Origin of the sequence: Serratia sp. LS-1, from assembly GCF_003719595.1 — a bacterium.
Classification (GTDB): Bacteria; Pseudomonadota; Gammaproteobacteria; order Enterobacterales; family Enterobacteriaceae; genus Serratia; species Serratia ureilytica.
In genome coordinates this window covers 3691002-3747381 of sequence record NZ_CP033504.1, presented here as the reverse complement: position 1 = coordinate 3747381, position 56380 = coordinate 3691002, and the positions used below count along the sequence as shown (strand labels likewise).

Genomic DNA, 56380 nt, shown 5'->3' with positions numbered 1-56380 from the left:
GCCGGCTTCTTCCGCCAAGCCGCAGCCGCGGCCGGAAAAACCGGTCTTCCTGTCGGTGAAGGCCGACAAGCAGCTCTACGTCGGCGATCAGCCGGTGAATGCCGATCAGCTGACCTCGGTGCTGGATCAACGCACCCAGGCTAACAAAGAAACCACCATCTTCTTCCAGGCGGACAAGAGCGTGGACTATGAAACGCTGATGAGCGTGATGGACACCCTGCGTAAAGCCGGCTACCTGAAAGTGGGGCTGGTGGGCATGGAGGGCGCCGCCAAGTAGCGGCAGCAAAACGATAAAGGGCGCTCAGGCGCCCTTTTTTATTGATTCTGAGATATCACTCCCCGGCTAACAAAGCCCGGGAACCGGCATGACGCCAGTGGATACGGCCCGGCAGATAAAGCGCGCTCTGTTCCAGCGGCCGTTCGTCGATAAGCGCGGTGACATTGTCGAAGCTATGTTGCGCCAGTGCCAGGCAGTCTTGCGCGACCGTGTCTATCTTCAGCGTCATGCAGTCGAACAGGTAGTGATCGTCGAAGCTGCACAGGTGAATGTCGCTCTCCATCAGCTGATGCTGAGTCAGATATCGCAATACGCCTTCCAGCAGGCCGCAGGCGGCGGTAAACAGCGCTTTGGGCGGACGCCCTAACTGTGCGCACAGCTGAGCGAACATCTCGTAACCTGAGCTGGGGTGATAGTTGCCGTTGATGATCCATTCCGGTTTGCACGTTACGCCGGCGCGCTCCAGGCCAAGCTGGAAGCCGGCTAGGCGATCGCGGGTCGGCGAAATGCGCGGCTGCCCGCCGAGAAAATAGATCTCATCCGGATGTTGGCGCGCGACCGTTTCCACCAGGTCGGCGGTCGAATTGACCGAATCGGTGATCACCAGCGGCAGTTCGGAGCCGGCGATCAGGCGATCCATCTGCACCACCGGCAGCCCGGCGTTGATCTTCTGGTATTCTGCGTCGTTCAACTGGCTGGAGGCGACGATCAAGCCGTCCACCTGCCGCTGTACCAGACTGTTCACCGCCATCATCTCCTGCGCCGGGTTTTCATCGGTGCAGGCGATCAACAGCTGCAGGCCAGCTTCGCGGCACAGCGTTTCCAGCTCGCGTGAAATCACCGCAAAGCCGTAGTTGGTCATCTCCGGCACCACCAGCCCCAGCGTGTGGCTGCGGTTGGAGCGCAGGGAGCGGGCGTGGATGCTGGGCTGATAATGGTGCTCGTGCGCCAGCGCCAGAATGCGATCGCGGGTGTCGTCGGACACCCGATATTCCTTGCTGCGGCCGTTCAGCACCAGGCTGGCGGTCGATTTCGACACCCCGGCCAGCGTGGCGATGTCACTGATGGTAATGCGTTTATTTTTTTTCACTGACGCCATCTGAAGTCATCGGAGGATGCGTCATTCTAGCATGCATGGCGTCAGCGGCCAGTATTCCAACGCCAGCGGCGCGTTTCCGGACAGCCGCAGTTGCGGCTCAATGGCCGGGAAGTAGCGCGCGCTCATCACGGCCTCGCCGCGGTTGATGAAGATCTCCACGCTGGAACGATCGAACAGCAGCTGCAGATGCGTGACCGGGCCGCGCCAGTAACGGTGCTCCGGCTGGCCGTCGGCCAGGGAAGCGCGCGTCAGCCGCAGCCTTTCGCCGTCCCAGTTCAGCGTCATGGCGTCGCCAAAGGCGGCGTTGAACGCGCCCTGCGGCGCCAACTGCAGCTCCGCGGCCCCCAGCGCGCAGGCGGGGGCGCCATCGGCACGGCCCTGCCAGCATGTTCGTTCGCCGCGCAGCTGTTGCAGCTCGCGCGCCGGACGCTGCTGGAGGCGGCCATGCCGCAGCGACAGCTCGCGCGGGCAGGTCATGGTGTGGATCCAGCCGTAGCGGCGCGTCGGATGGGCTTCTTCATCTTGCTCGGGCACGCCCATCCAGCCGAACAGCAAGCGGCGGCCATCTTCCGCCAGCGTCGTCTGCGGCGCATAAAACTCGAAGCCGGCGTCCAGTTCGCGGAATTCGCCGTGACGGAAGGCCGCCTGGCGGTAATCCAGCTTGCCGATCAGATAACCGGCCTGATAGCGATTGAGGTAGCGTTCCGGCTGCGGCGCCAGCCCCTGCGGGCAGCAGATCAACACGTCAGCGTCGTCCAGCGAGAACAGATCCGGGCACTCCCACATGTAGCCGAATTCGCCTAAGCCGTTCAGGCCGGAACCGGCGATCTCGCCCAGCGATTGCCAGTCACGCAGATTGCTGGAACGCAACAGCAGCACCTTACCGCGATCCTGCAGGTCACGCGCGCCGAGCACCATGTACCACGCATTCTGATGACGCCACACTTTCGGATCGCGTACGTGCCCGCTGTAGCCCGCCGGCAGCGGCAGCACCGGCCCGAGTTTGCGGTACTCGCCCCGATCGCTTTCCTGAGCCAGGCACTGGTAAGCGGTGCGTGAGCCGTCGGGGAATTTCACGTTGCCGGTGTAGATCAGCGTGATTTTGTCTTCCGCCACCACCGCCGAGCCGGAGTAACAGCCGTGGCTGTCGTAACAGGCGCCCGGCGCCAGGGCGATCGGCTGATGCGCCCAACGCAGCAAGTCGGTCGACTGCCAATGTCCCCAGCACTTGTTGCGATGGTCGCAGCCCAGCGGATTCCATTGATAGAACAGATGATAAACGCCGTTGTGCTGAATGAAGCCGTTGGGATCGTTCAGCAGGCCAACGCTGGGCGCCAGATGCCAGGCCGGGCGGTGCGGATCGCGCAGCGCGAGTGGCAGGCCGTTCATGACCGCCCGCATTGCCTGTTTGATTAAGCTGAGTTCCTCCATCATTGCGCGTCCGTTTTATATTTCAGCAGCAGGGAGAGGGCGAAGGCGCTGCCAAACGCGATCGCCAGGCCGATGATATAGCTGACCAGCGAACTGGCCTGCACGATCGCCATGCCGGGGATCGCCGTCAGCCCGACCGCGTTCATGCCGACATGATTGGCCACCACCCAGGCGCCGCCGAGCGCGCCGCCCGCCAGCGCCGCCAGGAACGGTTTCACGAAGCGCAGGTTGATGCCGAACAGCGCCGCCTCGGTGATGCCGAGCATGGCGGAAAAGGCTGAAGGCACCGCGATGGCTTTGATTTTGGCATCGCGCGTTTTGAAATACACCGCCAGGCAGGCGCCGCCCTGAGCGATGTTGGCCATCGACCAAATCGGCAGCAGGAAGTTGACGCCGATGTTGGGGTTGCCGAGCAGCCCGGCCTCCACCGCGTGGAAGCTGTGATGGATGCCGGTGATGACAATGGCGGAATAGAGGCCGCCGAACAGCAGGCCGGCGAACCAACCGGCATGGGCGATCAGCGTGCTGAGCACGAAGGATATGCCGTCGCCCAGCGCCCGGCCGGCGGGGCCGATAAACAGCAGGGCGACAAACCCGGAGATCACGACCGTCAGGAACGGCGTCAGGATCAAATCCAGCGCGTTGGGGATCACCTTGCGCAGGCGTTTTTCCAACAGGCTCATGAACCACACCGTCAGCAGCACCGGAAATACCGTGCCCTGATAGCCGATCATGGCGATCTCCAGACCGAAGAAGTTCATGGTATGGAACCCTCCGGCGACGCCCCAGGCGTTGGTCAGCGCCGGGTGCGTCAGAATGCCGCCGAGCGTGGCGCCCAGATAGGGGTTGCCGCCGAATTCGCGGGCGGCGGTGAAACCGATCAGAATCGGCAGGATAATGAACGCCGCCGAGCTGAACATGTTCAGCATCACGAACAGCGCGCTGTCGGCATCCGCCCAACCATAGGTTTTCACCATGCCGAGCAGCCCCATCAGCAGGCCGGAGGCGACGATGGCCGGGATGATCGGCACGAAGATGTTCGACAGCAGGCGGGCGATGCGCTGCAGCGGGTTGAGCTTTTTCGCCGCGATATCGGCGGCTTCGGCCTTGCTGGATTCGCTGACGCCCGCCGCCTTGATGAATTCCGCATGCACCTTGTTGACCAGCCCGGTGCCGAAGATCACCTGGATCTGACCGGCGTTGCTGAAGCAGCCTTTGACGCCGTCCAGTTTGCCGATGGCCCCTTTGTCCACCTTGCTGTCGTCCACCAGCACCAGGCGCAGGCGCGTGGCGCAGTGGGCGGCGCTGGCGATGTTCTCTTTACCGCCGAGCAGCGGCAACAGCGCGTTGGCGGTTGCGGTAATGTCCATGTTGTCCCCTTGCTGAATTAAAATGCCGCCGCGCTCTACGCGGCGGAAATACGTTCATCGATGTCAGAAGAAATACTTGAATCTGGCGCGCACGCCGTAACGCTGGTCGTTGTCGCCGTTGGCGATCTTGTTCTCGGCGTTGGCTTCCAGCAGCGAAACATAGGCGCCTAAATACACATTGAAATTCTTCATATTCATAATGTTAGGTATCTGATACGACGCGTGAACGGTGTGGATGTCGTAGTTGCCCGGCTCGCTGAGCGGATTGTGGATATCGGCGGCGATCCCGGCGGTATTGAACTCTTTGATGTTGTTGTGCGCATAGATATAACCCAGTTCGAAGCGCCGCCACAGCACGTTGACGCCGGCGGTCAAGTCCTGCTCGCCGGCGGCGTCCAGGTAGGCGGTGCTCAGGTTGGCCACCACGCCGTTATCCGGATCGGCCGCGTTGGTGTTCCAGCTCATGGTCATGCCGTAGCCGTTGCGCTTGGATTGATCGACGAAGCGGCCCTGGCTGTCCTGATAGCCGTAGGCATTATTCACCACGTTGCTTTCCATCGCCGCCGCGATGCTGAAGGCCTCTTTCTTCCAGGCGATCACCGGGCGCAAATAGGCGACGTTTTTCTTATTGTTCAGCGCATTGCCGTGGTAGCTGTTGTCCTGGAACAGTGAGGTGCCGTCTTCCACCAGCGTGTTCAGTTCGAAATAGACATCCCCGGCGTATTTGCTCAACATCAGGTTTCCGCCGCTGCTGCTGCGGCCACGGCCTTCTTTCATCATATAGATATAGCCAAAGCCGTCAGCGTAAAGATCGTTGGCGGTGTTGCCTGAATACTGAATGAAAGTGTCCTGATTCAGCGGGAACATGTCGTAGGCTTCGAAGCGGCCGATTTTGGTTTGCCAGTTCTTTTCATTGCCGAAGAAGAAAGCGGCGTCGTCCAGGTTCATTTTGCCGGTCATGTCCGCCAGCGGCTGGACGCTGAAACCGGAGAAGTTGCCGTCCGGATTGCGGCGATAGCCGTCCAGCCCCACCAGAATGCGGCCGTTGATGTCCCAGCGCTCTTTGTTGCCGGGTTTCCAATCCTTGTGATCGCTGCCTTTCAACGACGTCAGTTGGCCGCTGCGGCTGGCGCCGTCCAGATTGAACTCCACGTCGCCGTATAGCTTCAGATCGTTGAAGCCGTTCAGTTTTAGCGCGCCGGTCACGGGGGATTGCGTTTCCAGCGCGGCGGCGCGTTGCGCGACCCGCGCGGTTTGCCGCTCGGTGCTGGCGGTGCGCTGCTCCAGCTGTTGCGCCCGGCGTTCCGCCGCCGTGGCGCGGGTTTCAGCCTGAGCGGCGCGCTGTTCCGCCTGCGCCAGACGTTGTTCCAGCGCGTTAAGACGCGCCTCGATACTGCCGTCGCCGGAGGCTGCAGCGGCAGAAGTGGAGAGGAAAAGCCCTGTTGTTATCGCCAAATAGCTGAGTTTTTTCATCATCGTCTATCATCCGGGAAGGGTTGTTATTATTTTTTGCTAAATTGCTAAACCGGTTTTTCATGGCGAAAGATAACGATCGAGAAGCGGACTGGCAATCAAGTTTGCTAACCCGATTCAGCTATTGTGATCGAGTGCGCAAATCGTGGGGTTAAAAGACCACGGCGCCCAGGGGATCGCCGTGGTTGCAGGGGATCAGCGCAGAAAAGCGGCGAGCTCTTCGGCGCGGGGCAGGGCGGTCATGGCGCCTTTGGCGGTGGTGGCCAGCGCGCCGCAGGCCTGAGCCTGGGCGATAATCGCCGGCCATTGCGCTTCTTGCGGCAATGCGTGAAGGCGCGCCAGCGCCGCTAACAGCCCGGCGACAAACGCGTCGCCGGCGCCGGTGGTATCGACCGGCACGACAGGCGCCGCGCGGAAATGACGCAGCCGTTGGCCGTCATGCACGTAGACGCCGTCGCCGCCCAGCGTGACCAGCAACAGGCGCAACGGGTAGGTTTGCATCATCCAGCGGATGCCGTTCTCCACATCGTCAAGATGGCTGATGAAAACCAGCTCTTCGCGCGACAGTTTCACCACGTCCGCCAGCAGCAACGCCTTTTGCAGGCAGGGGCGCAGCGCTTCCGGTTGGCGCCAGATCTCTTCGCGGATATTGGGATCGAAACTGACCCGCCCGCCGGCCGCCCGAATGTTTTCCATTGCCGTAAAGGCCGCGCTGCGGCTGGGTTCCTGCGACAGCGCGATGGAGCAGAGATGCAGCCACTCGCCGCGTTGGAAGGCCGGCAGATCGTCAGGCTGTAAAAACAGATCGGCACTGGGCTGTACCATGAAAGTGAATGAGCGCTCACCGTGCTGATCGAGATCCACCACTACCGTGGAGGTGTGGTGTTCGGGATCCGAAAGCATATGGTCAATATCCACCCCTTCTTCGCTCAGCACCTGCTGCAGAAAGGCGCCGAAGCTGTCTTGCCCCACTCGGCCGATAAAGGCGCTGTCGCCGCCCAAGCGGGCGACGCCCACCGCCACGTTAGCCGGCGCGCCGCCGGGGCATTTAAGATAACTGTTTGAATTTTCTGGCACCAAATCGACCACTGCGTCGCCCAGCACCCATACGCGATTCGCCATGCTTAATCCCTGTTTCTACCGATGTCTGATGGGTGGCTAAAATAGAAGAACCGGTTTAGCAAAGCAATGAAATAATGCGTCAGGCGTTTGGGGAGTGAGGAAGATCAAAAAATAGGGCGGGTCAGGCTCAGGAAATACCGCCCGCGATGCGAGCGGGCGGTATGGATGAGCGAAGCGCCTGTAGTGGGCGCTGGGGGTCAGAATGCGACGGAACCCTGCACGAAGAAGGTGCGCGGTTCGCCGACGTACTTGCCGAAGTTATTGTCGTTGGAGCGGGTGAAGTAGCGCTGATCGAACAGGTTTTTCACCCCGGCGCCCAGCGTCAGGTTAGACAGCTGCGGCCCGAAGTTATATTCCCCGCGCATATTCCACACCATGTAACCGGCGATGTTGCCGAACTGGCCATCGGCGCTTTCCTGCGTGATGTACTCCGGCCCGGTGCCCGGCGAATGCTGTTTCGACTGCGCATAACCGTCCAGATTCCATACCCAGCTGCCGGTGGCGTAACGCGTACCGACGGTATAGACCTGGCGCGAGTAGAACGGCAGATCTTTACCGGCGAAGTCGCCCTTGTCGGTGCTGGCCTTGGTGTAGGTATAGCTGGTGTAGACGCTGGCGCCGTCGAGCGCCCGATTCAGCTCGCTGAGATCGTAGCTGAGCGCCAGCTCGATGCCTTTGTGCTTGGTGGCGCCCATGTTGGTCCAGCCCACGTCGTTGCTGATGTACTGCAGCTGGTTATCGAAGTCGATATAGAACAGCGTGGCCTCGGCCTTAACCACGGTGTCGTCGTAGCGGGTGCCGAACTCATAGGTACGCGCTTTTTCCGCCGTCAGCCCCGGCGCCGGCTGGTTGCCGTTGCCGCCTTTGGTCAGTTGGAAATACTGCATGCTGCCGAACGAGGTGTTGGCGTTGGCGAACAGTTTCCAGGCGTCAGACAGGTGGTACATCACGTTCAATGACGGCAGCGGCTCGCTGTAGCTTTTCTCGCGGCTGATGTTGTTGAACGAATCGTCCACGTGGGTGCGAATGCTTTCATAACGCAGGCCCGGCGTGACCGTCCAGTTGCCGACGTTAATGGTGTCGTCGATATAGAACGCGTTGGCTGCGGTGCCGCCGGAGGTGTGCTGGTAATAGTCCGGGGTATCCGGCGTGGCGCCGACATTCGCCGGGTTATACCAGGCCGAACGCGACGCCTTTTCATCCATGGTTTCATTCAGGTAGCGGTAACCGAGGGTGATCTCGTGCGCCATATCCCAGAAGCGAAACAGCTGCGAATAGCTTGGTTCGATCGCCCAGGTCGAATAGTGGCGCGGATAGGACACCATGCGCCGCAACCCGGCATTTTTGCCGGTGCCTTCCGACTCGATGTTGCTGCCGCGGTAGCTGTCGGTGAAGTAGGTCAACACTTCGAACTGTTTGTCGTCTTCCTGATGTTTGTATTTGAACGACATATCCTTGCGGCGGCCTTCGAACTGGTCCCAGGGACGCGTGGACTGGAATGGGTTCTGCGCGTATTGCGCGCTGCTCAGCCCGCCCGGCATGCCGGCTTTGGCGTCGTAGTAGTGGAAATTGGCCAGCAGTTCGTCGCGATCGGTGAACGCATAACGCGTTTTCAGCATGAAATCGTCGATGTCGGTGTTGTCGTTGTTGTCGCGGTAGCCCTGGCCGTGCAGGCCGGAGTAAAGCAGCTCGGCGCCGAAGCCGTTATCTGCGGTGCCGCCCACCGAGGCGCTGGTCAGGGTCTTCAGGCCGCCGTGGCTGGCGCCCTGAGTTTGCACGCCGGCGGTGCCGCCAAACGCTTTTGGAATGTCGCGGGTGACGAAGTTGATCACGCCGCCGACGTTTTGCGGCCCGTAACGCACCGCGCCGCCGCCGCGCACCACGTCAACCGATTGCAGGTTGCCGATCGACAGCGGCGCCATCGACAGCTGTGGCTGGCCGTAAGGCGCGACGGCCAACGGAACGCCGTCCATCAGAATGGTGGATCGCGGAGAAAGGCGTGAGGTCAGGCCGCGCACGCCGACGTTGAGCGAAATGTCGCTGCCGCCGGTGCCGTTGCTGTCGCGCACCTGCACGCCGGGCACACCGCGCAGGCTGTCGGCGATGGTTTGGTCGCCTTGCTCATGCATCTGCTGCTGAGTGACGATGGATCGCGCGCCCGGATGGTTGAGCAGCACCGAACTGGTATCAGGGTTGTCCAGCCAGTTGCCGACGACGGTTACCGTATCGGCATCGTTTTGAGATGAGTTATCAGCAGCAAGGATGGGGAAAGCAACGGCGATAGAGGTCGCCAGCAGGGAGAGGCGAAAAAGAATTGACATAATAATGCCTTAGAAGTTTCAGACCCGGATGTGTTTTTTTAGAAACGACAATCTTAATGATAATTATTGGCAAGTAAATAGAATTGTTATGGAATAGTTAAGCGGGTAACTACATGAAGGATGCCGGTAGCAGGGCCCGGTTGGCGGGCCCTGGCGGGGATTATTGCGGCGTAAGCCAGAAGACCCCGCTATAATCCAGCGCGGTGAATTTCTGGTGCACGCTTTCGATATCCGCTTGCGGATCAATATCTTTAAACAGCGCCGGGTGCAGGAATTTGGCGATCGCCTCGACCGCGATAAAGTTGAGCGGCGTGTCGTAAAATTGATGATAAATCGCCATCACGCGTTTTTCTTTCACCGCTTTCAACACGTTAATGCCGGTGCGATCCAGCAGATGCGCCAGTTTCTTTTGGCTGGTGGCCATATCGGTGGTGTAGCCCAGCGGCACGGCCAGCGTATCGCGATGGCCACGGCTCCAGTCGGCGCCGGTCAGCAGATAGAAATCCGGATTGCTGGCGATCACCTGTTCGACGTTCACTTCACCGCCCATGTCTGAAAACAGTTTGCTGCCGATATTGTCGCCGCCGGCGGTATCGATAAACTGCCCGAAGCTGCCTTTGCCGAAGGTATTGCAGCACTGCTCGCCTTTGATGCCGGCGCTGCGTTCGATGAAGACGCTGGGGCGCTGCTCCGGTTTCAGCGTGGCGACGCGCTGGCGCACCAGCTCGAGGCGTTGCTGATAGAAACGGATAAAGGCGTCGGCGTTGGGCTGCTCGTCAAACACTTTGCCCAACAGCGCCATGCTGGCGACGGTGTTGGTCAGCGGCTGCTGGCGGAAATCGATGATCAGCACCGGGATGCCGACTTTTTCCAGCTGGGTCAGTACGCCGCTGTCCTTCAATTTGCTCAGCAGACCGATGTCGAAAATGATCAGGTCCGGTTGGCGCACCACCGCGCTCTCCACGCTGAAGTCACTGGTGTAGGGGTTGTCGAAGGTGGGGATTTGCATGACCTGCGGGAATTTTTTCGCATAGGCCTCAACCAGATCCGGCGCTTTGACCTTCAGCGAGTTGTCCCAGGCGATGATGTTTTTCAGCGGCTCCTGCGGATGCAGAATATTCAGCGCCAACAGCGCGCGGGCGTCGGCCAGGATAACGCGCTTGGCCGGTTGCGGCAGCGTAACCTGACGGCCGGCGACATCGGTAACGACGATCGGCGCTGCTTGAGCGGCGCCGGCCAACAGCAAAACGCAGGCGGCCAGCCAGCGGCCGGCTTTGGCGATAAGAACAGCGGACATGGAGATCCTTGAGTAATCGGCTAGGAACGAGAACGCAATGATAAGCGATATCCTTTCGCTTTTTGAACCTCTTCGCTGTCGATAGGCTACTCCTGGCCCATCAGCGGGTCGCTGACGCTGTGTTCGCCATCCTCCAGTCGGCCCGCCAGGCGGCGGCGCCAGCCTCCGGCGCTGTGCAGCGCAAGATCATACCAACCGCCGCTGGCGCGGGCGTCAAGCGTTTGGCGGTGGCTGCCGCCCGCAGGCAGCGTGATGGGCCACGGGCCTTGTTGCGAGTAAGGGCAGCGGTCGAGAGTGACCGTCACCGTTTCGGCACCCGGGTTATCCAACTGCAGCAGCAGGCTGCGGCCCGTCGGGCGCAAACGCACCTCAGGCTGCGGCCGGCTCAGGGTGCCGCGCAGTTCACGATGAAAGCCGTTGGGGCCGAGCAGCCACAGATGGTACTCATTTTCCGCCCGCCAGTCGTCGCTGACCGCCTTGCCGGCCTCGACGGTATAGCGGCGCGGGATTTGCGTCAGGTCTCGCCGATCGTAGACGTGAAACACCGCTCCCTGCTCGCCGGTGTTGAACAGGTTCAGCGTCACGCGGCGCTGCTCGGTCGCGACGCTGGCCTCGACGTGCAGCTGGTAGGGCAGAGCGCGGGAAGGGCGCGCCAGGCGGCGTTGGTGGGGTAAACGCTGGTGGGCGGGCGGCGGCAGCGGCACCTGCGGCAGCTGTTCCTGACGCTGGCGCAGGCCGTCGGCGGCGTGGCGGCTGGTGGCGGGCAGGCTCGGCAATGCTTCGCCGTTAGGATCGACAAAGTTGAACGCCGAAGTGAGATCGCCGCACACCGCGCGGCGCCAGGCGCTGATGTTGGGTTCATGCACCTGAAAGCGCTTTTCCAAAAATTGCAGCACCGAGGTGTGATCGAAAACCTGTGAATTGACCCAGCCGCCGCGGCTCCAGGGCGACAGCACCAGCATCGGGACCCGCGGGCCGGGGCCGTAGATGCGGCCGTCCGGCGGCGGTTGATCCTGCGAGCCGGGCGGCGCCACGTGCTGGAAGATCTCGGTGTCGAACGGTACGGTCGATTTACCGGCGAAGCTGCCGTCTTCGCGCAGCGACGGCGCGGAAGGCGAAGGCATATGGTCAAAAAAGCCGTCGTTTTCGTCGTAGTTGACCAGCAGGACGGTTTTACTCCACACCTCCGGGGTGTCGGTCAGCGCGTTGAGGATCTCTTGGGTGAACCAGCCGCCCTGCACCGGGCTGGAGGGATCGGGATGTTCCGAATAGGCCGCCGGCGCGATGATCCAACTGACCTGCGGCAGTTTGCCCTGCTGCACGTCGGCGCGGAATCCGGCCAGCATGGCGTCCAGGTCGTTGCCGTCGGCGGCCGGCAGGGTGTTGCCGTTGCCTTTGTAGAGCGGTGCGGCCTCGTTGAGCGCATCGCTATAAGGCACGAAAGCGTTGAAGTCTTTCGACGGCCGCGCCGGGTTGCCCACTTGAATGCTGGCGGCGCGGTATTGGCGAAAACCCGCCAGCGGGTTGTCGGTAAAGTTGTCCGGCAGGAATTGGTATACCTTCCAACTGACGCCGCTCGCCTCCAGCCGTTCCGGATAGGTGGTCCACCGGTAGCCGATCTCTGCCGGGCCGGGGCTGTCCCATTCGTTGACCACTACCGCCACGTCGGCGGCGGACGGGCCGTTGGTGCCGGTCCAGTGGAACAGCCGATTGGTGTTGGTGCCGGCGTGGATGGAGCAGTGATAGGCATCGCACAGGGTGAAGGCGTTGGCCAGCGCGAACTGGAACGGCAGCTCCTGCTGGCGGTAGTAGCCCATCGAGGCCGGCGTTTTGTAGGTGGGCCAGGCGCTCATGCGGCCGTGATCCCAGGCGGCTTGCTCATCCACCCACGAGTGCGGCGTGCCGGTGACGCGCTGGGCGTTGCCGCGTTTGCTGTCCAGATGGTAGGGCAGCACCAGCCGTTCAGCGCCCTGTTGCTGCCAGACCAGGCGATCGCCGGGCAGTGGAATGGTAAATCGATCGCTGAAGCCGCGCACGCCCGGTAAGGTGCCGAAGTAGTGATCGAAAGAGCGGTTCTCCTGCATCAGGATCACCACGTGTTCGGCGTCGCGCAGGGTGCCGGTGCGGTTATTGGCGGGAATGGCCAGCGCTTTGCGAATCGAGGCGGGCAACAGCGAGAACGCCGATCCGATGGCGGCAGCCCGCAGGATGTCTCTGCGAGAAAGGTCAGGCATGCGTCGTTAATCTCCGTCAGTGTGCTTTGAAGATAGCCGCTGACGACGATAATGGCGAAAAATAACAGGGAGATGAAAGCGAGAGAAACAATGCTCCCTGGCGGGAGCATTGGGGGATGAGGCTTACTGTCTGATCAGGCGGCCGAGCGTCGGCGCCGTTTCGAAATCGCTGCGGAAGGGGTTGATGTCCAGGCCGCCGCGGCGGGTGTAACGCGCGAACACGCTGAGTTTTTCCGGGCGGCAGCTCTGCTTGATGTCGTTGAAAATGCGCTCGACGCACTGCTCGTGGAATTCGTTGTGCTGGCGGAAGGAGATCAGGTAGCGCAGCAGGCTTTCGCGATCGATTTTGCGGCCTTCATAGTGGATCACCACGCTGCCCCAGTCCGGCTGGTTGGTGACCAGGCAGTTGGATTTCAGCAGATTGGAAGACAGCGTCTCCGCTACGTGCTCCCCTTGATCGGCCGCGCCGCTCAGGTATTCCGGTTTGAAGGCGAAGTCGTCGACCGCGATATCCAGATCGTCGATGTTGATGCCCGGCAGACGATCGATCTGCGCCGGATAACCTTCCAAACCCGGATAGAGCTTGACGGTGACCTGGCCATTGGCCGCCTGCGACAGATCCTTCTGCATGGCGGCGCTCACCTGTTCCACGCTGTCGAAGCGCGTTTGGTTGAAGCTGTTGAGATACAGCTTGAACGATTTGGATTCGATCAGGTTGGAAGAAGAGTGCGGGAAGGTAAATTCGCCGATGCCCACCACCGGTTTGCCCTTGCCGTTGAGCCACGACAACTCGAAGGCGGTCCACAGATCAAAGCCGCTGAACGGCAGCTGCCGTTCGTCCACGCCGATCAGATCGCGGCCGCGTGCGCGCGGCAAGGCTTCGAGCAATGCGGGAGCATATTGGTCCGGATAATCGGAGTTCGCGCCAAGATGGGTGATCTTATCTTGCTTTTGGATATGCATATTCATTGCCCTTTGCTTGTTCGGTATTGATGTAGCGGTTAAACAGACTGCGGGTGGCGTAAATCGGCCCGACGCCCAGCAGGGCGTAAACCACCTTGATCAGGAACTGAGACAGGATCATGGTTTTGATGATGTCCCAGCTCAGCACGTTGTAGAACGCCAGCGTACAGAACACCACGCTGTCGATGGCCGATGCGATTACGGTGCTGGTGATCACGCGCACGAACAGGTAGCGGGAGTTGGTCAACTCCTTGATCTTGCAAAGCAGATAGGAGTTGACGTTCTCGGAGATCAGATAGGCCGCCGAAGAGGCCACCAGCACCGCCATGATGCTGTGCACGATGCCGTTGTAGGTCTCGCTGTACTCCCACTGTGGAATGCTCGGCACCAGCGTCGTCACCCAGACGCCGAGAACGAAGGTCAGGTTGGCGATGAACGAGATGATGATGGTGCGTCTGGCCAGCCGCAACCCATAGAACTCGTTGAGAATGTCCACCAGAATGAACGTGAGCGGATAGATGAAGATCGCCGGCGGCGTGATGAGATTCAGCACCGGAATTTGGATCGGCTTGACGCCGCACAGCGTCGAGAAGATATAAATCACGCTGAGCGCCACGGTAATAATCAGGTAGGCGTACCAGGAACGTTCATGGCGATCGCTGAGCTCATAGGCGGTTTTTTGTTGATTGTCGCCGTAGAGTTTACGGTACAGCGCCTGCAGCTCGTGCCGGCTCAGATCTTCCGATATTTCGCTGTCGGCCAGCTCATTGAGCCCCATGGTAATGGTTTTGCCGGTGGCCAATACCATGACATTGGCCGCGATGGTGCCATGTCGGGTGAAGCCCAACAGCTTGAACTTCTGATTCGGTTCCATTTATAACCTTTCTCCAACGATATAACCCAGGAATTGCACCGTCTCCTGAAGGCGTTTGTCCATGCTTTCGCTGTCTTTGTCGTCAACCACAAAGAAGCCGCTTTTTCCCGAGTGATACAGCAAAGGTGAATCGCAAATCAGTACCGGCGGACGTTTGATGATAATGACTTCGCCCGGAATGAATGACCCTTTAATTTCGGTCTCTATTTTCATTGCCAACATGTTCGACTCATCGCCGAAGAAATAAGTCAAAGGAAACTCGGTGACCAGTTGCCCGATCTTGCGCTGCGAGACGGCCAGATAGCGCGACTGCGGGATCACCGGAATGGCGGAAGGGTTCTTGTTGCCTTCGGTGGACAACGTTTCGTTGAGCAGCTCCAGTTTTTCCAGATCGTAGTCTTCGATCTCTTCACAGGAGACACCGAAAAAATCTGAAATCCGATTAACGGTGGATTGCTGAACGTTGTTCACTCTTCCATCAAGAATTTTGTATAGGGTAGTGCGCGTCAGGCCGCTGCGGTTGGAAAAGGAAGCCTTGGTTTCACCGCGGGTACGCATTAGATATTCAATATTTTTAATGATGTTGATTTTGCGCTGTGCGTTGGGGGTTTTCATAGGCTGTCCTTACAAACATTACGCTGGCTTCACTATATCTTACGCGTTGGCGTTGTCCAGATAAAAAGGCGCAGGGAATAGGATAACAGACTGATTATTTTCGTTAATTATTGCTTTCTGTCAGCGGCTTGGCGAGGGGTGGGCGACGTGGATGCGGAAGGCGGTTTGGGGAAATGATAAAGCTGTGCAAATCAATTGATTAGCTTTTGCTTATGGAAAAGTGAACACAAAAGCCAATTTTATGTTCACTTTTATGTTGACCAAAGGCGATTTCATGGGCTACTGTTCATGCAAGCTGAAGTTTTTCTTTACGATCAAAACACTGAAGCTAACGACTTTTATAATAAAAAGCTCAGAGGGGGATGTTCCCGCACTCTGAGCATAATGGATAGCTTGCTACCGACACCAGGGACCCTCATCACCACGGCCGTTTGTCTGCGCGATCGGCCTATTCCTTTGCGCTGAACTCCGCATTTTGCGAGCAATAAAACACTCCCCCGTCATCGGAGGAGTGCGTTAACGCCTGTGCGAAAATCAGAGCGACTTCTGCGAGGCTAGGGGTTTTTGCGCCCGACTGAAGGCCAGCTTGAGCACCCAATACAGCAGGCTGGCGGCCACCAGTGAGTTGATGGTCGGTACGCCCCATTCGGTCGCCAGGCCAACGGCGCCGCCGGCGATGCTGGCGACGATCGCCGCCCAGCCGATGGTTGGGGTTTCGTTCGGCAACTGGCCCGTACGGCGGCTCTCGTCCAGGATTTTGCGGTGGCTGCGCAGCAGGTAATAGTCCACCAGCATGATGCCGATAATGGGCGGGAAGACCACGCCAAGCACCGTCAGGAAGTCGACGAAGCGGTCGAGAATGCCCAGCACCGACAGCGTGGTGCCCAGAATACCGATCGCCAACGTGGTGTAGGTGTACTTCAGCTTTTTGCCGGTGATGCCTTCCACCGCGTTGACGATGCCCAGCGAAGAGGAGTACAGGTTGAGATCGTTGACGCGCAGGGTGGAAAACACCACCACCAGCAAACCGGCGCCGCCGGCCGCTTGCGACATGATGGTGACCACATCCGCGGTGCCCAGGGTTTTGGCGATCAAGATAGCCAGGCCATTCACCACGAACTCGCCGGCGACGATGGTGAAGATCGTAACGCCGAGCACGTGTTTGCCGTTTTTGGAGTAACGGGTCAGATCGGGCGTCATCAGGCTGGCCACGATGGCGCCGCCGACGACGATGGTGATGCCGGCGCTGATGGTCAATGGTTCACCCGGCGGCGCCAGCTGGATGATCTCCTGCAGGTTATGGCCGGAAAGCGCGGTCACCGAAATATAGGCCACCAGCATAATGAACATCGGCACCGCGATACGGGCGGCGATGCGCAACGCCTTGAAGCCGAATGCCACCAGGATGGTCAACAGCGTGCCCGAGAGCCCGGCGGCCAGGCCAAAGCCCAGCTTATTGCCGAGCGCGAAATCGAGCGACTTGGCGAAAATGGCGTTTTGAATGCCGAACCAGCCCAGCAGGCTGACGGCCACGACCACGCCGATCAGCACCGAGCCCAGGCGGCCAAAGCCGCACCAGCGCGCCAGCAGGCTGCCGGAAATCCCTTCGCGCATGCCCGCCATCCCAAGCCCATAGGTCACCACGCCGAAGATCAGGCTGCCGACGAAAATGGCGGTGAAGGCGTCAATCAGCGTCATGGAGTTGCCGAGCACGGCGCCGAGCATGAACTGGTCCAGCGCGGTCAGCATGCCCATATGCACGATGGCCACGCTTAAAAACGAGACTCTTTTATCCTGCGGCACCCGGGTGAGCGGATAATCTTCGATCTTTATCACGGTGAGATCTTCCTTGCGGTTCAAATAAACTGAATGCCCTTGGTTATCAGGCGATCGGGAATATAGTTATCCAGGTTGGCGTATTTGCAATACTCCTCAAACTGTTGCTGAGTATGCACGTTGGCCTTCTGGTAAATATTATAAATGCGGTTTTCGATGGTCTTATTGCTGACGTTATAGATTTTGGCGATCTCTTTCACCGTAAATCGCTGCAGCATAAGGAAAATGACATCGAGCTCGGCGCGGGTGAACAGCTCGTTGTTAACTTCGGTGGTCAAAATGCTGGGTTTTTGCTGATTGATGTATTTCAGCGGCGACAGGCTGTTCATCGGCTTGGCGTTCCAGATCACGCCGATCACCTGTTTGTCATCGTTGTAGACCGGCAGCTTTTCGCTGATAAACGGCGTCAGGCTGTCTTTGCCATACCAGTAGTGCGTCTCGATGACCGTGACCCGATCGCGCGCCGCTTCGGTCATCTTGTCATGCTCGATAAAGTCGGCGGCGGAATCGGCCCAGTCGGCGGGGAATTCGTGGTCATATTTTCCGGCGACGTCGAAATTCAGCGGCGTATTGGTATAGAGATAAGCGGCGCGGTTCATATAGAGGTGGCGGGACAGCTGGTCTTTGATGCCCCAGGGCTCGCTCAGGTGCTCCATCATGGTGATGAGGCCCTTGAAATAAGATTCATTATTTTTATGCGATGAACCCATACCCACCTCTGCGCCGCTCAGGCCGCGTTACAGGCTTTTAGCCAGGTAATGGCGGGTATGGCGATGCGCATAGTCACCCAGCTCGCCATAGACTCGGTAGCCCAGTTTTTCGTAGAAGCCTCTGGCCTGGAAATCGAAGGTATCGACGTAGGCCATATGGCAACCGCGCTTGCGGGCTTCTTCTTCGGCTAGCTGCATCAGTTGGCGACCGTAACCGCTTTTGCGGCATTGATCGCCGACCCAAAGATACTGTACTTCCAGGCCGCCCCACCAGGTACGTGCGACCAGACCGCCGACGATCTGCTGGTTGTCGTCGGTGACGGTCAGGAACAGCGGGTGAATGTCTACGGGCTGGGTTTTATGGTTGTGCGCCCAGAGGCTGTCGATAACGAACTCTTCATCCTGCGGGTTGGGTTTGTCGGTGATATTAATATTCATTTTTAATATAATTCCCTGATTTAATTATTCAAATCTGAACTAGACGCTTTCGCCCCAACCGCTTCTATTATCACTTTTATTAATGTATTTCAAGGGTGGTTTTCACCCTTTTCCGCCGTGCAGGCGGGCGCTTATAGTAAGCATCACAGGGTGAAGAAAATAGCGAAACAGGCAGTATTAAAACGCTGAAATGCCCTGCCAACACCATCTTTTCCTACTTGCGCCTCACCAGGGCCCCACCGGGAAAACTGCAGTACTGTACGGCTCCACCGGATAGAGCAAGCTAACTTGCCGACGGGGGAGCCACTTTGTTTTTGCGCATGCGTTCCGCGATGACTGCGCGCTGTCTCAGATATTAAACGCTCTTCTTATCAGAAGATATGAGCCGCCGATGAAAATGCGGTCGATACCCTCCTTTAGTCTTCATATGCCACGCTGCTCAGTGCCGGCTCGATGGCGGCACCCAGCATGGCGCCGTGTCCCAAGTCGGGCCACTCCCGATAGCCGACGGTAAGACCGTCGAGCTTTGCCAGGCGTTCCGCCAGCATTTGCGCCGCGTTCGCCGGCAGTGCAGGGCTCTTCACGCCGGGCGGGGCCGCGCGCTCGCGCTCCGCCAGACCCACCCACAACTGCAGCCTTGCCGCCGGCGTCGGATGCCGTTCCGCCCACTGCTGCGCCTCTTGCAGGATCATGCCGTTGCCCCACCACAGCGAGGGTTCCACGGCGATATAATGCTGGAAGGCGGCGGGATGGGCGAATAACGTATGCAGAACGAAGAGCCCGCCGTAGGAATGGCCCCACAGCGTTTGCCGCTGCTGATCGACCGCCAGTTTGGCGGCGATCGCCGGTTTGATCCGCGTTTCAATCAATTGCAGGAAGGCCTCCGCGCCCCCGCCCGCCTGCGGCGGTTTCTTCATGCCCGTCGGCAGAGGCAGCGTATAGTCGTAGGCGCGGCCGGCGGCATCGATGCGCAGATCGTTGTCATAGCCGATCATCACCAGCACCGGTGGCCGCTTCGCCGTCGCCAATCTGGCCAGTAAGCTGGCGTTCAGCTCCATCAGCACCGCATTGCCGTCGAGGAAATAAATCGTCGGATAGCCGTCAGGCGCAGGCGCCCGACGCGGCTGGGCGATACGGACGCGGTAACGCCGTTGACCATCGGCGGAGGTGAAGCGCAGATCGCTGAAGCGGTAATCCGCAGAGTCGCTATCGGCGACGGTCACGCCGATCCTGCGTTCCAGATCGGGCCTGGCCTGCACGGCCCCCGGCAACCAAAAGCCGATGGCGAGCGCCAGAAGCGTGCAGATAAAATGCCGGTGAGACAATAACATGCGGGTCAGCGTCCTCGAAAAAGGCCGATATTAGCATCGGTACGCGCCCAGTAAAAACCTCTCCTTCGGGCGGGTATTTCAGTGGCGAAGTGCGGCCGGGGTCAGGCGGTGGCTGCCTGATGCTTCGCAGGGTTAATAGCAACTCATTGTTATTATTGGCAAGTCAGGAATAAGAAGGGTTACGATTAATTAGAAATGATTATGTTTTTTTGAGGGGGTAATCTGCTGATGGGTGCAAAAACACTCAATCATCAATGGGTGTTAGCGAAAAAAAAGCCCTATAAAATAGGGCAAAGACACACAACAACACCAGGGAAACTTTCCGGTATCTTATATTATAGCTTCCTATACATATAGAACATTTTATTATAAATATGTAAACGATTCTTATTAATGTTCTAATGCCATTGTTTTTCAAGGGGTTATGTCGCCCAAGGGGGAACGTTCCCGATGGCGGTGCAAGCCACTCCGCAGTGGATAAAGCGCAGGTGGCGGGGCGGTGCCGGCCCGCCGCCCCACAGTGAGATGCCGGCGGGCGGCCTGCGAAAACGCCGGCCGGTATCTCCTGTTTGATGGATGCGCAGGGGAATTGCGCCGCCTTTTGTTGATGATAATCAGTGCTGTTGCAGCGTCAGCATCTTGCCAAGCAAAACATCGGTCGGTGGCAGAATATCCGTATCCAGCCCGGCCGAGGGGGTAAAGGTCAGCTCACCGAAAATGATTTGGCCCTGAGAGATGTAGAAATCAACGCGTACGAACTCGAAGGGCGCTGACAAACGAGCGGCATACTCAAACAGCTCATCGTATCCCTCCGGTTTCACGAAGGCGTCTATCTCCTCCTGGCTCAACGCCAGGCAGTCCTCGCTATAGCAAAGGAACTTGAAATCTTTGTCGAAGAAGTAATATTTCGGCGTCCCGGTATCCCTGCCGACGCACAGCAAGGTGCAGTAAGGCACGCCGCGAAAACAATAAATTTTGTAGTCTTCAGGCCCGTGACCATTGGCCGATTCGATATACTTTTCTCCAATGATCTTTTTTTGTATCCCTTTGTAGTTGAGTTCTACATAGGTTTTCCAGTAATCGTCTTTCATCCAGCCATCGATCAGCTGGGAGGCGCTTTTAATGTTCAACGATTGTTTATTCTGGCAAATTAAATTATATCCTGAGCCGTGATTTCCCTTGATGACAAATTTCTCAGGCAGCGTTTCCCATGGGATCTCCTGTACCGAATCACAGGCAAAGTACAGCTCATTAAGGATCTCTTCACATCCTTTTGCCTTGATGTACTCTCTAACCGCATATTTATCTGCGCATTGAGTGACTAAGGCATTTTTACTGTAGTCATTCAACTTAAGGTGATTGATTTTTTCATTCCAGGTCGATGGCGCCTGCAAGTTCAGCGGTTTGCCAAATGCTCTTTTGTAGATCAATCTGGCCTTGAATTCGGGGGCCAATACGGCCAACTGATTCATAATGAACTTGTTTATTTGTCTTTTCATATACGTAATTCCATCAAAGCATAGTGACAATGATTAAGACGTTCTTGTATTTAAAACGCGGGTGGCGCGCCTTCACTGCGCCATTGAATGGCTGTCGGCGTTGTTCCCAAATCAAATGGCTGGTGGTCTAACGCCCGATTAAGAATGCGGGCCGAACGCCACGCCATCAGGCTCAGCTGAGGATCGGCAATGCCGTGATTATGCATACTGGCGTTCATCGCAAATAAGCAGTTCTCCGCCGGGCCTTCCCACTCAAAGGTAAAGTCCGGGGCTATGCGGTACTCGCCGTCCGCCGTGGTCAACAGTCGGTGGGCCAGAGGCGCAAGGAATTCAGGCGTCGCCGATTGATAACCGGTAGCAAAGATCACCACGTCCGCCTTGAAGGTTTCCTCGCCGTGATCGAGATGATGACGCGTTTCGAGTTGGTAGGCGTTATCCAGCGTGTGTTTTACGGCCGTCAGCGAACGGCTGGGCAGCAGGCGCACCCATAATTTCTCGCGCAGTACGTCGAAGCGGTGGTACATGGCGCGATAGATGGCCAGCAGCGACTCGCTGGTGATGCCGTCTGAGGTCATCTTTTGTTCGGCCAGCATATGCCGCTTGGCCGCGCTGTCCAGTGAGTAGAAACTCTCGACGTAATCTGGCGTGAAATATTCATTGGCAAAGGCCGCCTCATCAAGCGCGTTGTAATTGTTGCGCCGCGATATCCAGTCGAGTTGTTCTGGCTGCCCCCATTCCCCTTTAAAAATATTCAGGAACAGATCGGCGCCGCTCTGGCCGCCGCCGACGATCGCCACGCGTTTGCCTGCCAGATTAGGGTTGCGCAGCATCATTTCGCTGGCGTGGAAACAGCGATCGTTTTGCGCCGTCACGCAGTCCGGTAACTTTATTTTCTTGCCAATACCGATACTTACGTGTCTGGCGTGGAAGATTTCCCGTGAGGTGGTCACCACGAACTGGCGTTGCCGATCGTCAAACTCGACTCGCTGAACGTCTTGATTGAACGCCAACGATCCCATCCCGCTTGCGGCCCAGGTGAGGTAATCGGCGAACTCTTCACGCGATGCGGTACGCTGTTCGGTCGTCAGGAAACGGTAGAATTTTCGGTTTTTTACCAGATAGTTGAGAAAGCTGTAGGGATTGGTTGGGGCAACCGCGCTCACCAAATCCTTTAAAAAGTTGGTTTGCATGTTGCAGTCAGCCAAAATCATGCCCGGGTGCCAGGAGAAATGAGGTTTGCGCTCAAGGAATTGCCCCGTAAATCCCTCGATTTCGCTCCCTAAGGCCGCCAGGCTAAGATTCGACGGGCCAAGGCCAATGCCGATGATATCGAAACGCTGATTCATTAATAAGCTCCAGTATAATGAGAATAATACCCAGAAATACGGCTGCAAAGGGGTTGGCTTATAGCAACCAGGCTGCCTTTTTCTTATAAGTAAACGACATGAATTAAAAATAATTAAAAGATATGCGGGTTAAAAATGCGTCATTTTTAAATGCCCGTTTAGAATTCGGTAGCACATCAGGTAAAGGCTACGGGTGTATTTCTTTCCATGAAAGTCCCTGCGAAAGCTTGCGTATGTGTTTAATTAATATTCTTAAGCAATAATCTTAGAAACCGCGTTCATCATTCCATGTAAACGACACTCTGCAAAGAGGATAAGCCGCATGGGATTGGCATCGACTATTGACTGTTAACGTGTATACGCCGTTCTGCGTTCGGCTTGTGTTTCTTGAATCAGGTATTCGCTGCTTAGAATAGCGTTAAAAAGGATTCTGGGAAGGTGAAATAACATGATATTAGGCGTTGAGCGCTTTTTGAAAAGATGAAATTAAAGTGAAATTATGAAATCAGGCCGTTTTGATGATATTTTCATCATTATATTCAATGTGTTATTATATTTTGGATGCGAGAGCTATTGCGTCTGGGCGGCATGGGGGTATCCGCTTTCACATCGGCCAATGCGCCCAGTTTTGTTGTTTGCGGGCCTGTGCGGCGGGAAATTATCCCTATATGCATTAATTTCAATGAGTGAATGTTCATGTTATATACAGAGGCGCCTGTTGGCGTTGGAAAAGCGCCAATTAAAAACCGATTGGCCGACAGTTGGACGTTTAGGTTCGTTTAGGTTCAGCGACGGCGTGACGTGCAAGGATATCCGTGTGCCGCCGGAACTTACCTGAATGTAGCCGCCATGATATCAACCCGGTTTGAATTGTTTTGGCGTTTCTCTTTTATAATTCCTTTGCCGCTGATGATGATTCTCATTACCTGAGCGTTAAACGCCATGGGAATGGGGTAAAGTATGGCGCTCGTGGGCAAGAGAATCGATGTTGGCGCTGCGACAAACGGATTGCCGCAGCAATAATTTACTCGTGGATAAATTTAACGTCAGTTGGCGTACCTATCTGGACGCTTACGCCGTTGCCATATAATTCGCCGGTATCCAGATCGCGTTGTAATACGGTAACGTTATTACTAAACACATTGGCGACTAGCAAAAACTTTCCGCTTTTATCGAAGGCGAAAGCGCGCGGTTCGATTCCGCCGGAAAGCGTGCGGCCAATCAGTGTGAGTTTGCCATTCTCCAGGTTAATTTTATAACCCACGATTTCGTTGGTTTTTTGGCGATTGCTCGCATAGAGGTATTTTCCGTCAGGGGAAAACGCCAGCCCGCCGCCGCCCTTTGCATCCGCGCGGGCGCTTTCCGTCAGCGCTAATGTCTGGATGTTCTCCAACCGATCGTTATTAATCTGGTAGGCAAAAATATTCGCCGACATTTCGCTGATCACGTAGGCGAATCTGCCATTTGCGGAAAAGATCATATGTCGCGGGCCGGTGCCCGGTGGAAACGACAAATCGTAATCCGGCGCGAGCCTGAACGGCGCGGCCTTATTTGCCGCGTCGTAGAAGAAGGCATGAATGATGTCGCCGCCCAAATCGGCGGCGTACATCATGCGCCCGTCGGGGGTGAAGTTGACGGAGTGAATATGGGCGCTGGCTTGCCGCTCGGCAACGGCCTCTGAGCCCTTGGTGAAGGGAAAGCGCTGCAGCACCTCGCCGAGTTCACCGTTCTGGAGAATGGGGGCCACGATGACGCTGGCATGCCCGGGGGCGTTGGAGTAATTGGCGGCCAATAAGTAGCGCCCGTCTGGACTGATGGCGGCATGCGTCGGCTCTTGTCCCTGCGAGTCGATGCCGCTGATGCGTTGCGGGTCGCCGCCTTTGCCGAGCTTGAGCGTGCTGATTTGGCCTTGCTGAGTTTCATTGGTGGTATAGGCAAATTGGCGATTTTTGCTCAGAACTATCCAGGAAGGGCTGTCCATTTTTATGCGATTCAATGGCAGCAGGCTGCCGTCTTCGTTGAGCGCCAACCGATACATCCCCTGGCTGGGATAAACGGGCGGCTGAACCCGATCGCCGTCTCTTTCCCCTGTCCAGGTGCCAATCAAAACGATTTGCGCGGTGCTGCCCGGCTGCGGCTGCGGGGGAGCGGCCTGGGTGATCCAGGCCGGCAATAATAAAGACAGAAAGGAAAACTTGGCGATGCTGGGGAACGTTGCGTTTTTCATGGTCGGGCTCCTGGCGTGATTGACTGTGTTTTGTGACCGAGGCGAACGGTGTACAGGGTTTATCGTCGTAGCGAGGCACCGCCCAGAATGAACAGGCAGACATAACCAAAATAGTGCAAAACGCCGGCGGGGCCTATTTTTAGCACATCATTGGCGTATGGCATCAGAGCCTTGCGCGCCGGCAGACAAGCTCCCTGCGGCCGCCAGCGTAGGGAGCTTTAATTGGCATGAATCACGCGCCGCGGCGTTTGCGCACCCGCCACGCGATGGCGGCCAGTAGCGCCAGCGCGCCGCCGCCCAACCCCGGTGCCATATAGGGCTGCATCTCGGCCAGCAACGGCGCCGGGCCCCCTCGTCTGAGGATCGCAACGTCTTCGGCGGTGACGTGCGCCGCGGGGTTGCCGTAATGTTGCAAGACATAGTTGCCGATCGCCGCAATCTGTTGGTCGTTCAAGGGATTGACATAGGATTGCGGGCCGAAATTCGGCATCAGGATATGTTGATCCCCGACGCGGCGCTCGACGCCGAACAAAATGGCCGAGATCAGATTGGAGGGATTGCGCGAGCCCGTCGCCGTGTTGTTGAACAGCGATGGATAGGCCTGGTTTTGACTGCCGCTGCCGTCGGGTTGGTGGCAGCTGGCGCAGTTGCCGCTAAACAAGGCGGCGCCGTCAATCACCGTCTCGTTGGCGGTCGGCGGATGCGCGCCGCGCAGCTCGGGTTCAACGTTGAACGGTTTGCCAAAGCTGTCTGCCGGCCGCGTATCGCGTCGATCTCTGATCGGCGGACTGTTTTTCAGGTAAGCGGCAATCGCGGCCAGATCGTCGTCCGACAAATATTGCAGGCTGTTTTCTATCGCTTCTGCCATGCCCCCCGCCGCCTGGTTTTTTCCCGCCGCGCGCCCGGTTTTCAAATACTGGATTAGCTCAGCCTGGCTCCATCCGCCAATGCCGCTGATCGGGTCGGAAGTAATATTGGGCGCATACCAACTGCCGACCATGGCGCCGGAAAGCGGTTGCCCGCTGTATTCAGCCAGTAACACGTTGCGCGGCGTATGGCAGGTATCGCAGTGTCCAGGGCCGTTGACCAGGTAGGCGCCGCGGTTCCATTGCGCATCTTCGCTGCTGTCGGCGCTGAAATGCCCCTCTTCCAGAAACAAACTGTTCCAGGCCGGCATGATAAAGCGCAGGTTAAAGGGGAAGGGCAGTTCGGTTCGCCTGTTGTGCTGAACGACGGGGGCGACGCCGTTTATAAAGTAGGCGTACAGCGCGTGAATGTCCTCGTCGTTTAATTTGACGTATGACGTATAAGGCATTGCCGGGTACAGCGGGGTGCCGTCCGCGCGAATGCCTTCACGCACGGCGCGGGCGAATTGCGCTTCGCTGTAGCGGCCAATGCCGGTTTCCTTGTCGGGGGTGATGTTGGTGGTGTAAATCACGCCTACCGGCGTGGCGATGCTGTAACCGCCGGCAAATCGCTCGCCGCCTCCCGTTTGGGTGTGGCAGGCCTGGCAGTCCGCCGCCACCGCGAGCCGCTCGCCTTTTTCAATCAGCTCGGCGCTGAAATACGGTCCTTCGTCGGCGGCGAACGCCGAGCCGCCGCCCGCCGCGAGGAGCAGCGCCAGCCAGGCTATCCTTGCAGGTTTTCTCATGATTTCACCGCCAGTTTGCGGGCAATGTCGTCCGCCGCTTTAAGGCCCAGGGCCGCCATCGTCAGCGTGCTGTTCACCACGCTGGCTGAAGGGATGGCGCCACCGCCGGGTAGCCACAGGTTCGGATGATCGTGCGCACGACAATCGCCGTTCACCACGGAATTTTTCTCATCGTTGCCCATGATGGTGCCGCCCATAATGTGATTATTGGCATTCAGGCTGGTGGTGATGTTGAATTCATCGGCATCAAACAATTGGCCAATATGCTTGAGCTGCCGGTGCGCCGCTTCAGCCCCTTTTCGCACATAGTCCCCCACGTCATAGTAAATGTCGGGGCAAGGCAAACCGTGGGCGTCTTTGCGCGTTGCGCTCAACGTCAGACGGTTATTGGGATCGGGCAGCGGTTCCAGACTGATGGACAAATCGACGCCGTGCGCCGCGCGGCGGCGGATCTCGTCATCCAGCGCTTTCCCCACCAGGCCCTGCGCCAGGGCCTGGCGCGTAGCCGGCAAAACGCGGTTGATGTTATTGAGGATCATCTTGTTGGCTGAGTAATGCTTGCGGAAATCCCCATCGCGCGGGCCGACCAAACAGCTGCTCTGCGCCGGGCCGCGTCCTGGCCACAGCGGCTCTTTCGCCAGGAAGGTGCAGTGAAAGCCGGAGTGATCCATCATATTGCGGCCAACCTGATCGGAGCTGTTGGCGATCCCATTCGGGTTTTGCGCATTGGCGGCCATCAACAGCAGGCGCGGGGTTTCGATGCCATTGCATGCCAGGACGAACGCGCTGGCGCTGGCTTTGTGCGACCGCTTTTGGTTGTCCAGCCAATGCACGGCGGTAACCTGATTTTGTCCATCGGTATCGATTTTGTACGCCACCGCTTCCGCCAGCACGAGCGCTCCTTTCATTTCGGCGCGTTCGATGTGATGGATGCCGTTATACATGGCGCCAATCGGGCAGATAGGTTGGCAGTTATTGTTGCCGCAGCAGGTGGGCCGCCCCTGCCATGGTCGCGTGCTGCGCCCTTGGGGGATCGGTACGGAGCGGTAACCGTGCGGGTTGACCACTTCGGCGAAGCGCGTATCTCCGTGGGCCCAGGGCACCATATCCATGGGATAAGGCTTGCTGCGCGCTGAAGGCGATTGTTTGGCCGGATCGTTTGGGCCGGCGACGCCAATCGCCTCCTCCGCGCGGCAGTAGTAGGGCTCCAGATCGTCATAGGCGATGGGCCAGTCGCGGCCAACCCCGTACAGCGTTTTCATTTTGAAATCGTTTGGCAGATGGCGCCAGCAGGAGGCCGCCCAGTGCCAGGTCGTGCCGCCCACGGTGCGTAAATAGCCCTGCTTAAAGCTGTCCGCGCTTGGGCCACTTAACGCGACATAATCGTTTGGCGGAAAATAGAGCGGCGCGGTGGCGTAGGCTGATTGCGGGTACAAGCCTTGAAAATCGGAGCCCGCACGGTTATCAAACGGCATATTGCGCCAGTTTTCGACGGCCTGCGCGCGATCGATACGCAGGCCCGCCTCCAATACCAGCACGGAATAGCCTTGGCCGGCCAACTGGTCCGCCATCATGCCGCCGACGATCCCCGAGCCGACGATGACAATATCGGCCGAGGCATCGCCATCAGCCGTGAATACCGGTTTTTTCATGATTCAGCTCTCAGAGGGCAGTAAGGCGTTAACCTCAGGCGGGGCGGCGGTCCACCAAAGCGGGCCGTTGCCGCAATAGGTGGGCACAATCAAGGCATCTTTAACCGGGCGATACATCAGGGCATCTTTATAAGCGATGAGACTGGCGTTTGCCCCCTGGCCCACGGTACCGGTATACCAGGCGGTGATGATGGCCGAGACCAATGCCGAGAGCCCCAGTTGGCCGGCGATTTGCTGAAGTTGCCGGGCGCTTTGTCCGGCCTTCACGCGTGCGCTTAATCGCTCAACCTGTGATGAGAATTGCGGGTTTGCGAGGCTCAACGCAGTGAAAATACGAGCCGAAAGGCCAGGGTCAATATCCTGACGTTCTGTCAATTGCAGGGAGAGCGCGAAGAAACGGGCAAAAAGCAGGGGGTTTTGCGCGGCGGTATGCTGTTCCGCCAGCGTGAGGAATGGGGCGCCGGCCAATGCGGTGGCGACAAGCGTTGACGCCAGGCCGAGCAAGACATTTCTGCGGCTGACGCCCTTGCCATGTTGATCCGGCTGTTCGCCATTGTCTGATAAACCATATTCCATATGTTTTTTCTCAACGGGTGTTTAATGCCAGAGCCAAAAAAGGCCAAAATATCAGTGGGTGAGCAGGCTAAATTAAGCGTTCTATTACGGTGATATGACGATCTTCACCGATGTGATGTTTTAAGAACGCCTGTCGGTAAATTAGCAGCGGCAACGGACGGTATTTATCAAAAAATCACAAGGTGAGTGCCGACCGCATTTTTGGTTTATTTTTAATAACGGCAGGGGATTATGTGATGGGGCTCTGTTTAATTGATTGTTATTTAATGTTTTTATCGGTTTGTGGCTGTGGGTTTTTATCAGGCGCAGAATGAAAACATTAATGGTATCCCGTGTTTGCGTATTAATTCAAATGACGGCGAAAATAAGGAGGGTTGGGTTATGGCGCAAATGGAAATAATACAGTGCCGTAAACACAGGGCAGGGGGCGGGCATCAATTAAGACTGCGAATATAAAGGCCGAGATTTAGGTTAAAGAGATAGGAACAGGAGCACTTCTGCTCGGTATTCAAGGTCTCAGCGCTGGCGCCGCGTTGAACAGCGCTTTAGAGCTGGCCCGCAGGGTGAGGCCTTTGGCCGAATAATCGAACGCAGTTCGATGGAGAGTCCTGTCCCTGAAAAGCAAAAACCCAGCCATAGGCTGGGTTCTCTAAATATGGTGCCCGGACTCGGAATCGAACCAAGGACACGGGGATTTTCAATCCCCTGCTCTACCGACTGAGCTATCCGGGCAACGGGGCGCATTAAACCGTATTGGCCGGATGGCGTCAATCGCTTTCTGTCACAAAGCCGATCGGTTGCTCTATTTTCAGGCAGCGAACCCGAGGCGCTAGAGCCTGTGGCGATATCGGCACCCAATAAATATGCATAAAAAACGTGTATTTATACCACTTTATCAATGTTGTTTTTCATGTTTATTGTTAAGTAACAATAAGTTATGCTTGCGTTAACGCAAGCTCAACCCAGATGATTCTCGCTTGAACCTCGTAACGAATCATGCAATCATTGCGCAAATTTTAGCACTCTCCGTTCCCTGACGGTGTTCCCGCTTCTTATAAGTCAGAGGGTTATTGGCATGACTGGTTTTGTCGCTCAAGCGCTGTCGCGCACCAGACCTCTGACGCCGCCACCGTTCCGTCTTTGCTTGCTCCGAACGCCATCCGTCCGAATACGCCTGCCGATCATGCGGTAAGGCCGCCTGATGCTCGCTGTTAGGCATGCGTAAAGCCAGCGCTGCGGCCCTGATTTTACTGATGCCTGTCGGACGCTGCCAAGACCAGTTCCCCCGATAGCTGCCTGATGGTCCCCGATCATGAGGCGGTCACGCACGCCGCTTATGCTGCCGTGCCCGGGTATCGCTTTTACCGGGATAACCGCGTTATCTCATTACCGTGCCGGTGGCACACCCTCATCCTTCACCGTTTGAGAGTCAGCATGATGAAAGAATTGAAAATCGCAACCAGCGCCAGCCTGGTCGCCACCATTGAGACGCTGCGCCAGATCGTGCGCGTAGAGCAGACGGACTACACCGACGTGGCGGCGGTGGTGGTGTCGGTCGCCGACGTGGACGCCGGCATTCTGGCGCGCTTGCAGGCGACGGGGTTCGATATTCCGACCTTCGTGGCGGTGGAAGGGGACGAGCATCTTTCCCCGGATTATCTGCCGTTTGTCAGCGGGGTCTTTGCGCTGCTGGCCGGCGCCAGCAAGCCATTCTACATGGCGCAGCTGGAGGCCGCTGCCGACGCCTACGAGCAGGCGCTGCTGCCGCCGTTCTTCAAAACGCTGAAGACCTACGTCGAGATGGAGAATTCGACCTTTGCGTGTCCAGGCCATCAGGGCGGCGAGTTCTTCCGCAAGCACCCGGCCGGCCGGCAGTTTTTCGATTTCTACGGTGAAACTCTTTTCCGTTCCGATATGTGCAACGCCGACGTCAAGCTGGGCGATCTGCTGATCCACGAAGGCTCGGCCAAGGATGCGCAAAAGCATGCGGCGCGGGTGTTCAACGCCGATAAAACCTACTTCGTGCTCAACGGCACCTCGGCGGCCAACAAGGTGGTGACCAACGCGCTGCTGACCCGTGGCGATCTGGTGCTGTTCGATCGCAACAACCACAAATCCAATCACCACGGGGCGCTGATCCAGGCCGGCGCCACGCCGGTGTATCTGGAAACCGCCCGCAACCCGTTCGGCTTTATCGGCGGCATCGATGCGCGCTGCTTCGATGAGCGCTACCTGCGCGAGCAGATCCGCGAGGTGGCGCCGGAGAAGGCCACGGCGGCGCGGCCGTTCCGGCTGGCGATCATTCAGCTTGGCACCTACGACGGCACGATTTACAACGCTCGCCAGGTGATCGACACCATCGGCCACCTGTGCGATTACATCCTGTTCGACTCCGCCTGGGTGGGCTACGAAGGTTTTATCCCGATGCTGAAAGAGTGTTCGCCGTTGCTGCTGGAGCTGGACGAACACGATCCGGGCATTTTCGTCACCCAGTCGGTGCATAAACAGCAGGCGGGGTTCTCGCAGACGTCGCAGATCCATAAGAAAGACGACCATATCAAAGGGCAAAAGCGCCACTGCAACCATAAGCATCTGAACAACGCATTCATGCTGCATGCGTCGACCAGCCCGTTCTATCCGCTGTTCGCCGCGCTGGACGTCAACGCCAAGATGCACGCCGGCCCCGCCGGGCGCCGCATGTGGATGGACTGCGTCAAGCTGGGCATCGAGACGCGCAAACAGCTGCTCACGCGCTGCTCGCAGCTGAAGCCGTTTATTCCGTTGCAGGTGGCGGGCAAGGACTGGCAGGATTACGATACCGATCTGATCGCCAACGACGCGCGCTTCTTCACCTTCGTACCGGAGGAGACGTGGCACGGCTTCGAAGGTTACGCCCAGGATCAGTATTTGGTGGATCCGTGCAAGCTGCTGCTGACCACGCCGGGCATCGACGCCGCGACCGGCCAATACACCGAGTTCGGCGTGCCGGCCACCATTCTGGCCAACTTCCTACGCGAGAACGGCATCGTGCCGGAGAAGTGCGATCTCAACTCGATCCTGTTCCTGCTGACCCCGGCGGAGAACCCGGCCAAGATGGAACAGCTGGTGGAGATGCTGGCGCAGTTCGAACGCTATGTCGAAGAGGATGCGCCGCTGAGCGTGGTGCTGCCGACGGTGTACCGCAAGAACGAGCAGCGTTACCGCGGCTACAGCATTCGTCGGCTGTGCCAGGAGATGCACGATCTGTACGTCAGCTTTGACGTTAAGCAGCTGCAAAAGGAGATGTTCCGTCAGGATCATTTCCCGCCGGTGGTGATGAACCCGCAGGACGCCAACGTGGAGTTTATCCGCGACAACGTCGAGCTGGTGCCGATCGGCCAGGCGGAAGGGCGCATCGCGGCGGAAGGGGCCCTGCCGTATCCGCCGGGCGTGCTGTGCGTGGTGCCGGGCGAAGTGTGGGGCGGCGCGGTGCAGCGCTACTTCCTGGCGCTCGAGGAGGGCATCAACCGCCTGCCGGGCTTCTCGCCGGAGCTGCAGGGGGTCTACATCGAGAAAAAAGATCACGGCTGGAAGCGCATCTTCGGCTATATGATCAAGCCATGAAAAAAGGGCCGGTTCGCACCGGCCCTTCTTCTATCCACGCGGGAAGCGCTACTTTCTGCGGTAGCTCTTCTGCGCGGTATTCACTTTCACCAGATAGCGGCGCGACTCGGCTGCCGGGTGCTTGGTGGTCAGCGTTTGGTACACGTCGCCCGGCTGCATGCCGTTGATGATGCCCACCGCGCGCGTTCTGTCGCTGGAGAACACCCGCAGCACGCTGCCGGCGCCGCCGTTGTAAGCGGTGATCACCGCATAGCGGCGCGAGGTCGGGTTCTGAATGCCGCCCAGGTAGTTGTTCTGCAGGATCGCCAGGTAGGCGGTGCCGGTATCGATGTTGTTCTCCGGATCGAACAGGTAGCTGCGGCTCGGGGTGCCCCATTTGCCGCGCATCTGGAACACATCCTTACCGGCGGTGTGCTGCACCACCTGCATCAGGCCCAGCGCGTCCGAACCGCTCACCGCATACGGGTTGAAGCTCGATTCGGTCTGCATGATAGCCAGGATCAGCGACTCGTCCACGCCATATTTTTCCGACGCCTTGCGCACCATCGGCAGATATTTATGCGCACGTTTGTCCAGGTGGTTCGGCACCAGTTGGATGGTGACCGAGTAGATGACGTGCAGGCCGGAGGTGCGTTTTTGCAGCTTGGTCTGCAGCAGGTAATCGGCGAAGTGCGCCGCGCGCCATTCCCAGCGGATCGGCGCCCCTTTGTTATCCAGCACCTGGCCGTACAGGAACGGCTCTTTGCTGATCTGGATATCGTTGGCGTCGGAATAGAGGTCGATCGAACCCGGATCGTCACCCATCAGCAGCGTGCTGATGATCGCCTGGCGCAGGTGCGCGGCCGGATCGGTGGTGGCGATGGTCTCGACGGTGATGGCGCCGGTGTCGAAGTTGATGTGGCTGCGGGTTTGGTATTGGTCGGTGTACTTGACGTAGTCTTTCGGCCCGGCGATCAGAACTTCGTTCAGACCCCAGATGTTCTCGATGTTGTGGGCGAATTGGCCCATCAGAATGTCGAAGCCGTTGGTGTCTTTGATCCAGGCTTCGTTGATTTCTTCACTTTTTTTGCCGGAACAGGAGATCAGCAAAGGCGCTATTACGAGCAAAGCTAAAATTTTCTTCATCTTAAAGCCGTTTGGAAGAAGTATAAGAGGATTGAAGCGGGCCAGCGCCTGGCCCCAACAGCGTTATTCGCTCGGCGGCGTATAGCCTTCGATGTGCACGTCGTGCCCTTCGAACAGGAATTTGATCATTTCCTCTTCCAGCAGTTTGCGGTCATCCACGTTCATCATGTTCAGCTTCTTCTCGTTGATCAGCATGGTCTGCTTCTTCATCCACTCGCCCCAGGCTTCCTTGGAGATCTCGTTGTAGATGCGTTTGCCGACGTCGCCGGGATAAAGCTGGAAGTCCTGGCCTTCGGCGTCGCGTTGAAGGAAAGTACAAAAAATGGTGCGGCTCATGCTAATTCCTCATCGATGGCGCTATCGCCATATAAGTTTTGTTGGATCGGGGGCTGCTTCGCCAGCTGTTGCAACAGGCGGTCCACCGGCGCTGCCAGCCCGACCGACGGCGGCTGCGCTAAGTTATACCAGAGACCCGCGCCCTCATCCATGCCGCTGCCTGCCGCGTCGAGCGACAGCCACATCGGCACGATATCGAGATGGAAATGGCTGAACGTGTGGCGAAACGCGGTCAGCTGTTCCAGGCGCTTGCCTTTCAGACCGCGCTGCTGCAGCCAGAGTTCCAAATCCACGCGCGCGCTGAACTGCGGGAAGCAGAACAGGCCGCCCCACAGGCCCACCGCCGGGCGCTGCTCCAGCCACACGCGGTCGCCGTGTTGCAGCAATAAGAAGTAGGCGGTTTTTTCCGGCAGGGTCTGCTTGGGCTTCTTGCCGGGGTAGTTGGCCCAGCTGTGGTTGGCGTAAGACAGGCAGCCGACGTTGAGCGGGCAGAGTTCACACTTGGGCTTGGAGCGGGTGCAGACCATGGCGCCCAGATCCATCATCGCCTGGTTGAACTGGCCGACGCCCTGGGCCGGGGTGACTTCTTCGCTGATTTTCCACAGCCGGTTTTCGACCTCTTTTTTGCCCGGCCAGCCTTCCACCGCGTAGCAGCGGGCCAGCACGCGCTTCACGTTGCCGTCGAGGATCGGATAATGTTGGCCCAGCGCCAACGACAGCACCGCGCCGGCGGTGGAACGGCCGACGCCCGGTAAATCGGCGATTTCTGCGAAGGTTGTCGGGAACTCGCCGCCGTGCTGTGCGACAATGGTCTGCGCCGCTTTGTGCAGGTTACGGGCGCGGGCGTAATAGCCAAGGCCGGTCCACAGATGCAGCACTTCGTCCAGCGGGGCCTCCGCCAGCGCGCGCACGTTAGGAAAACGGGCCATAAAGCGCTGAAAATAAGGAATGACGGTGGCAACCTGGGTCTGTTGCAACATCACTTCGGAGAGCCATACTTGATAGGCGGTTTTCTCCAGCTGCCATGGCAGGGTTTTACGGCCGTAGCGCTGGTACCAGTCAAGCACCACCTGTGCGAATTGTTGTGCTTGCATCATGAAGAGTCGTTATCCGGCAGAAAATGAAGCGAGATTGCAGCATAGAGTCATGATGCTGTAAACCGGAACTTTCCGACGCCGCACGGCGGGTACAGAAGATGAACACTTGCTAAACCAATGTATCTTTGCATAATGCGCGTTTCCCTAATTGGCAGCCAAACAGACAGAAAGCACTATGATTAATGACGTCATCTCCCCGGAATTTGATGAGAACGGCCGCGCGATGCGCCGTATCCGCAGTTTTGTCCGCCGCCAGGGGCGGCTGACCAAAGGCCAGCAGCACGCGCTGGAGAACTATTGGCCGGTGATGGGCGTGGAGTATCAGGCTGACGCTGTCGATCTCGCCGCGCTGTTCGGCCGCGAAGCGCCGACGGTGCTGGAGATCGGTTTTGGCATGGGCGCCTCGCTGGTGACCATGGCGGGCAACAACCCGCAGCAGAACTTTTTAGGGATCGAAGTACACTCGCCGGGCGTGGGCGCCTGCCTGGCCGACGCCCATGAGGCGAAGCTGAGCAACCTGCGCGTAATGTGCCACGATGCGGTTGAAGTGCTGGAAAACATGATCCCGGACGGCTCGCTGGACATGGTGCAGCTGTTCTTCCCCGATCCTTGGCACAAGGCGCGCCACAACAAGCGCCGCATCGTGCAAACGCCGTTTGTCGAACTGGTGCTGCGCAAGCTGAAGACCGGCGGCGTCTTCCACATGGCCACCGATTGGCAACCTTATGCGGAACATATGTTAGAGGTTATGAACGGGGTCGCAGGCTACCGTAATCTTTCCAGCGATAATGATTATGTGCCGCGTCCGGATTCGCGCCCACTGACGAAATTTGAATTACGCGGCCAGCGCCTGGGACATGGCGTTTGGGACTTGATGTTTGAGAGGAAAGAATAATGGCTAAGAACCGCAGTCGTCGTTTACGTAAAAAGTTGCACATTGAAGAATTTCAGGAGTTGGGTTTCTCCGTAGCCTGGCGCTTCGCCGAAGGCACGTCGGTGGAAGATATCGACAGCACGCTGGATACCTTCATCGATGAAGTGATCGAGCCGAACGGTCTGGCGTTTGACGGCAGCGGCTACCTGCAGTGGGAAGGTCTGATCTGCCTGCAGAAGATCGGCCACTGCACCGACGAGCATCGCGAACTGGTGAAAAACTGGCTGGAAGCGCGCAAACTGACCGACGTTAAGGTCAGCGATCTGTTCGATATCTGGTGGGATTGATCGCGCTTGCCCGATGAGCGCGGCTTCGCGCCGCTTATTTCCCCCTAAATAATTGGATTCGCATCACGGCGGCAAGAGGGTGAGTCCCCAGGAGCTTACTTCAGTAAGTGACTGGGGTGAGCGCTCGCAGCCAACACAGATGCGGATTCAAGTATGACGGGGATGGATTTAAGGTGCCTTAACGGCGCCTTTGTTTTGCCCGGAGTGTGACCGAGGTGGTAACAACATTGGATAACGCGTTGCTGGAAGAGATCCTGCAACAGGTGCGCCCGCTGATTGGCCAGGGAAAAGTGGCCGACTACATCCCGGCGTTGGCGGAAGTGCCCGCCGATCGGCTGGCGATCGCCGTGTGTACGGTGGATGGCGAACTGTTCCAGGCCGGCGACGCCGCGGAGCGCTTCTCCATCCAGTCGATCTCCAAAGTGCTGAGCCTGACGCTGGCGCTGACGCGCTATCAGGAGCATGAGATCTGGCGGCGCGTCGGCAAAGAGCCTTCCGGCCTGCCGTTCAATTCGCTGCTGCAGCTGGAGATGGAGCAGGGCAAACCGCGCAATCCGTTTATCAACCCCGGCGCGCTGGTGGTGTGCGACATGCTGCAAACCCGGCTCAGCGCCCCCAAACAGCGCATGCTGGAGGTGGTGCGCCAGCTGGCCGGCGAAGACGACCTGGCCTATGACCTGCGGGTGGCGCGCTCCGAGTTCGAACACTCCGATCGCAATGCGGCCATCGCCTATCTGATGAAGTCGTTCGGCAACTTCGAGAACGACGTGATCACCGTGCTGCAAACCTATTTCCACTACTGTGCGCTGCGCATGAGCTGCGTGGAGCTGGCGCGCAGCTTCGTCTATCTGGCCAATCACGGCCGCGATCTCAACGGCGAGACGGTGATCAGCCCGCTGCAGGCCCGGCAGATCAACGCCCTGATGATGACCAGCGGCATGTACGACGGCGCCGGCGAATTCGCCTATCGGGTGGGGATGCCGGGCAAGTCCGGCGTGGGCGGCGGCATCGTGGCCATTGTGCCGGGCGAGCTGTCGATCGTCGTCTGGTCGCCGGAGCTGGATGCTTCCGGCAACTCGCTGGCGGGAACTGCGGCGCTGGAACTGTTGTCTCAACGTATCGGTCGTTCGATTTTTTAATCCCAATCTGGATGGGAGTCAGGAGAAGCTATGTTGAAGAAAACCGGGTTAGCCTTACTGCTGCTGGCGGCGACTGCCGCGCAGGCCCACGCCGAGTACCAGTGCAGCGTTAAACCCCAGGACGATGTGATCATCAGCCCGCAGAGCGTGCAGGTGAAAGGCGCCAGCGGCGACCTGCAAATTTCGCCGGATGGTGACGTGATCCGCAACGGTCAGGCGCTGAGCCTGAGCGACAGCCAGCGGCAGAAAGCCTTCAGTTACCAGAGCGCGCTGCGCAAGCAGCTGCCGTGGATCGACGACGGCGCGCAGAAACACCTGGAGAAAGCCCGCGCAGCGCTGGATAAGGTGATCGTCAAAGAGCTGGGCAGCAACAGCAACGTGCGCAACCGGCTGACCACCCTGAATGGCCAGCTGAAACAGCAGATGAACCGCATCATCGAGCACCGCAGCGACGGCCTGACCTTCCACCACAAGGCGATTGACCAAGTGGAACAGGATGGCCGCAACATCGTGCAGCAGAGCATGGGCGGCGTGCTGCAGGACAGCCTGAACGAGATGGGCGTCAAACAGGCTGCCAACAGCGGCGGCAATCCGCTGCAGGCGATCATGGGCAACCTGGGCGGCTTGCAGAAGGCGATCCAGAACGAGTGGAACAACCAGGAGCAGGACTTCCAGAACTTCGGTCGCGACGTTTGCAACCGCGTCACCGCACTGGAAACCCAGCGCAAGGATCTGCTGAAGGCGTTGAAGTGATTCAAGAACCTTCTCGGAAGTATGTTTTTTGACCTTCTTAAGCTTATCTGACAGACTGGTCAAACTACGTACAGATTTATGGATGTTTACGGAGGACGCTATGAGCCATACACGTTACGAAACCGATGTTGTTGCCTGGGCAAATGAACAGGCCGCTCTTTTGCGCTCCGGAAAATTGTCTGAGATCGATATTGAAAAGATCGCCGAGGAGATTGAGGACGTGGGGAAGAGCGAGCAAAGGGAACTTGCTAGCCGGATGACGGTGCTGATTGCACATTTGCTTAAATGGAAATATCAGCCGGCCAGGCGCGGAACCAGCTGGGAAAGAACGATTAAAGCGCAGCGCAAAGAGGTGCTTTACAGCTTGAAAGAGTCGCCCAGCCTAAAAGGTAAACTGAGCGATGCCGATTGGCTGGATGTCGTCTGGTCGAAGGCCGTTGCGCTCGCCACGGCCGAAACCGGGCTGGATGTGTATCCGGAAAACGGCATCTGGGAAACTCAGCAGATTCTGTCTCAGACGTTTTACCCGGATTAACACCAATAAAAAAGCGCTGATCATTCAGCGCTTTTTTTTACTCGTCGTCCGCCAGGAACAGTTCCAGCAGCGAGTTGAGGAACAGTTTGCCCTTCTCGGTGATCTGCCAGTGCTCCGCGGTTTCTTCCAGATAGCCTTTGGCCAGCGCTTCGTCCAGCTGCGGGCGAATGACGCTTTCCGTCAGCCCGGTGTAGTTGGCGAAGTCGGCGCGCGGCGCGGCTTCCAGCAAGCGGAAGCGGTTCATGAAGAATTCGAACGGCCGATCCGCCGCCGCCACCTCATGCTGCTTGTCCATGTAGTCGCCGCGCATAAAGCCGCGCGGGTGCTTGGTCTTGGCGGTGCGCAGGATGCGTCCGTCGCTGAAGGTCACCTTGCCGTGCGCGCCGCAGCCGATCCCCAGATAGTCGCCGAAGCGCCAGTAGTTGAGATTGTGCTGGCATTGGTAGCCCGGCTTGGCGTAGGCCGAGGTTTCATACTGCTGATAGCCGGCGGCGCTCAGCAACTGGTGGCCGCGCTCGAAGATGTCCCACAGCGCATCGTCGTCCGGCAAAACCGGCGGGCGCGAGCTGAACAGGGTGTTCGGCTCGATGGTCAGCTGATACCACGACAGGTGCGGCGGATTGAGGGCGATAGCCTGGCGCAGATCGTCCAGCGCCTCTTCCAGCGACTGATCCGGCAGGCCGTGCATCAGATCGAGGTTGAAGCTGCGCAGGCCGAGGCCGGTCGCCAGCGTCGCCGCGCGTTTGGCTTCTTCCGGGCCGTGGATGCGCCCCAGACGGTTCAGCTTCTCGGCGCTGAAGCTTTGCACCCCGATGGAGATGCGGTTGACGCCGGCGCGCTGGTAGCCGCTGAAGCGATCGGCCTCCACGGTGCCGGGATTGGCTTCCATGGTGATTTCGGCGTCGTCGGCGACGCGAATGCGCGCCCGCACGCCGTCCAGCAAGGCTTGCATCGCCTCGGCGCTCAGCAGGCTGGGGGTGCCGCCGCCGATAAAGATAGTGCTGATTTCCCGGCCGCCGGCCAGCGGCAGGTCGGCATCCAGATCCGCCAACAGATGATCGACATACTCCTGATGCGGCACGTCACCCTTCAGCGCATGGGAGTTGAAGTCGCAGTACGGGCATTTCTGCACGCACCACGGGATGTGGATGTAGAGACTCAGCGGGGGCAGCTTAAGCATTGCGCATGGCTTCCAACATCAGCTTCAGCGCCTTGCCGCGGTGCGAAATCGCCCGCTTCTCGTCGCGGCTCAGCTCGGCGGCGGTGCGGCCCAGCTCCGGCACGTAAAAGATAGGATCGTAACCGAAACCGCCTTCACCGGCGGCCTGTTCGGTGATTTCACCGGCCCAGCTGCCGTGAAACACCAGCGGCGTCGGATCTTGCGCATGGCGCAGATAGACCAGCACGCAGTGAAATTGCGCGCCGCGCCGGCCCGGCGCCACGTCTTTCATCGCCGCCAGCAGCTTGTCGAGGTTCTGCCGATCGTCGGCGTCTTCACCGGCGTAGCGCGCGGAGTAGATGCCCGGCGCGCCGCCCAGCGCATCTACCGCCAGACCGGAGTCGTCGGCGATCGCCGGCAGGCCGGTGACCTGTGCCGCATGGCGCGCTTTCAGAATGGCGTTTTCGATAAACGTCAGGCCGGTTTCTTCGGCGGACTCCACGCCCAGATCGGTTTGCGCGACCACGTCCAGGCCGAAATCGGCCAACAGGTCGGCGAGTTCGCGCACTTTGCCCGGGTTACCGGTGGCAAGAACGACTTTTTGCATAATGACTACCTTGAAAATTATTCGATGAGCGCCGCGACCACGGCGGGGATCTGTTGCGGATTCACGATGCGTAACTGTTTATGCCGCCCCAGTTCGCCTTTCTCGATGGTGACGTTGCTTTTCGCCACTTTGAACTGCTTGGCGATAAACTTGATCAAATGGGCGTTGGCTTGGCCGTCGACCGGCGGGGCGGTGATGGCGACTTTCAGCTCGTCGCCATGCAAGCCGATAATTTGGTCGCGGCTGGCTTTCGGCTGAATATATAGCCTGATCGCCAGCCCGTCCAGCACGGGAGTGACTGCACTCACAGCAGGAACCAGATCTCGCCGAACACATCCATGCCCAGGTAGTTGATCAGATAGAGGATCAGGATCACTACCATGGCGGAAAAATCGATGCCGCCCATCGCCGGGATGATGCGACGGATCGGCGCCATCAACGGTTCGGTCAGTTGGTACATCACGTAGTCGATCGGGCTGCGGCCCTGGCTTACCCAGCTCATCAGCGCACGAATGATCATCACCCAGAAGATCAGGTAGCCGGCGGACTTGACCAGCGAGATCAGGCCGAACAGCAGATTATACGGGCTGAGCGACAGCGCGTGGCTTTGTATCAGCAGCAGCAGCGGGTACTTGATGGTCATCAGCAGGAACGCCAGCAGCAGCGAAGCGCTGTCGATAGGCCCAAGCGCAGGGATGATGCGGCGCAGCGGGCCGACCACCGGTTGGGTGATCTTCACCACAAACTGCGAGAACGGATTGTAAAAATCGGTGCGCGTCCATTGCATCCAAATGCGCAGCAACAGCACCATCACGTATAGATCAATAACGGTCTTGACCAGGAAAGTCAGCGTTAGCATGAAGTGGTCCTTCTCCTTAACTCGGGGTTATTTAAAATAATTTTTCCATTTCTTGCGCACGGGAAACGGCGGCCTGCATCGCTTGCGCCACGGTTTCCGGCAGTTGGCGTTCGTTGAACACCCGCAGCGCTTCGGCGGTGGTGCCGCCTTTGGAGGTCACCTGCTCGCGCAGCGTGCCCAGCGGCGTATCCGGGTTGGCTTCAACCAGCGCGGCGGCGCCGGTAGCGGCCTGCTGCACCAGATCGCGCGCGGTCTGGCTGTCGAAGCCCATGCGTTCGGCTTCTTTTTGCATCGCTTCCATAAACAGGAAGAAATAAGCCGGGGCGCTGCCCGCAGCGGCGATCACGCCGTTGATGCCATTTTCGTCATCTACCCAGCAAACTTTACCGACCGAGGCCATTAAATCGCCGGTGTAGTCGCGATCCTGTTGGCTGACCTGCGCCGGCGCGTACAGCCCGCTCATGCCCTTGCCGACCAGCGACGGGGTGTTGGGCATGATGCGCACGATGTCCAGTTGGTCGCCGAGCAACTGATAGAAACGGCTGACCTGAATGCCGGCGGCGATCGACAGCACCAGTTTGCCGGCGAAATCGACCTGTTCGCGCAGCGGCTGACACACGTCGGCCATCATTTGCGGTTTGACCGCCAGCACCACGACGTCGGCTTCACGCGCGCAGGCGACGTTGTCGCCGCTGCTGACGATGCCGTAGTCCGCCGCCAACGCGTCACGGTTTTTCGGCGACGGGGCGCAGACGCTGATGGATTTGGCCGGATAGCCGCCCGCGACCAGGCCGGCGATGATTGCACGCGCCATGTTGCCGGCGCCGATAAAGGTAATCTTGCGATGTTGCATCAAATCCCTCGTCTGTTTGTCAGGCCTGCGAGTAGTCGCGGGCGCCAAAAATTGCGGTGCCGATGCGCACCAGGGTGCTGCCTGCGGCGATCGCCGCCGCCATGTCGTCCGTCATGCCCATCGACAGCGTATCGGCCTGCGGATAACGCTGACGCAGGGCGAGAAATGCGTCGTTCATCCGGCTGAATACCGCCAACTGCCGCTGATAATCCGTTTCCGGCGCCGGGATGGCCATCAGGCCGCGCAGCGCCAGATTCGGCAGCGCCGCGATCGCGTCGGCCAACGCCGGCAGTTCGTTCAACGCGATGCCGGATTTGCTCTGCTCATCGCTGATGTTGATTTGAATCAGCACGTTGAGCGGCGGCATGTCGGCCGGGCGCTGATCGCTCAGACGCTGGGCGATGCGCAGCCGATCCACGGTATGACACCAGGCGAAATGTTCCGCCACCAGCCGACTCTTATTGGATTGCAGCGGGCCGATAAAGTGCCACACCAACTCACCGCCCTGCGACGACTCGGCGAAATGCCGGATCTTGTCTACCCCTTCCTGCACGTAGTTCTCGCCGAAGGCGCGCTGGCCGGCGGCGATGGCTTCTTCGATCGCCGCCACAGGTTTGGTTTTGCTGACTGCAAGCAGAGCAACGTCTTCCGGCGTCCGCGCGCAGTTTTGCGCGGCGGCCGCGATGCGGTTTCTGACATCCTGCAGGTTCTGTTGGATAGTGCTCATTATTGACCCGGGAGAGTGATATGGATATCGATGAATTCGTGGCCCTTAGTGTAAAGCATAATGCTTCCGATCTGCACCTTTGTGCCGGTCATCCGCCGATGTTGCGCATCGACGGTGAACTGCAGCCGCTGGCGGCGGCGCCAACGCTGACGGCGCAAGGCGTGCAGGCCCTCTGCGATGGATTGCTGAATGCGCAGCAGCGCGAGAGCCTGCGGCGGCTGGGGCAGGTCGATCTGGCGTTGCACAGGCCGAGCGGGGAGCGGTTGCGCGCCAACGTTTTTCAACAAAGCGCGGGGATTTCTCTCGCGTTGCGGCGTATCGCCGGGCAATCGCCTTCGCTTGCCGAGCTGGCGGCGCCGGCCATCGTCCCGGCGCTGCTGCGGCGCGCCGACGGATTGATCCTGGTCACCGGCGCCACCGGCAGCGGCAAGTCCACCACGCTGGCGGCGATGATCGACGAGATCAACCGGCACCAGCAGCGGCATATTTTGACGCTGGAAGATCCGATCGAGTTCCTGCACCGCAGCCGGCGATCGCTGATCCAGCAGCGGGAGATCGGCCGCGACAGCCACAGCTTCGATGCGGCGTTGCGCGCCGCGCTGCGCGAAGATCCGGATGTGATCCTGCTGGGCGAGCTGCGCGATACCGCCACCATCCGGCTGGCGCTCACTGCGGCGGAGACCGGCCACCTGGTGCTGGCGACGCTGCATACCCGCAGCGCGCCGCAGGCGGTAGAACGGCTGGTGGACGTGTTTCCGGCGGAAGAGAAACCCTACGTGCGCGCCCAGCTGGCGGGCAGCCTGCAAGCGGTGATCGCGCAAAAGCTGATGAGGCGCCCCGGCGGCGGACGAGTGGCGATCTTTGAAGTGCTGACGGCGACGGCGGCGGTCAGCAACCTGATCCGTGAAGGGAAAACGCATCAGTTGGCAAGCGTGTTGCAAACCGGCGCGCAGTCCGGCATGCAAACCTTTGAGCAAGGTTTGCAGCAGCGGATCGACGCCGGTGTGTTGGGGGACTGCGCGGGGGAGGGAACGGGCGTTTAGCCCAGCTGCCGTTCGAACCAGCTTTCGAGGATAACCACCGCGGAGGCGGAATCCACGCTGCCTTTATCAAGCGCGCGGAAGCCGCCGCGATCGAACAGGTTGGCGCGCGCCTCCACGGTGCTCAGACGCTCGTCATGCAGATCGATCTGGATGCCGAAGCGGCCGTGCAGGCGGTTGGCGAACTTGCGCGCCTGGGCGGTAACGGGCTGTTCGGTGCCGTCCATGTTCAGCGGCAGGCCGACCACCACCAAATCCGGCTGCCACTCCTTCAGCAGTTTTTCGATTTTCAGCCAGTCCGGCGAACCGTCCTGCGCTTTGAAAGCCGGCAGGGCGCGGGCGCTGCCGGTCAACTCCTGGCCGACGGCCGCGCCGATGCTTTTGGTGCCAAAGTCGAAGGCGATAATGGTGCGGTTACTCATCAGGCGTGTCCTGCGTGGTTGGCGATGCTGCGAATGTCGATACCTAAAAGGTTCCCCGCCTCGCGCCAGCGGCTGGCGATCGGCGTGCGGAACAAAATGTCGGTGTTGGCTTCGATGGTCAGCCAGGCGTTTTCCAATACTTCCTGCTCCAACTGGCCCTTTTCCCAACCCGCATAACCCAGCGCCACCAGCACGTCGTCCGGTTGCTCCGGCGTGCCGAGCGTTTCCAGCACGTCTTTCGAGGTGGTGATCATGGTGTTGGGGGAAATTTGAATGCTGGCGCCAAAGCCGTGGCGCGGCGTATGCAGGATAAATCCGCGATCGTCCGCCAGGGGGCCGCCGGCGAACACCGGCTTGTCCAGGCTGATGGCCGGATCGCGCGCAGGCGGCATGATCTTCAGCTTGCTCAGCACCGTGGCTACCGTGAACTGCTCCACCGGTTTATTGATCACCAAACCCATGGCGCCTTCTTCATTGTGCTCGCAAATGTAAATCACCGAGCGCTTGAAGCGAGGATCCTGCAGCGTTGGCATGGCGATCAGAAAATGGTGCTGTAAATTCATGGCGTTAGTATAAGGTAATCAATGGGTGAGAAAATAAACAGCCGCCAGTATGCGGCTATACCCGCCGCCTTTCAAGCCGCTGCCGGAAAGGCGGGCTTTGGCGGGCGCGATACAGGATAGCGGGCGGCATGCCGCCCGCATGACGCATTACTTCGCCGCCAGGCGCTTTTCAATGGCGTCCATCAGCATGCCGGTAATCGAAATCGGGAATGCCGCCTCGATCTCGCGCGCGCAGGTTGGGCTGGTGACGTTGATTTCGGTCAGGCGATCGCCGATCACGTCCAGGCCGACGAAGATCAGCCCTTTCTCTTTCAGCGTCGGGGCGACGGCGCGGGCGATTTTCCAGTCGCTTTCGCTCAGCGGGCGCGCTTCGCCGCGGCCGCCGGCCGCCAGGTTGCCGCGGGTCTCACCCTGCGCCGGAATGCGCGCCAGGCAGTAAGGCACCGGCTCGCCGTCCACCACCAGGATGCGCTTGTCGCCGTCCTTGATCGCCGGCAGGAAGTTCTGCGCCATGCAGAAACGGCTGCCGTGTTCGGTCAGGGTTTCGATGATCACCGACAGGTTAGGATCGTCCTGCTTCACGCGGAAGATAGACGCGCCGCCCATGCCGTCCAGCGGTTTCAGGATGATGTCGCCGTGCTGCTGGTGGAATTTGCGGATGTGCGCGGCGCTGCGGCTGACCAGCGTATCCGGCGTCAGTTCCGAGAACCAGGCGGTGAACAGCTTTTCGTTGCAGTCACGCAGGCTTTGCGGCTTGTTGACCACCAGCGTGCCTTTGACTTCGGCGCGTTCCAGAATGTAGGTCGCGTAGATGTATTCGGTATCGAACGGCGGATCCTTGCGCATCAGGATCACGTCCAGATCGTGCAGCGCCAGATCCTGCTCGGCGCCGAAGCTGAACCAGCTCTCCTTGTCTTCCTTCACGCTCAGCAGGCGGGTGCGGGCGCGCCCGTCACCGGCGTGCAGATAGAGATCGTTCATCTCCATGTAGTGCAATTCGTAACCGCGGCGCTGCGCTTCGAGCAGCATGGCGAAGCTGGTGTCTTTCTTGATGTTGATGGAATCGATAGGATCCATCACGATGCCGAGCTTAATCATCTTTTCTCCTTTAACCCAGGTCGCCGAAGCGGACCTGCAGAGCGGTAATGGCGGTGAGCGCTGTGGTTTCGGTACGCAGAACGCGTGGTCCCAGCAGAATATCAGTAAATCCGTGGTCGGTGGTCATGGCGATTTCGTCGGCGGACAAACCGCCTTCCGGGCCGATCAGCAGGCGAACGCGGTCTACCGGCTGCGGCAGCGTGTTGATGCTGTGGCTGGCGCGCGGGTGCAGGTTGAGTTTCAGGCTGCCGTCCTGCTCGGCGCACCAGGCCTCCAGCGACATCGCCTCGCGGATTTCGGGAATGCGGTTGCGTCCGCACTGTTCGCAGGCGGCGATGGCGATCTTCTGCCATTGTTGGATTTTCTTCGCCAGACGCTCGCCGTCCAACTTGACGCCGCAGCGCTCGGAAAACAGCGGGGTGATGACGTTGACGCCCAGCTCGATGGATTTCTGGATGGTGAACTCCATCTTCTCGCCGCGCGAGATCACCTGGCCCAGATGCAGGTTGAGCGGCGATTCGATGTCCTCCACGCGGGCGTCGCCAAGGCGCACCAGCACGCTCTTTTTGTCCACCCGGACTATCTCGGCGTCGAACACCTGGTTGCTGCCGTCGAACAGCTGCAGCGCCTGGCCGGCGCTCATGCGCAGCACGCGCCCGACGTGGTTGGCGGCGTCCTCGCTGAGGGCGATCTCCGCCCGGTCGGTCAACGGCAGCGGATGGTAAATGCGGGGTATGCGCATGGGTAGTCTGATCCTGACGAAACGGCGCCGCGGGTTGGCGGCGCCATGAAAGATAAAGGCTATAGTAGGTTAGCTTTTCCGCTGCTGACAAGCCTGTTGAATATAGGGGTTGTGGTTGCCCTGCACCTTGGCGATACGTGCTTCACGCTGACATTCCCATTGGCTCACCGGATATTGCCGGTTCCACACCTCGAACAGTTGGGTTTGCTGGCGTGACAGCCGCAGCTGGTAGCGATCGCGCATGTAGAAGTAGGTGCGGGCAATGGCGCCGCGGGCGCGGGCGGGCGGCTCCGCCTGTTTATTCTTGAAGTCCACCTTCATTGGGCACTGCCCGTATTGGCCTGCGCCGCCGTTCCATTGGCTGTACATGAAGTTGTTGCGGTCGCCGTTCACTTCGCCGATCGCCGGCTGCAGGTTGTGCAGATCGGTTTCTATCTGGCGATAGGTGGCGTCCTTATTGCAGTTTTTGCGTCCGCCGTCTTGCCAGCACTGCAGTTGGTGGCCGAACTGCCAGGCCGGCACCACGTGTTCCCACTCGATGCGCTGCGCGCGCTGGGCGTTTTTACGCACCTGATAGCCGCAGCCGGCGAGATCCGGGATGCCCTTCTTGCCTTGCCAGTCGATGCGGCAGCCGCAGTAAAAGCTGCCCGGCGCATCCCGGTTAATCTTGGCCGCCGCCGCTTTGGCCTGAGAGAAGTTATTGATGCCGTGCGCCTGTACGGCGCCTGCGGCGAAAACCGCCATAAACAAAATTCTGCGAAGCATATTCCAAAACAGCTCAAAATTGGAAAAGCAGGCAGGGTAACGGAACTTGCCGGCAGTGGCAAATGGCGATATTTGCTTGTTTTAACGTATAAATCGTTTAACTAAAGGTTCTCGCTAGCAAGAAATTTCAGTTTTTCGCCGCACCGGCGGCAGCGGTATTCACTTTCGCCGCGCAGCACGCGGTTATGGCGGCGAATGGTGAGCGGGTGCTGCCCACAGGCGCAGCGGTAGGGGAAGGTCTTGCTTTGTACCGAGGCGGTTTCGAAACGGTGAGTGCGGCTGGCGGGCGTCAGCAGCACGCTTTCCATCATCCAGCGCCATTCGCGGCCGTGCGGCGCCACCCGGCCGAATTGGCGAAACACCAGCAGGTGCGCCAGTTCGTGCGGCACCACTTCATCGATAAACGGCTGTTGGTTTTCCAGCAGCAGCACCGGGTTCAGGCGGATTTCCCAGCTTTGCAGCCAGGCGGTGCCCGCGCTGGTGCCGCGTTGCTGATAGACGATGCTGGGTTCGGGGAACTCGACGGCAAAATGCCGGCGGGCCAACTGCAGCTTTTCTCGCAGGCAGCGCATCACCGCTTGTTGCAGCGCGATGGGGATTCTCGGTTTGTTCATTGCGGCTAGCTTAAGCAATGGCGCGGCGGCTGACAATACGCACCGGCGCAAATCGCATCCGGCGCTTTTTCGCCACATTGATAAAGCGATCGCCACCGATGGATTGTAATCAATGTGTTAACTGCGGGATAATAAAGCGTGCATGATGAGCCTGTACCCGCAGTTCTCACCGAGCAAGGTTGAAACGCCGCCTGTGGCAATCCCTTACGCAAAGAGCGGTTATTTTGCGATTTGGCGCAATAACTGACTGATTAAAAATACGTAAGGTGAAGGCAGTTTTTTGACAAGGCGCCGCCTCGCGCGCCGCAAGTGTGAATTTAACGCAGCTGATGTTGCAAGTGAGAGATCAATGTCGAATAAACCGTTCCACTATCAAGATCCGTTCCCGCTGAAGAAAGACGATACCGAATATTACCTGCTGAGCCGCGACCACGTTTCCGTGAGCGAGTTTGAAGGCCAGGAAATACTGAAAGTTGCCCCTGAAGCGTTAACCCTGCTTGCCCAGCATGCGTTCCACGACGCGTCGTTCATGCTGCGCCCGGCGCACCAACAGCAGGTGGCCGATATCCTCAAAGATCCGGACGCCAGCGAAAACGACAAGTACGTTGCGCTGCAATTTCTGCGTAACTCAGAAATCGCCGCCAAGGGTATTTTACCGACCTGCCAGGACACCGGCACGGCGATCATCGTCGGCAAAAAGGGCCAGCGCGTCTGGACCGGCGGCGGCGATGAAGAAGCGTTGTCGCGTGGGGTGTACAACACCTACATCGAAGAGAACCTGCGCTATTCGCAGAACGCCGCGCTGGATATGTACAAAGAGGTCAATACCGGCAGCAACCTGCCGGCGCAGATCGATCTCTACAGCGTGGACGGCGAAGAGTACAAGTTCCTGTGCATCGCCAAGGGCGGCGGTTCAGCCAACAAAACCTATCTGTATCAGGAAACCAAGGCGCTGCTGTCGCCGGGCAAGCTGAAAAACTACCTGGTCGACAAGATGCGCACGCTGGGCACTGCGGCCTGCCCGCCGTACCACGTGGCGTTCGTCATCGGCGGCACCTCGGCGGAAGCGACGCTGAAAACCGTCAAGCTGGCCTCGACCAAGTATTACGATGGCCTGCCGACCGAAGGCAACGAGCATGGCCAGGCGTTCCGCGATCTGGAACTCGAAGCGGAACTGCTGCAAGAAGCGCAGAACCTGGGGCTGGGCGCACAGTTCGGCGGCAAATACTTCGCGCATGATATCCGCGTCGTGCGTCTGCCGCGCCACGGCGCCTCCTGCCCGGTCGGCATGGGCGTTTCCTGTTCGGCGGACCGCAACATCAAAGGCAAGATTAACCGCGACGGCATCTGGCTGGAAAAACTGGAGCACAATCCGGGTAAATTCATTCCTCAGGAGCTGCGCCAGGCCGGGGAAGGCGAGGCGATCAAGGTCGATCTCAACCGTCCGATGGCCGAGATCCTCAAACAGCTGTCGCAGTACCCGGTTTCCACCCGCCTGTCGCTGAGCGGCACCATCATCGTTGGCCGCGATATCGCGCACGCCAAGCTGAAAGAGCGCCTGGATCGCGGTGAGGGCCTGCCGCAGTACGTCAAGGATCACCCGATCTACTACGCCGGCCCGGCTAAAACGCCGGAAGGCTATGCGTCCGGTTCCTTGGGGCCGACCACCGCCGGGCGTATGGATTCCTACGTCGACCTGCTGCAATCTCACGGCGGCAGCATGATCATGCTGGCGAAAGGCAACCGCAGCCAGCAGGTGACGGATGCCTGCCACAAGCACGGCGGCTTCTACCTCGGCAGCATCGGCGGCCCGGCGGCGGTGCTGGCGCAGCAGAGCATCAAGAGCCTGGAGTGCGTGGAGTACCCTGAATTGGGCATGGAAGCGATCTGGAAAATCGAAGTGGAAGATTTCCCGGCGTTTATCCTGGTGGATGACAAAGGCAATGACTTCTTCCAGAAGATCCAGGCCGGTCAGTGCGCCAGCTGCCTGAAATAAGCGTTGCCCCCTTCGCCGCTCGCGGGCGGTGAAGGGGGACTGTGTAAAGTCCTGTAGCTTGCTGGACGGCGAGTTTTAACCTGTATACCCTACGCGGATAGCACTAAAATTCGACTAATGGAATATCGGTAACATAAGGTTCGGCAAGCACATGGGTACGCAGGAAAGTCACATCAGGGAATTGCTGGTCTGGATTGAAGACAACCTGACCAATCCGCTGTCGTTGGATATCGTTTCCGCCAAGTCAGGCTATACGAAATGGTACCTGCAGCGCATGTTCAAGAAGCAGACCGGATTATCGTTAGCCTCCTACATCCGCGCTCGTCGCCTCTACCTCGCCGCCTTCGCCTTGCGCTTCACGCAGAAGAGCATTCTGGACATTTCGGTTGAATATCAATTCGATAATCAGCAGACGTTCTCGCGCTGTTTCAAGAAACACTTCGCCGAGTCGCCCAGCGTCTATCGTCATGCCCGCAAACAGGACTTCAGCAATCTGGTGCGTTCACTCGCGGCCAGCCAGCCCGGCGATATTGAGGTTGAACGCGTCAGCATCGCCAGAGGGCAATACGCTTTTCACGGCAAGCAGTACGCTTACCACCTGGACATAGAGAGGTTGGATAAGTCGCATTTGCCGCAGCGCAGCGCGCTGCGGGCGCAGTTTTACACCTTGTTGGGCGAGCGCCCGACGCAAACCTATTCGTTTACCCAACTGGTGCCGGACGGCGAGCGGGTCAGGGTCGACTATACCCTGGGCGTGACGACGGACTATCCGCTGCGTGAAGGCGTGGCGCTGGAGCCGCTGCCGGAGATCCACGGCGAGTTTTGCCGTTTTCGCTATTCCGGCAAGCCGGTGGCGCTCAATGATCACATCATTAAAATTTACACGCAGGTGCTGCCCGAAATGGGGCTGGCCCGCGGTGACGGGCCGGACATGACGGTGTTCAGCTATTCGCTGAGCGGGAAAGAGGAGCTGCATCTGGAGCTGCAGCATCTGGTGCCGGTGGTGCCGCTGCACTGATCCCGTCGGCGGCCGGCCGCCGGTTTTTCTGCTGCACGATCGCCGCCATCACCGCCAGGGCGATCTCCGCCGGCGTTTTGCTGCCCAGCGGCAGGCCGATCGGCGCATGGATGCGTTCCAACTCCTGCGGCGTGAATTCGGCAATCTGCTGCAACCGCTGGCGCCGCCGCGCGCTGTTTCTCAGCGATCCCATGGCGCCGATGTAAAACGCCGGAGTGTGGATCGCTTCCATCAACGTCAGATCGTCCATACGCGGATCGTGGGTCAGCGCCACGACGGCGGTATTGGCGTGGCAACCGCCGTCCTCAATGAACTTGGCCGGAAACTGGCGCAGCAGCGTCACGCCCGGTTTTAACTCGGCGGCGAAGTTATCCAGCGCCTCCGGGCGATTCTCGCACACCAGCACCTCAAACCCCAGCGCCACGGCGAAATCGGCGCAGTACAGCGCCACGCTGGACAGCCCGGCGATCAGCAGGCGCGGCGCGGCCGCGATATGCAGGGTAATCTGTTCGAGCCGGCGTTCCACCTGGGTGGCGCTGGTGAAATGACTCTGCTCGAGGCTGTGGCAGGCGTGGGGCAGCGTCAGGCGTTTGATCAACGCGTGATGCCCTTCCAGCGCGCCGGCGATGCGTCGCAGGTAAGCGACGCTGGCTTCTCCCGCCGGCAGATACTCGATCAGCACGTCCAGCACGCCGCCGCACGGCAGCGCCACGTTGGGCGTCATACCGCCTTCGCCGTAACGGATCACCTGGCTGGCCGCCTGATACTCCCCGGCGGCCACGCGGCGCAGAAAGTCCTCCTCCACGCACCCGCCCGACAACGAACCGCTGTAGCGGCCGTCGCGGGTCGCCGCCATCAGCGCGCCCGGCGAGCGCGGCGAAGAACCATAGGTGCTGAGGACGGTGCATAACCAGACCGGCTGGTGTTGCAGCCAGCTTATCGCCTGGCTGACCACGGTGACATCAAGATGTTGCATAGGTGAATTTACTCGCTGGCCGGAAGTTGCGATGGAAGATCAATATCCTGCACGACGCCGGGGTGCTCAAGTGGCAACAGGTGCACCGCTGCGCCTTGCAGCAGCCCACGGGCGCCATTATCGCCGCGCAGTTGGCAAAGTTGTTTGCGCAATAGGGCGGAAAAGCCGACCGGGTGACCGGGCTGTTGCGCATAGCTGGGGCGTACGATCGCGTGTTGCCGTAAGGCGCTCGCCACCTGCCGGAAAACGTCGGCGCCGACGAACGGCATATCGGCCAGATGGATCAGCCAGCCTTGCCAGTGCGGCGTGGCCGCAACGCCTGCGGCGATCGAGTCGCCGAGGCCCGCGCTGGCGAGCAGGGTAACCGGCACCTGATTGGCGGCGCAGGCTGCCAGCACCGGCAGATTATCCGGACGGGTCACCACCTGCACCGGCAGCTCGGAAGCCAGCGCCTGGCGCAGGGTGTGTTCGAACAGCGAACGCCGCTCGCCCGCCGCATCGGCAAACCCGGCGTTCAGTTTGTTGCCCTGGCCACCGGCCCGAATAAAGCGCTCCCCGCGTCCGGCGGCGGTAATAATGATGCCCGTGATCATGGTTCAAGCCCGCGTTTGCGCAAATTATTTATTAGCGTACAAACCTTATGTGTTTTGCAAATGTTTTTTTGTTGAAAACAGCCTGTTAATCATCACATAATTTTAGTTATAAGCATATGCTTATGACGTCTACGGCAAGGTCGTCAGCGTTTGCGCAACAACACCGCGAACAAAAACCAATTACAAGAAAGACGTGAAGGACTTATTTATGAGCAATTTCAACCCGTCGCGGCGTCGCTTTATCAAAAGCGCCGTGATTGCGGGGGTATCCGTGTACCTCGCGCCCCTGTACAGCCGCGCCTACGCCGCGCTGTTCGAGCAAAAAATCCTCCAGTCGCCCAATTGGGATCCGCAGGCCAAGCGCGTGCGTTTCCGTATCGACGGCCGCGCCAAGGTCATGGGGCAGAAGGTGTTCGCGCGCGATATCCGCGCGGTGGACATGCCGCACTGGCCGCAGAAACAGGCGCACGCCTTCATTCTGCGCGTGACCAAAGCCGACCGGTTGTTCGAAGGGGTCGATCTGTCGCTGTTGGGGGACGATCTGCAACCGGATCGCCTGGTGACGGCGGAAGATCTGGCGCGCGACGGCCTGGCCTTTCCGGCGTTCTACGGTGACGACATGCTGCTGCCGAGCGGCAAAACCCCGGCCTACCTCGGCCAGGCGGTGGCGATCCTGATCTATCACGACTTCGCCCGTTTCCGCTTCGCCAAGGACAAGCTGAAATTCCGCGAAGAAACCATCAAATACGGCGCGGTGACCGGCCCGCTCGAGCGCGATCCCTGGGGCAGCTTCCGCTATGTGCGGGTGGGGGGAGAACAACCGTTCGACGACGATCGTTTCTCCAGCCTGAAGGACACGCCGATCTTCCCGGTGTCGATGAAAAAACACCTGCCGGTGTGGCCGGAAGGGCGCGAGGGCGGCAAGCTGGATCAGGAAGGCATGCGCTATGCAGGGATGATCGCCGACGAGTTGGCGAATCCGCCGGCCGACTGGCTGGTAATGTCGCGCCGCTACACCACGCAGTCGATAGACACCTCGGCGCTGGAGCCGGACAACGCCAACGGCTGGTTCGACGCGCAGACGCAAACCCTGCATCTGGTGGTGCCGACTCAGTCGCCGCAGGAAGTGGCCGACGAGATGCCGCGCATGCTGGCCAAGCGCAATCCGCCGGTGAAACAGCTGATCCTGCACCCGTGCTATACCGTGGGCTACGGCTCGAAAGACCACTACAACTTCCCGTATTACGGCGCGGTGGCGGCGATGTATGGCGACGGCCACCCGGTGCGCCTGGCCAACGATCGCTTCGAACAGTTCCAGACGGCGTTGAAGCGCCACGCGTTCGACATGAACTACCGCATCGCGGTGAATAAGCAGACCGGCGTCATGCAGTCGTTCCTCGGTGACATGACCGCGGACGGCGGCGGCCGCAGCAACTTTACCCCTTCGGTGGTGATGGTCGGCGCAACCGCCGCCCAGTCGATTTACTACTTCCCGAAAAGCGATCTGTCGTCGGTCGGGCTGGCTTCACGCGCCATCGACGCCGGTTCGGCGCGCGGTTACGGCACGCTGCAGAGCATGGCCGCCACCGAGATGATGGTGGATGAGTTGGCCGCCGAGCTGAAGATTGACCCGATCGAGTTCCGCCTGCGCAACGTGCTGAAATCCGGCATGAAAAACACCCAGGGGGCGATCCCGGCCGGTGCGATCCGCGCCGATGAAGTGCTGGAAAAGGCGGCGAAGCATGAGATATGGCTCAAGCGCGCCGAACGCAAGGCCGAGTTTGAGAGCCGCCATCCCGGCAAGCGCTATGGCGTCGGCTTCGGCTGCGTGCAGAAAGACTTCGGCACCGGGGCGGAAACCTCGTTCGCCCGGGTGGAGCTGAGCGAAGACGGCCGCATCACCCTGCATCACAGCGGCGCGGAGATGGGCACCGGCATGTCGACCTCGCAGTCGGTATTGTGCGCGCAGTGGCTGGGCAAACCGGCCGACGAAGCGCACTTCTCGGTCACCGACTGGTCGGTATTGCCGATGGTCACCAGCGGCGATCCTTACCTGATGTCGCAGGAAGAGCAGGATAAGCTGCAAACCAACCCCAACTGGACGCCGAGCTACTGTTCGCCGTCGAGCGCCAGCAACTCGGCCTATTACTTCTCGCACAGCACCCGCGAAGCGGCGCGCCTGATCTTCGATCACGGCCTGTGGCCGGCGGCGATGGCGCTGTGGCAGGCCGGTATCGGCGGCGGCCAGGCAGCGCCGCTGGTGGTGCGGCGCGAAGATGCGCGTTGGGTCGAAGGCGGCCTGACGGCGGCGGGCATGTCGGTGCTGAGCCTCGAGCTGCTGGCCAAGACGGCTTATCAGATGGGCGGCGTCACCGGCGCGGCGGTGCATGTGTTCAACCGCTGGCAGTGGGCGGAGGCCGATTTTACGTTGAACGGCAAAAGCGAACGCCTGCCGGTCGACGGCATGGCGCTGCGCAACGCCGGCGGCGAATTCAAACCGCTGGCGCGCGGGCAGGTCTATTATCCGCCGACCCAGCGCAACAATGCGGCGGTGACCTACTACAGCGCCGTCGGCACGCTGGCGGAAGTGGCGGTGGATATCGCCACTGGCCAGGTGGAGTTGCTGAATCACCACTCGATCATGGAGTGTGGCAACCTGATCGTGCCGGAACTGGTTTCCGGCCAACTGCAGGGCGGGCTGGCGATGGGCATCGGCCATGCGCTGCACGAATATTTACCGCTGTACGAAGACGGCCCGGGCAACGGCACCTGGAACTTCAACCGTTACCACCTGCCGCGCGCCAGCGACGTGGCGGTATGGAAACAGAGCGGCGACATCCTGCCGGCGCTGTCGGAAACCGATCCGCCGAAAGGCATGGCGGAAGTGGTGATGATCCCGATCGTGGCCGCACTGGTCAACGCCATTGCCGACGCCACCGGCCACCGTTTCCGTGATTTGCCCGTTCGTGCAGAAAATATTCGTGAGGTATTACAATGAGCATTAAAACCCAGCCGATTTCCCTGACCATCAACGAGAAACAGTACGGCCCGATCGAGGTGCCGGAAGGCTTGATGATGATCGATTTCCTGCACGAGTATCTCGATTTGACCGGTTCGCGCCTCGGCTGCGGGCAGGGCATTTGCCACGCCTGCGTGGCTATTGTCGATCACCCGAGCGGCACCAGCGAAGAGGTGCGCACCTGCATCACCGGCGCGCATTTCTTCAACGGCAAGAAAGTGCGCACCGTCGAAGGCCACGCCAGGGTGGACGAACAGGGGGAGGTGGTTGAGCTGTCGCCGATCCAGCAGGCGTTTCTGGAGCACTACAGCTTCCAGTGCGGCTACTGCACGCCAGGTTTCGTCAACGCCGCCACCATCTTCGTGGAAAAGCTCAAGCGTGAGCCGATCGCCCGCGATCAGCTGGAGAACGCCATCGAGCAGGCGCTGGACAGCCACATCTGCCGCTGCACCGGCTACGTGCGCTACTACGAAGCGGTGCGCGACGTGGTGCTGAAAACGCCGGGCCTGCTGAAGGAGACGGCGCAATGAAAAAACGTCTCGCAGTGTTGATTGTGCTGGTGGCGATCGTGGTGATTGCGCTGTTGTGGTGGCGGGAAAACCGCCGTTACGACGGCCCGGTGCAGCAGGTGACCGCCAGCGCCGAACAGATCGCGCGCGGCCGCTATCTGGCGCAGGCCGCCGACTGCGCCGCCTGCCATACCGCCAGCGGCGGGGCGCCGTTGGCCGGCGGCTATCCGCTGGACACGCCGTTCGGCACGATTTACGGCAGCAACCTGACGCCGTCGGCCGACCACGGCATCGGGCGCTGGAGCAAGGACGACTTCTTCCTGGCGCTGACGCAGGGCGTGGCGCCGGGCGGACGGCACCTGTACCCGGCGATGCCTTACACCTCGTACAAGGGCATTTCGCGTCAGGACGCCGATGACATCTACGCTTACCTGATGACGCGCCCGGCGGTGGACGTGGCCATTCCGGCCAACGAGATGCCGTTCCCGTTCAACCAGCGCATGGCGCTGATCGGCTGGAACCTGCTGTTCCGCAGCCAGGATCCGCTGCCGGCCAGCTCGCAGGGCAGCTCGCCGCAATGGCAGCGCGGCCGCTATCTGGCCGATGTGCTGGGCCACTGTGGCGAATGTCACACGCCGCGCGGCGCGCTGGGGCAGATGGATCTCGGCA

At 59.2% G+C, this 56380-nt stretch carries 52 protein-coding genes and 1 tRNA gene (2 of these 53 only partly in view); 14 read left to right on the top strand and 39 right to left on the bottom strand.

The genetic code is table 11. The features are described 5' to 3' along the window. Window positions 1-277, top strand: the 3' portion of a protein-coding gene (gene exbD / locus EDY99_RS17860) for a TonB system transport protein ExbD (RefSeq protein ID WP_004937307.1). 146 nt of this gene lie to the left of the window's left edge; the window shows 277 of its 423 coding nt (coding positions 147-423); its start codon lies beyond the left edge, outside the window; its stop codon occupies window positions 275-277. 55 nt (window positions 278-332) lie between these two features. Here the strand turns inward: exbD and EDY99_RS17855 are convergent, their stop codons facing one another. The 17 genes from EDY99_RS17855 to EDY99_RS17775 form a co-directional block, all read right to left on the bottom strand. Beyond that, window positions 333-1376, bottom strand: coding sequence for a LacI family DNA-binding transcriptional regulator (locus EDY99_RS17855; RefSeq protein ID WP_123061971.1), 1044 nt, complete (start codon window positions 1374-1376; stop codon window positions 333-335). 21 nt (window positions 1377-1397) lie between these two features. Continuing rightward, window positions 1398-2807 carry a sucrose-6-phosphate hydrolase gene (locus tag EDY99_RS17850; RefSeq protein WP_123062187.1) on the bottom strand — a complete coding sequence of 470 codons (1410 nt, stop codon included), beginning with the start codon at window positions 2805-2807 and terminating at the stop codon, window positions 1398-1400. Next, on the bottom strand, window positions 2807-4177 hold the full coding sequence (locus EDY99_RS17845; protein WP_123061970.1) for a sucrose-specific PTS transporter subunit IIBC: 1371 nt from the start codon (window positions 4175-4177) through the stop codon (window positions 2807-2809). The genes EDY99_RS17850 and EDY99_RS17845 overlap by 1 nt, the downstream gene beginning before the upstream one ends. 63 nt (window positions 4178-4240) lie before the next feature. Next, window positions 4241-5650 carry a carbohydrate porin gene (locus tag EDY99_RS17840; protein WP_101453879.1) on the bottom strand — a complete coding sequence of 470 codons (1410 nt, stop codon included), beginning with the start codon at window positions 5648-5650 and terminating at the stop codon, window positions 4241-4243. Between the two features lie 195 nt (window positions 5651-5845). Next, a complete protein-coding gene (locus tag EDY99_RS17835; RefSeq protein WP_047573657.1) occupies window positions 5846-6772 on the bottom strand; it encodes an aminoimidazole riboside kinase in 927 nt (308 codons plus the stop codon). 197 nt (window positions 6773-6969) lie between these two features. Continuing rightward, window positions 6970-9093, bottom strand: coding sequence for a TonB-dependent siderophore receptor (locus tag EDY99_RS17830; protein WP_123061969.1), 2124 nt, complete (start codon window positions 9091-9093; stop codon window positions 6970-6972). A 160-nt stretch (window positions 9094-9253) separates the two neighbouring features. Next, window positions 9254-10390: an ABC transporter substrate-binding protein gene (locus EDY99_RS17825; protein WP_123061968.1), complete on the bottom strand. Its 1137-nt coding sequence runs from the start codon at window positions 10388-10390 to the stop codon at window positions 9254-9256. Between the two features lie 86 nt (window positions 10391-10476). Beyond that, a complete protein-coding gene (locus tag EDY99_RS17820; protein ID WP_123061967.1) occupies window positions 10477-12624 on the bottom strand; it encodes a phosphocholine-specific phospholipase C in 2148 nt (715 codons plus the stop codon). A 123-nt stretch (window positions 12625-12747) separates the two neighbouring features. Further along, window positions 12748-13587 (bottom strand): NADPH-dependent 7-cyano-7-deazaguanine reductase QueF, encoded by an 840-nt coding sequence (gene queF / locus EDY99_RS17815; RefSeq protein WP_033644641.1) that lies wholly within the window; start codon window positions 13585-13587, stop codon window positions 12748-12750. Continuing rightward, the gene (locus EDY99_RS17810) at window positions 13565-14461 is read right to left on the bottom strand and encodes a queuosine precursor transporter (RefSeq protein ID WP_033644642.1); all 897 of its coding nucleotides are present in this window, start codon (window positions 14459-14461) and stop codon (window positions 13565-13567) included. The genes queF and EDY99_RS17810 overlap by 23 nt, the downstream gene beginning before the upstream one ends. Further along, complete coding sequence (locus tag EDY99_RS17805; protein ID WP_033644644.1) at window positions 14462-15076, bottom strand: helix-turn-helix transcriptional regulator; 615 nt, start codon at window positions 15074-15076, stop codon at window positions 14462-14464. A 534-nt stretch (window positions 15077-15610) separates the two neighbouring features. Further along, the gene (locus tag EDY99_RS17800; protein WP_033644921.1) at window positions 15611-16912 is read right to left on the bottom strand and encodes a cytosine permease; all 1302 of its coding nucleotides are present in this window, start codon (window positions 16910-16912) and stop codon (window positions 15611-15613) included. A gap of 20 nt (window positions 16913-16932) precedes the next feature. After that, window positions 16933-17622 (bottom strand): PAS and helix-turn-helix domain-containing protein, encoded by a 690-nt coding sequence (locus tag EDY99_RS17795; RefSeq protein WP_033644646.1) that lies wholly within the window; start codon window positions 17620-17622, stop codon window positions 16933-16935. 27 nt (window positions 17623-17649) lie between these two features. After that, window positions 17650-18060 (bottom strand): GNAT family N-acetyltransferase, encoded by a 411-nt coding sequence (locus tag EDY99_RS17790; RefSeq protein ID WP_019453029.1) that lies wholly within the window; start codon window positions 18058-18060, stop codon window positions 17650-17652. A gap of 416 nt (window positions 18061-18476) precedes the next feature. Further along, window positions 18477-19391, bottom strand: coding sequence for an alpha/beta hydrolase (locus EDY99_RS17785; protein ID WP_089195188.1), 915 nt, complete (start codon window positions 19389-19391; stop codon window positions 18477-18479). 614 nt (window positions 19392-20005) lie between these two features. After that, window positions 20006-20890 (bottom strand): ATP-grasp fold amidoligase family protein, encoded by an 885-nt coding sequence (locus tag EDY99_RS17780; RefSeq protein WP_033651313.1) that lies wholly within the window; start codon window positions 20888-20890, stop codon window positions 20006-20008. 50 nt (window positions 20891-20940) lie between these two features. Continuing rightward, entirely contained in the window at window positions 20941-22236 is a 1296-nt protein-coding gene (locus tag EDY99_RS17775) for a lysine N(6)-hydroxylase/L-ornithine N(5)-oxygenase family protein (protein WP_072626982.1), read from the bottom strand. A gap of 499 nt (window positions 22237-22735) precedes the next feature. On the opposite strand from EDY99_RS17775, the gene EDY99_RS24670 reads away from it, so the two are divergent. Beyond that, window positions 22736-23074, top strand: a complete 339-nt coding sequence (locus EDY99_RS24670) for a hypothetical protein (protein WP_142076063.1) — start codon at window positions 22736-22738, stop codon at window positions 23072-23074. A gap of 186 nt (window positions 23075-23260) precedes the next feature. Here EDY99_RS24670 and EDY99_RS17770 read toward each other — a convergent pair whose 3' ends face one another. The 5 genes from EDY99_RS17770 to EDY99_RS17750 all read right to left on the bottom strand — a co-directional run bounded on the left by EDY99_RS17770 (window position 23261) and on the right by EDY99_RS17750 (window position 29074). Continuing rightward, window positions 23261-24463, bottom strand: coding sequence for a lactonase family protein (locus tag EDY99_RS17770; RefSeq protein WP_089197430.1), 1203 nt, complete (start codon window positions 24461-24463; stop codon window positions 23261-23263). A gap of 232 nt (window positions 24464-24695) precedes the next feature. Further along, the gene (locus EDY99_RS17765) at window positions 24696-26114 is read right to left on the bottom strand and encodes a cytochrome c (protein ID WP_123061966.1); all 1419 of its coding nucleotides are present in this window, start codon (window positions 26112-26114) and stop codon (window positions 24696-24698) included. After that, complete coding sequence (locus EDY99_RS17760; protein WP_033644658.1) at window positions 26111-27766, bottom strand: GMC family oxidoreductase; 1656 nt, start codon at window positions 27764-27766, stop codon at window positions 26111-26113. Before EDY99_RS17760 ends, EDY99_RS17765 begins: the two co-directional genes overlap by 4 nt. Before the next feature lie 3 nt (window positions 27767-27769). After that, window positions 27770-28342, bottom strand: a complete 573-nt coding sequence (locus EDY99_RS17755; RefSeq protein WP_123061965.1) for a sorbitol dehydrogenase family protein — start codon at window positions 28340-28342, stop codon at window positions 27770-27772. Between the two features lie 656 nt (window positions 28343-28998). After that, window positions 28999-29074: transfer RNA gene (locus tag EDY99_RS17750), tRNA-Phe, on the bottom strand. 705 nt (window positions 29075-29779) lie between these two features. On the opposite strand from EDY99_RS17750, the gene speF reads away from it, so the two are divergent. Then, complete coding sequence (gene speF / locus EDY99_RS17745) at window positions 29780-31945, top strand: ornithine decarboxylase SpeF (protein ID WP_123062186.1); 2166 nt, start codon at window positions 29780-29782, stop codon at window positions 31943-31945. A 48-nt stretch (window positions 31946-31993) separates the two neighbouring features. Here speF and mltC read toward each other — a convergent pair whose 3' ends face one another. The 3 genes from mltC to mutY all read right to left on the bottom strand — a co-directional run bounded on the left by mltC (window position 31994) and on the right by mutY (window position 34503). Further along, entirely contained in the window at window positions 31994-33070 is a 1077-nt protein-coding gene (gene mltC / locus EDY99_RS17740; protein ID WP_033644661.1) for a membrane-bound lytic murein transglycosylase MltC, read from the bottom strand. 63 nt (window positions 33071-33133) lie between these two features. Next, the gene (locus EDY99_RS17735; RefSeq protein WP_004937404.1) at window positions 33134-33406 is read right to left on the bottom strand and encodes an oxidative damage protection protein; all 273 of its coding nucleotides are present in this window, start codon (window positions 33404-33406) and stop codon (window positions 33134-33136) included. After that, a complete protein-coding gene (mutY, locus tag EDY99_RS17730; protein WP_004937408.1) occupies window positions 33403-34503 on the bottom strand; it encodes an A/G-specific adenine glycosylase in 1101 nt (366 codons plus the stop codon). Before mutY ends, EDY99_RS17735 begins: the two co-directional genes overlap by 4 nt. 175 nt (window positions 34504-34678) lie before the next feature. Here mutY and trmB point away from each other — a divergent pair, with 175 nt between their 5' ends. From trmB to EDY99_RS17705, 5 genes are all read left to right on the top strand, one after another. After that, complete coding sequence (trmB, locus tag EDY99_RS17725) at window positions 34679-35398, top strand: tRNA (guanosine(46)-N7)-methyltransferase TrmB (RefSeq protein ID WP_004937410.1); 720 nt, start codon at window positions 34679-34681, stop codon at window positions 35396-35398. Further along, window positions 35398-35724 carry a YggL family protein gene (locus tag EDY99_RS17720; protein WP_004937412.1) on the top strand — a complete coding sequence of 109 codons (327 nt, stop codon included), beginning with the start codon at window positions 35398-35400 and terminating at the stop codon, window positions 35722-35724. The genes trmB and EDY99_RS17720 overlap by 1 nt, the downstream gene beginning before the upstream one ends. Window positions 35725-35939: 215 nt before the next feature. Further along, entirely contained in the window at window positions 35940-36863 is a 924-nt protein-coding gene (glsB, locus tag EDY99_RS17715; protein WP_060660870.1) for a glutaminase B, read from the top strand. A 30-nt stretch (window positions 36864-36893) separates the two neighbouring features. Continuing rightward, the gene (locus EDY99_RS17710; protein ID WP_087762575.1) at window positions 36894-37616 is read left to right on the top strand and encodes a DUF2884 domain-containing protein; all 723 of its coding nucleotides are present in this window, start codon (window positions 36894-36896) and stop codon (window positions 37614-37616) included. A 100-nt stretch (window positions 37617-37716) separates the two neighbouring features. Beyond that, window positions 37717-38151, top strand: coding sequence for a DUF29 domain-containing protein (locus EDY99_RS17705; RefSeq protein ID WP_016930094.1), 435 nt, complete (start codon window positions 37717-37719; stop codon window positions 38149-38151). Between the two features lie 37 nt (window positions 38152-38188). Here EDY99_RS17705 and hemW read toward each other — a convergent pair whose 3' ends face one another. The 6 genes from hemW to EDY99_RS17675 are packed head-to-tail and all read right to left on the bottom strand — an operon-like array spanning window position 38189 to window position 42356. Next, window positions 38189-39331: a radical SAM family heme chaperone HemW gene (hemW, locus tag EDY99_RS17700; RefSeq protein ID WP_033644669.1), complete on the bottom strand. Its 1143-nt coding sequence runs from the start codon at window positions 39329-39331 to the stop codon at window positions 38189-38191. Further along, complete coding sequence (locus EDY99_RS17695) at window positions 39324-39917, bottom strand: XTP/dITP diphosphatase (protein ID WP_042785371.1); 594 nt, start codon at window positions 39915-39917, stop codon at window positions 39324-39326. Before EDY99_RS17695 ends, hemW begins: the two co-directional genes overlap by 8 nt. A 17-nt stretch (window positions 39918-39934) precedes the next feature. Then, the gene (yggU, locus tag EDY99_RS17690; RefSeq protein ID WP_004948014.1) at window positions 39935-40225 is read right to left on the bottom strand and encodes a DUF167 family protein YggU; all 291 of its coding nucleotides are present in this window, start codon (window positions 40223-40225) and stop codon (window positions 39935-39937) included. Beyond that, window positions 40222-40776 carry a YggT family protein gene (locus EDY99_RS17685; RefSeq protein ID WP_033644671.1) on the bottom strand — a complete coding sequence of 185 codons (555 nt, stop codon included), beginning with the start codon at window positions 40774-40776 and terminating at the stop codon, window positions 40222-40224. Before EDY99_RS17685 ends, yggU begins: the two co-directional genes overlap by 4 nt. A gap of 31 nt (window positions 40777-40807) precedes the next feature. After that, window positions 40808-41629, bottom strand: a complete 822-nt coding sequence (gene proC, locus EDY99_RS17680; protein WP_122004408.1) for a pyrroline-5-carboxylate reductase — start codon at window positions 41627-41629, stop codon at window positions 40808-40810. 19 nt (window positions 41630-41648) lie between these two features. Further along, window positions 41649-42356: a YggS family pyridoxal phosphate-dependent enzyme gene (locus EDY99_RS17675; protein WP_089197424.1), complete on the bottom strand. Its 708-nt coding sequence runs from the start codon at window positions 42354-42356 to the stop codon at window positions 41649-41651. Window positions 42357-42376: 20 nt separating this feature from the next. Here EDY99_RS17675 and EDY99_RS17670 point away from each other — a divergent pair, with 20 nt between their 5' ends. After that, window positions 42377-43399: a type IV pilus twitching motility protein PilT gene (locus EDY99_RS17670; RefSeq protein ID WP_046687801.1), complete on the top strand. Its 1023-nt coding sequence runs from the start codon at window positions 42377-42379 to the stop codon at window positions 43397-43399. On the opposite strand, the gene ruvX is transcribed toward EDY99_RS17670, so the two are convergent. From ruvX to EDY99_RS17640, 6 genes are all read right to left on the bottom strand, one after another. Then, a complete protein-coding gene (gene ruvX / locus EDY99_RS17665) occupies window positions 43396-43818 on the bottom strand; it encodes a Holliday junction resolvase RuvX (RefSeq protein WP_015379046.1) in 423 nt (140 codons plus the stop codon). The genes EDY99_RS17670 and ruvX overlap by 4 nt on opposite strands. Continuing rightward, window positions 43818-44381 (bottom strand): YqgE/AlgH family protein, encoded by a 564-nt coding sequence (locus tag EDY99_RS17660; protein WP_004937452.1) that lies wholly within the window; start codon window positions 44379-44381, stop codon window positions 43818-43820. The genes ruvX and EDY99_RS17660 overlap by 1 nt, the downstream gene beginning before the upstream one ends. A 147-nt stretch (window positions 44382-44528) precedes the next feature. After that, a complete protein-coding gene (gshB, locus tag EDY99_RS17655) occupies window positions 44529-45479 on the bottom strand; it encodes a glutathione synthase (protein ID WP_033651325.1) in 951 nt (316 codons plus the stop codon). Window positions 45480-45489: 10 nt separating this feature from the next. Continuing rightward, window positions 45490-46221, bottom strand: a complete 732-nt coding sequence (gene rsmE, locus EDY99_RS17650) for a 16S rRNA (uracil(1498)-N(3))-methyltransferase (RefSeq protein WP_123061964.1) — start codon at window positions 46219-46221, stop codon at window positions 45490-45492. A 69-nt stretch (window positions 46222-46290) separates the two neighbouring features. Beyond that, a complete protein-coding gene (gene endA, locus EDY99_RS17645) occupies window positions 46291-46986 on the bottom strand; it encodes a deoxyribonuclease I (RefSeq protein ID WP_033644681.1) in 696 nt (231 codons plus the stop codon). A 101-nt stretch (window positions 46987-47087) separates the two neighbouring features. Further along, entirely contained in the window at window positions 47088-47600 is a 513-nt protein-coding gene (locus tag EDY99_RS17640) for a SprT family zinc-dependent metalloprotease (protein ID WP_033651326.1), read from the bottom strand. A gap of 349 nt (window positions 47601-47949) precedes the next feature. On the opposite strand from EDY99_RS17640, the gene fumA reads away from it, so the two are divergent. Both fumA and EDY99_RS17630 read left to right on the top strand, forming a co-directional pair. Further along, window positions 47950-49596 (top strand): class I fumarate hydratase FumA, encoded by a 1647-nt coding sequence (gene fumA / locus EDY99_RS17635; protein WP_033644683.1) that lies wholly within the window; start codon window positions 47950-47952, stop codon window positions 49594-49596. A gap of 151 nt (window positions 49597-49747) precedes the next feature. Continuing rightward, window positions 49748-50614 carry a helix-turn-helix domain-containing protein gene (locus tag EDY99_RS17630; RefSeq protein WP_033644684.1) on the top strand — a complete coding sequence of 289 codons (867 nt, stop codon included), beginning with the start codon at window positions 49748-49750 and terminating at the stop codon, window positions 50612-50614. On the opposite strand, the gene EDY99_RS17625 is transcribed toward EDY99_RS17630, so the two are convergent. Then, a complete protein-coding gene (locus EDY99_RS17625; RefSeq protein WP_047573689.1) occupies window positions 50538-51590 on the bottom strand; it encodes an XdhC family protein in 1053 nt (350 codons plus the stop codon). The genes EDY99_RS17630 and EDY99_RS17625 overlap by 77 nt on opposite strands. A gap of 8 nt (window positions 51591-51598) precedes the next feature. Further along, window positions 51599-52183, bottom strand: a complete 585-nt coding sequence (locus EDY99_RS17620) for an NTP transferase domain-containing protein (protein WP_047573692.1) — start codon at window positions 52181-52183, stop codon at window positions 51599-51601. A 208-nt stretch (window positions 52184-52391) separates the two neighbouring features. Here EDY99_RS17620 and EDY99_RS17615 point away from each other — a divergent pair, with 208 nt between their 5' ends. The 3 genes in view from EDY99_RS17615 to EDY99_RS17605 are tightly spaced (each overlapping or abutting the next) and all read left to right on the top strand, a layout consistent with a single transcriptional unit that may run on beyond the window. Further along, entirely contained in the window at window positions 52392-55181 is a 2790-nt protein-coding gene (locus tag EDY99_RS17615; protein ID WP_047573695.1) for a xanthine dehydrogenase family protein molybdopterin-binding subunit, read from the top strand. Next, entirely contained in the window at window positions 55178-55732 is a 555-nt protein-coding gene (locus EDY99_RS17610) for a (2Fe-2S)-binding protein (RefSeq protein ID WP_015379038.1), read from the top strand. Before EDY99_RS17615 ends, EDY99_RS17610 begins: the two co-directional genes overlap by 4 nt. Next, window positions 55729-56380, top strand: partial view of a cytochrome c gene (locus tag EDY99_RS17605; RefSeq protein WP_042785361.1) — the 5' portion only. 584 nt of this gene lie beyond the right edge of the window; only the first 652 of its 1236 coding nucleotides appear in the window; it begins with the start codon at window positions 55729-55731; its stop codon lies beyond the right edge, outside the window. The genes EDY99_RS17610 and EDY99_RS17605 overlap by 4 nt, the downstream gene beginning before the upstream one ends.

What these genes read in the sequence shown, in the direction of transcription:
- EDY99_RS17760 (WP_033644658.1), bottom strand. Translation starts at nt 27,766, where the DNA reads ATGAAAAAACCGGTATTCACGGCTGATGGCGATGCCTCGGCCGATATT.
- queF (WP_033644641.1), bottom strand. Translation starts at nt 13,587, where the DNA reads ATGCATATCCAAAAGCAAGATAAGATCACCCATCTTGGCGCGAACTCC.
- EDY99_RS17855 (WP_123061971.1), bottom strand. Translation starts at nt 1,376, where the DNA reads ATGGCGTCAGTGAAAAAAAATAAACGCATTACCATCAGTGACATCGCC.
- gshB (WP_033651325.1), bottom strand. Translation starts at nt 45,479, where the DNA reads ATGATTAAGCTCGGCATCGTGATGGATCCTATCGATTCCATCAACATC.
- EDY99_RS17710 (WP_087762575.1), top strand. Translation starts at nt 36,894, where the DNA reads ATGTTGAAGAAAACCGGGTTAGCCTTACTGCTGCTGGCGGCGACTGCC.
- EDY99_RS17610 (WP_015379038.1), top strand. Translation starts at nt 55,178, where the DNA reads ATGAGCATTAAAACCCAGCCGATTTCCCTGACCATCAACGAGAAACAG.
- EDY99_RS17640 (WP_033651326.1), bottom strand. Translation starts at nt 47,600, where the DNA reads ATGAACAAACCGAGAATCCCCATCGCGCTGCAACAAGCGGTGATGCGC.
- EDY99_RS17820 (WP_123061967.1), bottom strand. Translation starts at nt 12,624, where the DNA reads ATGCCTGACCTTTCTCGCAGAGACATCCTGCGGGCTGCCGCCATCGGA.
- EDY99_RS17630 (WP_033644684.1), top strand. Translation starts at nt 49,748, where the DNA reads ATGGGTACGCAGGAAAGTCACATCAGGGAATTGCTGGTCTGGATTGAA.
- rsmE (WP_123061964.1), bottom strand. Translation starts at nt 46,221, where the DNA reads ATGCGCATACCCCGCATTTACCATCCGCTGCCGTTGACCGACCGGGCG.
- EDY99_RS17835 (WP_047573657.1), bottom strand. Translation starts at nt 6,772, where the DNA reads ATGGCGAATCGCGTATGGGTGCTGGGCGACGCAGTGGTCGATTTGGTG.
- EDY99_RS17795 (WP_033644646.1), bottom strand. Translation starts at nt 17,622, where the DNA reads ATGGGTTCATCGCATAAAAATAATGAATCTTATTTCAAGGGCCTCATC.
- EDY99_RS17670 (WP_046687801.1), top strand. Translation starts at nt 42,377, where the DNA reads ATGGATATCGATGAATTCGTGGCCCTTAGTGTAAAGCATAATGCTTCC.
- EDY99_RS17825 (WP_123061968.1), bottom strand. Translation starts at nt 10,390, where the DNA reads ATGTCCGCTGTTCTTATCGCCAAAGCCGGCCGCTGGCTGGCCGCCTGC.
- EDY99_RS17850 (WP_123062187.1), bottom strand. Translation starts at nt 2,807, where the DNA reads ATGGAGGAACTCAGCTTAATCAAACAGGCAATGCGGGCGGTCATGAAC.
- hemW (WP_033644669.1), bottom strand. Translation starts at nt 39,331, where the DNA reads ATGCTTAAGCTGCCCCCGCTGAGTCTCTACATCCACATCCCGTGGTGC.
- EDY99_RS17785 (WP_089195188.1), bottom strand. Translation starts at nt 19,391, where the DNA reads ATGTTATTGTCTCACCGGCATTTTATCTGCACGCTTCTGGCGCTCGCC.
- EDY99_RS17805 (WP_033644644.1), bottom strand. Translation starts at nt 15,076, where the DNA reads ATGAAAACCCCCAACGCACAGCGCAAAATCAACATCATTAAAAATATT.
- EDY99_RS17790 (WP_019453029.1), bottom strand. Translation starts at nt 18,060, where the DNA reads ATGAATATTAATATCACCGACAAACCCAACCCGCAGGATGAAGAGTTC.
- EDY99_RS17705 (WP_016930094.1), top strand. Translation starts at nt 37,717, where the DNA reads ATGAGCCATACACGTTACGAAACCGATGTTGTTGCCTGGGCAAATGAA.
- speF (WP_123062186.1), top strand. Translation starts at nt 29,780, where the DNA reads ATGAAAGAATTGAAAATCGCAACCAGCGCCAGCCTGGTCGCCACCATT.
- mutY (WP_004937408.1), bottom strand. Translation starts at nt 34,503, where the DNA reads ATGATGCAAGCACAACAATTCGCACAGGTGGTGCTTGACTGGTACCAG.
- fumA (WP_033644683.1), top strand. Translation starts at nt 47,950, where the DNA reads ATGTCGAATAAACCGTTCCACTATCAAGATCCGTTCCCGCTGAAGAAA.
- EDY99_RS24670 (WP_142076063.1), top strand. Translation starts at nt 22,736, where the DNA reads ATGAAATCAGGCCGTTTTGATGATATTTTCATCATTATATTCAATGTG.
- trmB (WP_004937410.1), top strand. Translation starts at nt 34,679, where the DNA reads ATGATTAATGACGTCATCTCCCCGGAATTTGATGAGAACGGCCGCGCG.
- EDY99_RS17770 (WP_089197430.1), bottom strand. Translation starts at nt 24,463, where the DNA reads ATGAAAAACGCAACGTTCCCCAGCATCGCCAAGTTTTCCTTTCTGTCT.
- EDY99_RS17775 (WP_072626982.1), bottom strand. Translation starts at nt 22,236, where the DNA reads ATGAATCAGCGTTTCGATATCATCGGCATTGGCCTTGGCCCGTCGAAT.
- EDY99_RS17675 (WP_089197424.1), bottom strand. Translation starts at nt 42,356, where the DNA reads ATGAGCACTATCCAACAGAACCTGCAGGATGTCAGAAACCGCATCGCG.
- EDY99_RS17660 (WP_004937452.1), bottom strand. Translation starts at nt 44,381, where the DNA reads ATGAATTTACAGCACCATTTTCTGATCGCCATGCCAACGCTGCAGGAT.
- mltC (WP_033644661.1), bottom strand. Translation starts at nt 33,070, where the DNA reads ATGAAGAAAATTTTAGCTTTGCTCGTAATAGCGCCTTTGCTGATCTCC.
- EDY99_RS17625 (WP_047573689.1), bottom strand. Translation starts at nt 51,590, where the DNA reads ATGCAACATCTTGATGTCACCGTGGTCAGCCAGGCGATAAGCTGGCTG.
- endA (WP_033644681.1), bottom strand. Translation starts at nt 46,986, where the DNA reads ATGCTTCGCAGAATTTTGTTTATGGCGGTTTTCGCCGCAGGCGCCGTA.
- EDY99_RS17780 (WP_033651313.1), bottom strand. Translation starts at nt 20,890, where the DNA reads ATGAAAAGACAAATAAACAAGTTCATTATGAATCAGTTGGCCGTATTG.
- proC (WP_122004408.1), bottom strand. Translation starts at nt 41,629, where the DNA reads ATGCAACATCGCAAGATTACCTTTATCGGCGCCGGCAACATGGCGCGT.
- EDY99_RS17830 (WP_123061969.1), bottom strand. Translation starts at nt 9,093, where the DNA reads ATGTCAATTCTTTTTCGCCTCTCCCTGCTGGCGACCTCTATCGCCGTT.
- EDY99_RS17845 (WP_123061970.1), bottom strand. Translation starts at nt 4,177, where the DNA reads ATGGACATTACCGCAACCGCCAACGCGCTGTTGCCGCTGCTCGGCGGT.
- ruvX (WP_015379046.1), bottom strand. Translation starts at nt 43,818, where the DNA reads ATGAGTAACCGCACCATTATCGCCTTCGACTTTGGCACCAAAAGCATC.
- EDY99_RS17620 (WP_047573692.1), bottom strand. Translation starts at nt 52,183, where the DNA reads ATGATCACGGGCATCATTATTACCGCCGCCGGACGCGGGGAGCGCTTT.
- EDY99_RS17840 (WP_101453879.1), bottom strand. Translation starts at nt 5,650, where the DNA reads ATGAAAAAACTCAGCTATTTGGCGATAACAACAGGGCTTTTCCTCTCC.
- EDY99_RS17720 (WP_004937412.1), top strand. Translation starts at nt 35,398, where the DNA reads ATGGCTAAGAACCGCAGTCGTCGTTTACGTAAAAAGTTGCACATTGAA.
- EDY99_RS17685 (WP_033644671.1), bottom strand. Translation starts at nt 40,776, where the DNA reads ATGCTAACGCTGACTTTCCTGGTCAAGACCGTTATTGATCTATACGTG.
- EDY99_RS17615 (WP_047573695.1), top strand. Translation starts at nt 52,392, where the DNA reads ATGAGCAATTTCAACCCGTCGCGGCGTCGCTTTATCAAAAGCGCCGTG.
- EDY99_RS17810 (WP_033644642.1), bottom strand. Translation starts at nt 14,461, where the DNA reads ATGGAACCGAATCAGAAGTTCAAGCTGTTGGGCTTCACCCGACATGGC.
- EDY99_RS17755 (WP_123061965.1), bottom strand. Translation starts at nt 28,342, where the DNA reads ATGGAATATGGTTTATCAGACAATGGCGAACAGCCGGATCAACATGGC.
- EDY99_RS17735 (WP_004937404.1), bottom strand. Translation starts at nt 33,406, where the DNA reads ATGAGCCGCACCATTTTTTGTACTTTCCTTCAACGCGACGCCGAAGGC.
- EDY99_RS17765 (WP_123061966.1), bottom strand. Translation starts at nt 26,114, where the DNA reads ATGAGAAAACCTGCAAGGATAGCCTGGCTGGCGCTGCTCCTCGCGGCG.
- EDY99_RS17695 (WP_042785371.1), bottom strand. Translation starts at nt 39,917, where the DNA reads ATGCAAAAAGTCGTTCTTGCCACCGGTAACCCGGGCAAAGTGCGCGAA.